General features: G+C 57.6%; 43 protein-coding genes and 1 pseudogene (1 of these 44 running past the window's edge). 29 read left to right on the forward strand and 15 right to left on the reverse strand.

The window, feature by feature from the left end; all coding sequences use genetic code 11:
- The first annotated feature begins 116 nt into the window (after positions 1 to 116).
- The 15 genes and pseudogenes from QWL29_RS08695 (at position 117) to QWL29_RS08765 (ending at position 24,641) form a co-directional block, all read left to right on the forward strand.
- Positions 117 to 919 (forward strand): annotated as a pseudogene (locus QWL29_RS08695) (IS5 family transposase).
- A 643-nt stretch (positions 920 to 1,562) separates the two neighbouring features.
- Complete coding sequence (locus QWL29_RS08700) at positions 1,563 to 2,360, forward strand: trypsin-like peptidase domain-containing protein (RefSeq protein WP_305822494.1); 798 nt, start codon at positions 1,563 to 1,565, stop codon at positions 2,358 to 2,360.
- 1,020 nt (positions 2,361 to 3,380) lie between these two features.
- Positions 3,381 to 3,746, forward strand: a complete 366-nt coding sequence (locus tag QWL29_RS08705) for a hypothetical protein (protein WP_305822495.1) — start codon at positions 3,381 to 3,383, stop codon at positions 3,744 to 3,746.
- A gap of 431 nt (positions 3,747 to 4,177) precedes the next feature.
- Positions 4,178 to 4,645 (forward strand): 3'-5' exonuclease family protein, encoded by a 468-nt coding sequence (locus tag QWL29_RS08710; protein WP_305822496.1) that lies wholly within the window; start codon positions 4,178 to 4,180, stop codon positions 4,643 to 4,645.
- Between the two features lie 1,368 nt (positions 4,646 to 6,013).
- Positions 6,014 to 6,928, forward strand: a complete 915-nt coding sequence (locus QWL29_RS08715; protein ID WP_305822497.1) for a helix-turn-helix transcriptional regulator — start codon at positions 6,014 to 6,016, stop codon at positions 6,926 to 6,928.
- Positions 6,929 to 6,940: 12 nt separating this feature from the next.
- Positions 6,941 to 7,396: a BREX-3 system P-loop-containing protein BrxF gene (gene brxF / locus QWL29_RS08720; protein ID WP_305822498.1), complete on the forward strand. Its 456-nt coding sequence runs from the start codon at positions 6,941 to 6,943 to the stop codon at positions 7,394 to 7,396.
- A 21-nt stretch (positions 7,397 to 7,417) separates the two neighbouring features.
- Entirely contained in the window at positions 7,418 to 11,143 is a 3,726-nt protein-coding gene (locus QWL29_RS08725) for a DUF6079 family protein (RefSeq protein WP_305822499.1), read from the forward strand.
- A 56-nt stretch (positions 11,144 to 11,199) separates the two neighbouring features.
- Positions 11,200 to 13,980, forward strand: a complete 2,781-nt coding sequence (locus tag QWL29_RS08730; protein ID WP_305822500.1) for a DNA methyltransferase — start codon at positions 11,200 to 11,202, stop codon at positions 13,978 to 13,980.
- Complete coding sequence (locus QWL29_RS08735) at positions 13,980 to 16,808, forward strand: helicase-related protein (protein ID WP_305822501.1); 2,829 nt, start codon at positions 13,980 to 13,982, stop codon at positions 16,806 to 16,808. Before QWL29_RS08730 ends, QWL29_RS08735 begins: the two co-directional genes overlap by 1 nt.
- Positions 16,805 to 18,805, forward strand: a complete 2,001-nt coding sequence (gene pglZ / locus QWL29_RS08740) for a BREX-3 system phosphatase PglZ (protein WP_305822502.1) — start codon at positions 16,805 to 16,807, stop codon at positions 18,803 to 18,805. The genes QWL29_RS08735 and pglZ overlap by 4 nt, the downstream gene beginning before the upstream one ends.
- Entirely contained in the window at positions 18,802 to 19,521 is a 720-nt protein-coding gene (locus tag QWL29_RS08745) for a hypothetical protein (protein WP_305822503.1), read from the forward strand. Before pglZ ends, QWL29_RS08745 begins: the two co-directional genes overlap by 4 nt.
- Positions 19,522 to 19,761: 240 nt before the next feature.
- Complete coding sequence (locus QWL29_RS08750) at positions 19,762 to 21,033, forward strand: RWP-RK domain-containing protein (protein ID WP_305822504.1); 1,272 nt, start codon at positions 19,762 to 19,764, stop codon at positions 21,031 to 21,033.
- A 441-nt stretch (positions 21,034 to 21,474) separates the two neighbouring features.
- Entirely contained in the window at positions 21,475 to 22,272 is a 798-nt protein-coding gene (locus QWL29_RS08755) for a DUF2971 domain-containing protein (protein WP_305822505.1), read from the forward strand.
- A gap of 155 nt (positions 22,273 to 22,427) precedes the next feature.
- Entirely contained in the window at positions 22,428 to 23,207 is a 780-nt protein-coding gene (locus QWL29_RS08760) for a hypothetical protein (protein WP_305822506.1), read from the forward strand.
- Between the two features lie 465 nt (positions 23,208 to 23,672).
- The gene (locus tag QWL29_RS08765; protein ID WP_305822507.1) at positions 23,673 to 24,641 is read left to right on the forward strand and encodes a hypothetical protein; all 969 of its coding nucleotides are present in this window, start codon (positions 23,673 to 23,675) and stop codon (positions 24,639 to 24,641) included.
- Positions 24,642 to 24,749: 108 nt separating this feature from the next.
- On the opposite strand, the gene QWL29_RS08770 is transcribed toward QWL29_RS08765, so the two are convergent.
- The 7 genes from QWL29_RS08770 to QWL29_RS08795 all read right to left on the reverse strand — a co-directional run bounded on the left by QWL29_RS08770 (position 24,750) and on the right by QWL29_RS08795 (position 33,980).
- The gene (locus QWL29_RS08770; RefSeq protein WP_305822508.1) at positions 24,750 to 25,559 is read right to left on the reverse strand and encodes a hypothetical protein; all 810 of its coding nucleotides are present in this window, start codon (positions 25,557 to 25,559) and stop codon (positions 24,750 to 24,752) included.
- 280 nt (positions 25,560 to 25,839) lie between these two features.
- Complete coding sequence (locus QWL29_RS26765; RefSeq protein WP_370663682.1) at positions 25,840 to 25,995, reverse strand: transposase; 156 nt, start codon at positions 25,993 to 25,995, stop codon at positions 25,840 to 25,842.
- 348 nt (positions 25,996 to 26,343) lie between these two features.
- Positions 26,344 to 26,679: a helix-turn-helix domain-containing protein gene (locus tag QWL29_RS08775; RefSeq protein ID WP_305822509.1), complete on the reverse strand. Its 336-nt coding sequence runs from the start codon at positions 26,677 to 26,679 to the stop codon at positions 26,344 to 26,346.
- Between the two features lie 1,806 nt (positions 26,680 to 28,485).
- A complete protein-coding gene (locus QWL29_RS08780) occupies positions 28,486 to 28,953 on the reverse strand; it encodes a hypothetical protein (protein ID WP_305822510.1) in 468 nt (155 codons plus the stop codon).
- A 19-nt stretch (positions 28,954 to 28,972) separates the two neighbouring features.
- On the reverse strand, positions 28,973 to 31,063 hold the full coding sequence (locus tag QWL29_RS08785; RefSeq protein ID WP_305822511.1) for a hypothetical protein: 2,091 nt from the start codon (positions 31,061 to 31,063) through the stop codon (positions 28,973 to 28,975).
- Positions 31,060 to 32,601: a site-specific integrase gene (locus QWL29_RS08790; protein ID WP_305822512.1), complete on the reverse strand. Its 1,542-nt coding sequence runs from the start codon at positions 32,599 to 32,601 to the stop codon at positions 31,060 to 31,062. Before QWL29_RS08790 ends, QWL29_RS08785 begins: the two co-directional genes overlap by 4 nt.
- 53 nt (positions 32,602 to 32,654) lie before the next feature.
- Positions 32,655 to 33,980: a tyrosine-type recombinase/integrase gene (locus QWL29_RS08795; protein WP_305822513.1), complete on the reverse strand. Its 1,326-nt coding sequence runs from the start codon at positions 33,978 to 33,980 to the stop codon at positions 32,655 to 32,657.
- A 101-nt stretch (positions 33,981 to 34,081) separates the two neighbouring features.
- Here QWL29_RS08795 and sbcB point away from each other — a divergent pair, with 101 nt between their 5' ends.
- Positions 34,082 to 35,530 (forward strand): exodeoxyribonuclease I, encoded by a 1,449-nt coding sequence (gene sbcB, locus QWL29_RS08800; RefSeq protein ID WP_305822514.1) that lies wholly within the window; start codon positions 34,082 to 34,084, stop codon positions 35,528 to 35,530.
- 210 nt (positions 35,531 to 35,740) lie between these two features.
- Here the strand turns inward: sbcB and pyrF are convergent, their stop codons facing one another.
- The gene (pyrF, locus tag QWL29_RS08805; RefSeq protein WP_305822515.1) at positions 35,741 to 36,562 is read right to left on the reverse strand and encodes an orotidine-5'-phosphate decarboxylase; all 822 of its coding nucleotides are present in this window, start codon (positions 36,560 to 36,562) and stop codon (positions 35,741 to 35,743) included.
- A gap of 150 nt (positions 36,563 to 36,712) precedes the next feature.
- Here pyrF and QWL29_RS08810 point away from each other — a divergent pair, with 150 nt between their 5' ends.
- From QWL29_RS08810 to QWL29_RS08840, 7 genes are all read left to right on the forward strand, one after another.
- Complete coding sequence (locus QWL29_RS08810; RefSeq protein WP_305822616.1) at positions 36,713 to 37,324, forward strand: LemA family protein; 612 nt, start codon at positions 36,713 to 36,715, stop codon at positions 37,322 to 37,324.
- 9 nt (positions 37,325 to 37,333) lie between these two features.
- A complete protein-coding gene (locus QWL29_RS08815; RefSeq protein ID WP_305822516.1) occupies positions 37,334 to 38,176 on the forward strand; it encodes a TPM domain-containing protein in 843 nt (280 codons plus the stop codon).
- The gene (locus QWL29_RS08820; protein WP_305822517.1) at positions 38,176 to 38,703 is read left to right on the forward strand and encodes a TPM domain-containing protein; all 528 of its coding nucleotides are present in this window, start codon (positions 38,176 to 38,178) and stop codon (positions 38,701 to 38,703) included. Before QWL29_RS08815 ends, QWL29_RS08820 begins: the two co-directional genes overlap by 1 nt.
- Positions 38,704 to 38,803: 100 nt before the next feature.
- Entirely contained in the window at positions 38,804 to 39,580 is a 777-nt protein-coding gene (locus QWL29_RS08825; protein WP_305822518.1) for an SDR family NAD(P)-dependent oxidoreductase, read from the forward strand.
- Positions 39,581 to 40,196: 616 nt separating this feature from the next.
- Positions 40,197 to 40,511, forward strand: coding sequence for a hypothetical protein (locus tag QWL29_RS08830; protein ID WP_305822519.1), 315 nt, complete (start codon positions 40,197 to 40,199; stop codon positions 40,509 to 40,511).
- 79 nt (positions 40,512 to 40,590) lie between these two features.
- Positions 40,591 to 40,989 carry a VanZ family protein gene (locus QWL29_RS08835; RefSeq protein ID WP_305822520.1) on the forward strand — a complete coding sequence of 133 codons (399 nt, stop codon included), beginning with the start codon at positions 40,591 to 40,593 and terminating at the stop codon, positions 40,987 to 40,989.
- Between the two features lie 159 nt (positions 40,990 to 41,148).
- Positions 41,149 to 41,853: a hypothetical protein gene (locus QWL29_RS08840; protein ID WP_305822521.1), complete on the forward strand. Its 705-nt coding sequence runs from the start codon at positions 41,149 to 41,151 to the stop codon at positions 41,851 to 41,853.
- A 107-nt stretch (positions 41,854 to 41,960) separates the two neighbouring features.
- On the opposite strand, the gene QWL29_RS08845 is transcribed toward QWL29_RS08840, so the two are convergent.
- The 6 genes from QWL29_RS08845 to QWL29_RS08870 all read right to left on the reverse strand — a co-directional run bounded on the left by QWL29_RS08845 (position 41,961) and on the right by QWL29_RS08870 (position 50,318).
- Positions 41,961 to 43,118 carry a glycosyltransferase gene (locus QWL29_RS08845; RefSeq protein WP_305822522.1) on the reverse strand — a complete coding sequence of 386 codons (1,158 nt, stop codon included), beginning with the start codon at positions 43,116 to 43,118 and terminating at the stop codon, positions 41,961 to 41,963.
- Between the two features lie 95 nt (positions 43,119 to 43,213).
- Positions 43,214 to 45,013 carry a glycoside hydrolase family 2 protein gene (locus QWL29_RS08850; protein WP_305822523.1) on the reverse strand — a complete coding sequence of 600 codons (1,800 nt, stop codon included), beginning with the start codon at positions 45,011 to 45,013 and terminating at the stop codon, positions 43,214 to 43,216.
- Positions 45,014 to 45,034: 21 nt separating this feature from the next.
- Complete coding sequence (gene galK / locus QWL29_RS08855; RefSeq protein ID WP_305822524.1) at positions 45,035 to 46,111, reverse strand: galactokinase; 1,077 nt, start codon at positions 46,109 to 46,111, stop codon at positions 45,035 to 45,037.
- Positions 46,111 to 47,205 carry a M24 family metallopeptidase gene (locus tag QWL29_RS08860; protein ID WP_305822525.1) on the reverse strand — a complete coding sequence of 365 codons (1,095 nt, stop codon included), beginning with the start codon at positions 47,203 to 47,205 and terminating at the stop codon, positions 46,111 to 46,113. The genes galK and QWL29_RS08860 overlap by 1 nt, the downstream gene beginning before the upstream one ends.
- A complete protein-coding gene (gene galT, locus QWL29_RS08865; protein ID WP_305822526.1) occupies positions 47,202 to 48,296 on the reverse strand; it encodes a galactose-1-phosphate uridylyltransferase in 1,095 nt (364 codons plus the stop codon). The genes QWL29_RS08860 and galT overlap by 4 nt, the downstream gene beginning before the upstream one ends.
- A gap of 471 nt (positions 48,297 to 48,767) precedes the next feature.
- Positions 48,768 to 50,318 (reverse strand): dipeptidase, encoded by a 1,551-nt coding sequence (locus tag QWL29_RS08870; RefSeq protein WP_305822527.1) that lies wholly within the window; start codon positions 50,316 to 50,318, stop codon positions 48,768 to 48,770.
- Positions 50,319 to 50,442: 124 nt separating this feature from the next.
- Here QWL29_RS08870 and QWL29_RS08875 point away from each other — a divergent pair, with 124 nt between their 5' ends.
- On the forward strand, positions 50,443 to 51,306 hold the full coding sequence (locus tag QWL29_RS08875; protein WP_305822528.1) for a pirin family protein: 864 nt from the start codon (positions 50,443 to 50,445) through the stop codon (positions 51,304 to 51,306).
- Between the two features lie 94 nt (positions 51,307 to 51,400).
- Positions 51,401 to 52,429 carry an asparaginase gene (locus QWL29_RS08880; protein ID WP_305822529.1) on the forward strand — a complete coding sequence of 343 codons (1,029 nt, stop codon included), beginning with the start codon at positions 51,401 to 51,403 and terminating at the stop codon, positions 52,427 to 52,429.
- A 266-nt stretch (positions 52,430 to 52,695) separates the two neighbouring features.
- Here the strand turns inward: QWL29_RS08880 and QWL29_RS08885 are convergent, their stop codons facing one another.
- Complete coding sequence (locus QWL29_RS08885; protein WP_305822530.1) at positions 52,696 to 53,556, reverse strand: hypothetical protein; 861 nt, start codon at positions 53,554 to 53,556, stop codon at positions 52,696 to 52,698.
- A gap of 188 nt (positions 53,557 to 53,744) precedes the next feature.
- Here QWL29_RS08885 and QWL29_RS08890 point away from each other — a divergent pair, with 188 nt between their 5' ends.
- The 4 genes in view from QWL29_RS08890 to QWL29_RS08905 are tightly spaced (at most 32 nt apart) and all read left to right on the forward strand, a layout consistent with a single transcriptional unit that may run on beyond the window.
- Positions 53,745 to 54,200: a MarR family winged helix-turn-helix transcriptional regulator gene (locus tag QWL29_RS08890; protein WP_305822531.1), complete on the forward strand. Its 456-nt coding sequence runs from the start codon at positions 53,745 to 53,747 to the stop codon at positions 54,198 to 54,200.
- 14 nt (positions 54,201 to 54,214) lie between these two features.
- Positions 54,215 to 55,765: an MDR family MFS transporter gene (locus QWL29_RS08895; RefSeq protein ID WP_305822532.1), complete on the forward strand. Its 1,551-nt coding sequence runs from the start codon at positions 54,215 to 54,217 to the stop codon at positions 55,763 to 55,765.
- A 32-nt stretch (positions 55,766 to 55,797) separates the two neighbouring features.
- On the forward strand, positions 55,798 to 57,243 hold the full coding sequence (locus QWL29_RS08900; protein WP_305822533.1) for an efflux transporter outer membrane subunit: 1,446 nt from the start codon (positions 55,798 to 55,800) through the stop codon (positions 57,241 to 57,243).
- Positions 57,244 to 57,253: 10 nt separating this feature from the next.
- On the forward strand, positions 57,254 to 57,671 hold the beginning of the coding sequence (locus QWL29_RS08905) for an HlyD family secretion protein (RefSeq protein ID WP_305822534.1). The gene runs 734 nt beyond the window's last position; only the first 418 of its 1,152 coding nucleotides appear in the window; its start codon is at positions 57,254 to 57,256; the stop codon falls past the right edge of the window.

A 57,671-nucleotide genomic window follows, 5' to 3' on the forward strand; every position in this document is an offset into this window, starting at 1 on the left:
TTCATGGACGACTGGCAAGTGCTCGGAGTTTTTCAACACAATAGGTCGGTAGCGGACGTTCGCAGCGGCAGCAAGGACATTAGGATGGCGACCGTGTTCGCAACTGAATTGATGCCATGACCCAAACAATCCTTCCTGAAGACCTTTGGTCGCTTATATCCGCTCATCTTCCCGATCACTCTCGGTCTCCAAAAGGCCGACGGCCGCGCATCGATAACCGAGCCGCCCTAACTGGAATCCCGTTCGTCCTTAGGACCGGATACCGTGGGAGTATCTGCCGCGTGAGCTCTGCTGCGGCAGCGGCATGACATGCTGGCGTTGCCTTTCATGAATGATGCAGGCAGGCGTTTGGCAGCATGTTCATGAAGCGGTCTTGCGCCGGCTCCGTGAACACGACCAGATCCTGTGGGATCGAGCGAGCATTGACGCTGCTAGCATACCTGCGCCTTTCGGAGGTGAGCATACAGGCCGAAACCCGACTGATCGAGGCAAACTCGGCTGAAAACATCACGTGGTTGTAGATCAGCGTGGACTGCCTTTGGTTGCCTGTATCTCAGGCGCACAAGTGCATGACTCTCATCTCCTCGTTCCCTTAATCGACACGATCCCGGCTGTTGGAGGCCTGTCAGGTCGAGCTCGAAAACGTCTAGGGAAGCGGCATGCCGATAGATCCTACGCTTCGCGAGCACATCGAACACGGCTGCGTAGGCAAGGCATCGCAGCAAGGACAGCGCGCTACGGTGCGGAATCGCGGGAAAGGCTGGGTCGCTGGAGACGGGTGGTGAAGCGATCGCTGGATTGGCTCCACCGATGTCGCCGACTTCGCATCCGTAACGAGCGCCGAGCCGACATTCACCAAGCTTTCCTTTCGTTAGCTTGCACGCTCATCTGCTGGAGGTACGTCGAGAGGTTTTGTTAGGCGTTCTTAGTCATTTCAGCCACCACAGCGACGACAACCGCTTCTATCGGGCATTTTTCTTTGTAAGGGCATACAGCTACTCTTGCCCTGAAGCGGCTCCACCCGTTATTTTAGTTTAAAGGCGCACTCGAGTAGGCTCTGACCAAAATCCATGCACATCGCCACGCTGTCGTAAGACGGCTGAAATATGCTTCCGGTCACGAAAAAGATAGCAGCTAACCCAAGCGCCCCAAGGTGAACACGATCTTGTGGTCGGTTACGTCGGTTGTACCACGCAGCGGCACATCGGACGTAAAAATTTGCGTACATAACGAACGCACCGAAAATCGCAGCAATAAACGAGAGTTTTCCTAACGCAAATCCCACAAGCACCAGAAAGTTGTTCTGCAGCAATTCTAGCGTAATGGTCACACTTGCACAATGTTCTTCATGCACACAGCTACGCAGCAAGCACTGCGGATACAGAGGGTGTGAACAGTGACTGAACCTCCCTCTTTCGATCCAAAGAACAAACGGTGTCACCCTCGACTAGAGGAAAGTTGGCTATCGAACCATAGACCCTGCTAGAACAACTGGATACACTGAGCTGTTCACACCGTTTGCTATAGGTTTTTAGCGGTTGTTCACTATTGCAGAGGAACGTATGTATCAAGAACTGTATGCCGATATCTCTCAAGCTTGTTGTGCGATCACTGTTTTTGAAGACGACGAAGTGGTGAGTGAGGGTACAGGCTTCACCATCAATGCGGAAGGACAGATCCTTACAGCTGCCCATGTCGCTCTTGGACAGTGGCCTGTGGATTTGAAGAAGTACGCCGATCGAAACACGAAAATTATTGCGAAGCTTCCAGGAATACCCGAATACGAATGTCAGCTTGCAATCGCCGGTCTCGAGATTCGCGTCACCGCATTTAGCAAGCCAATTTGGATTGATTTCGCCGCACTTGTTCCATCGAACGCTCTGCCAGCTCCTGTCCCATTCTTAAGATCTAGGATATTGTCGCCTAAGCTTGGTGAGGAAGTGTTCGTAGCAGGCTACTCGGAAGAACTCGAAATCCCGTTTGGTGTTGATAAACTGCTGCGACGTGATGTTCCCGGCGCTGCCGATTTTTACAAAGCCATGTCGAGGGGCTATTTGGCTGACATGACCGGACCCTTGATTAAGCGGGGTGTTATAGGCAACTCCCACGGCGTTTACGCTCAAGACTCAGCATCTGGAAGGACAATATCGTGCGAGATCATATTCATCGACAATGGAATGAACCCCGGTGCTAGCGGCGGTCCGGTCGTCAATAGCGAAGGCGAAGCAATTGGCATTATAACTAAGCGGGCAATAACATCTGCAGCGCAGGGCGCGGATCCTAGCTTGGCTATTCCATCGGGATGCACTATTGCTATTTCCCTACATCCGCTCTTAGCTGCTAGCCGCGACACTCCGTAATCATCACGTAATTTCATTCGGGTCGTGAACGTAGCTTTGGCCGTCTACGATACCTTCGGCCAAAATCATAATGCCAGATGAGCAAAGCTCATGGACGTTGCTGAGCCCTGTGTTATTCCGCACGGGAAAGCTCAGGGAAAGCATCGTTATCCATGAGCGTCGCTTACAGCAATTTTCTGTGAAGCTAAACTAAGCGCTAGGGGCACAACATGAGTAAAAACGCAAAACTAAGGTCTCGGAGCTCACGGCAAGCTATTGCTATCTTAGCCCTAAGCGACGTGAAGCTGAGCCAGTTTGGATTCGACGTGCTCACAAGAATTGAGGTGGGCTTGCTTACTTACGCGGAAGGCAAAGCAGAGATTTTAGAGCGGGCACGAGCTAAGTTGATGCAGTAAGCGCTGCTGCATTCCTCGGACGATCAATAGCTAAATCACCCGAAATGATTTGGAGAAAAGCTTAAAAAAATGGCTCAAGAAAATATTTACTTCCAATGCGGACGTTACTGAAGCATTGCTCAGGCGGTTTACGGAATACCGCCGAAGTCGATTCGTTTCTTGACCGATACGTCCGGGAAGGCTGGATATTAGAAACTAGATTACCCATCCGATCTAATTTTGAACGCAGAAACTACGAAAATGTTGCCAAGCTTATATTGCCCGAATATGTCGCTATGAACTTGCGGGGACGTTACAAAGTAGATGTCGCCAATCCAGTTTTTCATTGCCCGGACGATACGCTAGTTGAGAAACGCATCGCAAATCAATTTTTATACCTTCACAATCTTGCCACTCAGTCGCAAACCAACGAGAACTCCTCAAACGAATAGTCCTGTTTTTACCACTTAACATATACTCCCTTCGGCGGATGCATCGTAATTGACCTGCATAGGGAATGAGCGTAATGTATGTGGATTCCATCGCATACAAGGGATGTCAGATAAGTGGATGCATTATGCACCTTCTTTTATGACAGTCCTGACTGCGTTGCTGACACGTATGCGTTTCAGGGGATGGAGGAATCTTGTCTATTGACACGCAAGACGATAATTTTGAAGTGCCCGGTGACTTTCCCAAGCCTGTGCACTTGGGTGCAGTCGGAGGTGCTCAGCCTAAATTTTTAGCAGTTATGTATCAAGGTAGATTTTATGAGCCTGGTGCGACTCCACCTGAAGTTTATGAGCGCTGGCTTATGTGCAATGATTTGGCTGAACAGTTAGCTAAGAAATCTTTGCTATCCAAAGCAGGGAAAAGAGCTCACATGTCGGAAGCTGAAATATTAGAACAATATTTTATCCGCTTACTCGCCACAAATTGGACAAGCAACGAGGAGGCGCGCTGGATCATTAACAAGGTTGCGTCAGAACTAGATTGGCAAATTTGTTTTTGAGGAGAAAATGGTGACAAATCCCCCCAGTGCGTCCCGCTCGCAAAATTACGCTATTCGTGGTTCAGCAACGAAAACTACAGACTTTTTGGTGCGATTTAGTGGAATGCTTGCTCCGCGCAATGAAATTTCGGAGCGCAAGAGAAGGAAGCTTAACCATAATTTGAGTAATTTACCAGACGGGTCATTTGAACGTTCACCTATAGATCTCGAACTAGTAATTCGTCGCGCTAAATTGGGAGAACTTGGCTCCACTGAAGTTCGCCAGAATCAGATTTGGTGAGGATTGTAAAGTATGGATCCTAATTGCTTTGCGCTTAGTGTCCTTTTCGCTTTTTATGCAACGCTTTCTTCCCTGGAGTTGCGTTCGATAGCGTTAGTGAATACGCCCTTCCTCATTAATCTTATCTCTTGATCTAATTCGTGGAGTAGGAATGAATTTAGTGTTTCTCGATACAGAGTTCACCAACTTCAACAATCCTGAGCTTATTAGTATCGGCCTTGCATCATCTGACAGCGCGAATTTCTATGCTGAGGTAGACTACGTCGCGTCCTCATGCAGCGAGTTTGTTCACAAGGTAGTAGTTCCGCTTCTTTCGTGCAATAGTCAAATTTCAACCGAACATTTACGTGATAAGGTCTTGAGATGGTTCGATTCAATTCGAGGTACCAGTCCGATCGTCATCTGTTATGACTCTGATTATGACCGAATTTTGTTTCTAAGGTTATTCGACAATAATCTGCCAAATTTCCTGATCCTTCGGAGCATTGGCTACCGCCATATCAATGGAGTGAAGCGTGCCGATTTTTACTTGAGCAACAACTTAGATGAGCACCATGCTCTAAATGACGCGATGGCGTTGCGTTACGCCTTCACAGGTTGGACTCGAACTGTTCGGTGACAGGTCTGCGCAGCGAACCTTAGCGTTGTCACTTCTTGGAAAAGATAAATAATAGGTACTTTTGGTTGACAAGATGATATGAGTAAGAGGTGAACCAAACCAATCAATGGTTGTTGACAGCCTAGAGTTCTAGAGTGCATTATTCTGGACAAGTTGCTCGGCGCGACAGAATTTCTTCGTGCCGAGTTATCAAATTAACCTCTCGTCGATAGTTCCCAATTGCAACATCTACATACCTTCGAAACGAAAGAAGAGGCCGAAGAGGCTCTAGTAAAATTATCGGGATCGAAGCGATTGGCTAGTGATCGAGACGGTACTGAAGTCATATATAAATTGTTTGGTGAGTTGACCTGGAGAAATCTCTACGCTTTGGGCCTGCATAATCTTCCTGAGTTGAAAAGCATCCTATCGCACCGGGACTCTGGAGGCGCCTATAATGAGAACCGACACCGCGAAATTATGGCCGCACTCGAAAACATTTCGCGAGTGCTCGGGCTGAGAATTCCTACACATTGGCAATGAAAGCTGACGTACAAGTGTAAGTATATTCCCAAATTCGAAATGGGTAGCACCGGCCGCGATTCGAGCCGGGCGCGTAAGAAGGCCTATTAAGAGCGGCTAACAAACCTGCTTATCGCGCAGGCGGAACATTATTAAGCTGCGAATTACTCCCACTCCCGATATGAATTGTTTGGAAAGCTGCGCCCCTGGCGGAGACCCGCCAGGGGCGCAGCAGCCATCGGTTCGGCGCTCGGTTGCACAACTTTAGCTTTATGCCCTTTCGATCCCTCGTAGTCGTCACTCATCTTCTCGGCGCAGACGCAGCTAGCATCGAAGTTCTCGTTCAGCCCCATGTGCTCAATGATGTGGAAGTAGCGGATCTTGTCAGCGCAGCCAACTCGATGTCCAGCCAGAAGTGGGCTTGGGGCGATTCCTACTACCGCAGACGCCAGGCGAGCAGAGAAACCGGCACAACCGCCTACCGCCGTCGCACTCCTTGCTGTCGTTGCGCTCCCCCTCCCCGAGGGAGCCCATCGCCTGCATGGCCGGTAGGCAGAGGTCGCCCGGTACGTGACGACTGTGCAGTTGGCTTGCCGCAACAGGCAATCAGGCTCATCGTTGCGGAGGATTATGTCGCATTTAGGTGTTGGCCTAGGGTTTGCGGCTAGTGTGATCGGCTCTGTCTTCACAAATCACCCTTATTAGGTTGACGCCCCAGCGATCCATTCCCGATACCTTAGGAGCCATCGCATCTTTAGGCAACGGATATAAATATCATTTTGCGTTGATGGACATATCTCAGTGCAACTTATATACTTCCGGCAACAATCCACGTTATTACTACCTAAACTGCTTGAGCCGCGCAGGATGCCAACTGAAAAGCTTGCTGAACTAACCCAACCACAACGCGATCGACTCGCGTTTGTGGAGTTGCGCGTGCGTTTCATTGGGGAAATCCGTCGCCAGGACTTGGTCACGCGGTTTGGTATCCAATCCGCCGCCGCATCAAGGGACCTAGCGCTGTACAAGGAGCTGGCTCTCGGTAACATCGACTATGACTCCAGAGGCAAGTCCTACGTCCTCGGAGCGAATTTTCGGCCGGTATTCGACTTCCCCCCAGAGCGAGTGCTTTCGTGGCTGACCCAGGGGTTTGGCGATGGCGAACCGATGCGGTTAAAGGCGTGGGTGGCCAGCGAGAGTCCATCTCGGCTCACCCACCCGGATCTGGACATTCTTGCAAGTGTGACACGGGCGATTCATCAAGAATGTCCGCTGGGTATCGAGTACCACTCCATCTCCAGTGGCCGCACCGAGCGGGAGATCGTCCCTTTCGCTCTGATCGACGACGGCCTGCGCTGGCACGTTCGCGCGTTCGACCGGAAGTCGCAAGAGTTCCGGGATTTCGTCATTAGCCGGATCAAGTGCCCAGTGATGCGCAAAGGACAGCCAGTGGCACCCCACGAGACTAGCGTTCAAGACATTCAGTGGACTCGGATCGTCGAGCTTGAGCTGGTACCGCATCCTGATCAACCCCGGCCAGAGATCACCGAAATGGATTACGGAATGCGTGATGGCGTGCTGCAGATGAAGCTGCGCGCCGCCACAGCCGGGTACATCCTGCGCAGGTGGAGCGTGGACTGTTCGCCCGACCACAGCCTGCATAGCCTCGAATATCGCTTGTGGCTACGCGACCCGCTAGCGCTCTATGGCGTCAAGAACGCTCAGCTGGCACCTGGATACCGTGTCCCTGATCAGCTTCGGCCTGAAGCCGGCTTGAACTGACGGAGGTGATTTGTGGTTGAAAAACTAGACCAAATGGTCGATGAAATCGGCGCGCTTCACAGCAAACTCCTGTTGATTGTCGGGACAAACCATGGCGGCAAAACTGCACTTATACGGGCGCTGGCTACAAAGCGTTCAATTACACCGCTCAATGTCAGTGCGGAATTGGCCGCCCGGTTGGCAGCACTTCCCCCCAAACAACGACGTCTTCAAGCAGTCAGTATTTTGCGGGAACTGGCAGACCAGCGTGCCAAAGGGGATTTGCTGCTCTTGGACAACCTCGAAGTGTTGTTCGACAAAACCCTGCAGCTTGACCCTCTAGACCTGCTTAAGCGGCATGCACATTCACGTCGTGTCATCGCAATTTGGCCTGGTGAACTGAACAATAGTCACCTGATATACGCCAATATGGGACACCCAGAACACCAGGACTACAGCCTTGATGGCGTGGTTCCTTTCGAAATTTAGTAAAAAATTAAAGAGAAACGCATGCGCTACGGAGATCTTATTCAGTTCGAGCCGATTGAATCGGTCATTCAACTGCTCGACGCCAACCGCCCCGACGAAGGTAAAAAATTGGTCGGCACCTACGTCATTTCCGACGACATGGCTGAGCGGATTGCCACTCAGATGATCCCGCAGCTCTCGTTCGATGACTCGGTCGACCATAAGGGCGTTCTAGTGGTTGGCAACTACGGTACCGGTAAGTCGCACTTGATGTCTGTCCTATCTTTAGTCGCCGAGGACGCTACCTACCTCCCCTTGGTTCGCCACCCTAAAGTAGCCGAAGCTGCGCAATCGATCGCTGGCAAATTCAAGGTGCATCGGATTGAGATCTCCAGCCAGATGTCCTTGCGGGACATCGTGACGCAACAGCTTGAGACGTTCCTTGATCAAAACGGCGTCAGCTTCTCGTTCCCACCGGCTGACAAGGTCGTGAACAACAAAGCCTCGTTTGAAGAAATGATGGCCGCCTTCGCCGAGGTACACCCCAACCACGGTGTGCTGCTGGTGGTAGATGAGTTCTTGGAATACCTGCGCTCTCGCAAAGACCACGATCTGGTGCTGGATCTGTCTTTCCTGCGCGAGATTGGCGAAGTCACAAAGCACTTGCGGTTCCGTTTCGTGGCCGGCGTCCAGGAAGCTATCTTCGACAGCTCACGATTCCAGCATGTGGCAGACAGCCTGCGTCGGGTGAAAGACCGCTTCACCCAGATCCTGTTGGCTCGCCAGGACGTGAGTTTCGTTGTGGCCGAACGCCTGCTCAAAAAGAGTGCGGATCAACAGGACAAGATTCGCAATTACCTCACCAAGTTTGCCAAGTTCTACAGTTCCATGAATGAACGGATGGACGAATTCGTCCGTCTGTTCCCGGTCCATCCGGAGTACATCGGCACGTTTGAACGTCTGGTTTTCACAGAAAAACGTGGCGCTCTGGTCACTCTGCGCGACCAAATCCAAGCCATTCTCAACACCGACGTCCCCGAAGACCGGCCCGGAATGATCGGTTACGACAAGTTTTGGGAAACCGTCACCTCCAACGGCGTCCTCAAGGCTGACCCGAACATTGGCCCGGTCTGGAAGGTCTCCGAAGTTCTGACCGAACGTGTTCAGAAAGCCTTTACCCGCCCCGGCTACAAGGCCATGGCCTTGCGGGTTATCAGCGGTTTGTCGGTGCATCGTTTAACCACGGGTGGCGACATTTACGTTCCGATTGGTCCGACCGCCATTGAGCTGCGCGACTCCCTGTGCCTGTATCAACCAGGTATCGAAGAGATGGGTGGCGACCCGGCAGAGGATCTGCTCACGGCCGTTCACACCACTATGCGGGAAATCGTCAAAACGGTGAATGGCCAGTTCATCTCCAAGGCAGCCGACACCGAGCAGTTTTACCTCGACCTAAAAAAGGACGTCGACTACGACGCCCAGATCGAAAAGCGTGCTGACGCGCTTTCTGACGATGCGCTGGACCGCGCCTATTACAGCGCCATCAAACAGTTGATGGAGCGCACTGACGAGAGCACGTATGTGACCGGCCACCAGATCTGGCAGTACCAGATCGAATGGCAGGACAAGCAGATGGAACGTAATGGTTACCTGTTCTTCGGAGCCCCAAACGATCGCCCGACTGCTCAACCCGAGCGTGACTTCTACATTTACTTCATCCAACCGTTCGAGCCACCTCGGTTCCGTGACGAGAGCAAATCCGACGAAGTGTTCTTGCGCTTTAAGGGGCTAGATGAAACCATCCGCCGTCACCTAGCCATTTACGCTGCGGCTATGGATCTTGAATCCACCGCCAGCGGTGGCGCGAAGAACATCTACCTCGACAAGGCCAAGACTGCGCTGAAGGATATGAGCAAGTGGCTGCAAGAGCATCAGATGTCCGCGTATGAGCTTACCTACCAAGGCAAGACAAAGACACTGCTGGACTGGTCCAAGGGCGTCTCTATGCGTGACAAGCTGCGTCTGGGCGCAGCCGACAAGGCTAACTTCCGAGACATCGTAAACGTGATCTCGGGGATCGCGCTGAACGCGCACTTTAGTGAAGTGGCGCCGGAATACCCCAAGTTCTCTACCCTTGTCACCGAAGGCAACCGCAAAAATCTGGTGTTGAGCGTACTGAAGGCCTTTGCGGGGGGCGCACGCACCAAGGATGCCACGGCCATCCTGGACGCACTGGAGATGATGGACGGTGACAAGATCGAGCCTGGCCGGTCTCGCTACACGCAGGAAGTCCTTACCCGCCTCAAAGCCAAAGGCCATGGCCAAGTGCTCAACCGCAGCGAACTGCTAAATGGGCAGACAGACGTCGAATACTTCCACCCCCTAAAATTCCGCCTGGAGCCTGATCTGTTTGTCGCTGTGTTGGGCGGCATGATCTACTCTGGCGACATCGTCCTGGCCATTACCGGCGACAAGATTGACTCTGGCAAAATTAATCTGTTGGGTGAACGCACTCTCGATGAACTCAAGCAGTTCAAGCACATCGAGGCCCCAAAGGAGATCAACGTCACTGTCCTCAAGTCGCTGTTTGAGCTGCTGGGACTGACGCCCGGACTTGCTCAACTGGCAACGCAAGGTTCTGAGGAACCGGTCAAGCAACTCCTCGATGCCGTCTCCAAACTGGTCGCACGTGTCCTAACTGCCAATACCGACTTGCAGAACAAACTGACGTTCTGGGGCAAACCGCTGCTGACCGAAACGGAACTGGCGGATTGGCGCGGTCGACTTGAAGCGCTCAAGACATTCACCGAAGGTCTGACGCCCTACAACACGGTCGGCAAACTCAAAAACTTGCGCATTGGGTCGGATGATATCCAGGCACAGAAGAAGAACCTTGAAATCCTGGCATCCGTTGAAAAATTGGACGAGCTAATCGCCGAGCTTGGCGGTACAGCGAACTACTTGTCGCAAGCCGAACTAGTGCTCACCAACGGCCACACTTGGGTGAAACAAGCCCAGGATGCGCGCAAAATCATTCTCGACAAGCTGTCTGCCAACCTGCATGTCGCACACGCAACCGAATACAAGCTGGCGCTGAGCCAACTCAAAAAAGAGTACATCAACGCCTATATTGCCCAGCACAGCAAGGCACGACTGGGGATGGCGGAAGAAACCTCCAAGACCTCTCTGCGCCGTGATCCTCGGCTAGTATCCATGCGGGCGCTGGCCGGCATTGCCTTGATGCCTACGAGCCAACTGACGGCTTTTGACGACAAGTTGGACAAGCTCAAGAGCTGCGCATCACTGGTGGAGTCCGATCTCAACGCCAGTTCGTTCTGCCCACACTGTAACTTCCGTCCGGCCAACGAACAGGGTGACTTCGTGCCGGCCGCCAACGTCCTGAAATACATGGATGAGGAGCTGGACCGTCTGCTGGCCAGCTGGGAGCAGACGCTGCTCGACAACCTGGATGACCCAATCATCCAAACCAATTTTGAATTGTTGAAGCCTTCCGCTCGTGAACTGATCCAGCAATTCATCGGCTCGAAAAAGCTGCCAGACCCGGTTCCGCCCGACTTTGTCGCTGCGATTTCAGAAGCTCTCTCGGGTCTAGAAAAGATCAACGTCAGCACCGACGACATCCGGACGGCTTTGTTGCATGGTGGGTCACCCGCTACGCCAGAGGATCTGCGCAAACGCTTCGAGGCCTTACTCAACGATCGGTGCAAGGGCAAGGAAGCAACCAAGCTGCGCTTTGTGGTGGAGTGAAGACGAGTTCCAACTACGCACGCCAACAACAAAAGCAATGTTAAGGACATCAAAGAATGAATGATTTGCTGCACAGCCAGACCGGCACGGGCTCACAGCCAGTGGAATGCCTCGGCTTGAAATTCCCATCCGACCAGGCAAGGCGCGAACACTTCCTGAAGTTGTTGGCAGAGAAGCTGAAAGACCCCGCATTCCGCAAGATCGAGGGATTTCCGCAGGGTACGGACGAGGCCATCCTTGCGATTTCGGACCCGCCCTACTACACAGCTTGTCCGAACCCTTTCCTCGAAGACTTTGTGCGCCACTACGGCAAGCCTTACGACTCGAGCGTGGAGTACAGCCGTGAGCCGCAGACCATCGATGTTTCAGTCGGCAAAACCGACCCGCTCTACAAGGCGCACTCTTATCACACCAAGGTTCCACACCTTGCGATCGTTCCATCGATCCTGCACTACACCGAACCGGGTGACATCGTTCTGGATGGATTTGGTGGCTCTGGCATGACCGGTGTTGCGGCTCAGTGGTGTGGATCTGCCCCCTCAGTCTATCGGCATGAACTGGAAATCCAATGGAAGAAGCAAGGCAAAGCCGCACCGAAATGGGGGGCACGCCGCGTCATCCTTAACGACCTGTCTCCTGCTGCCACGTTCATCGCAGCCAACTACAACTTGCCATTTAATGTGGAGACCTTTGCGAAGGAAGGCAAGAAGCTACTTAACGAAGTCGCGCAGGAGCTCGGCTGGATGTACGAGACACTTCACAAAGACGGAAAGACAAAAGGGCGCATCGAATACACCGTTTGGAGCCAAATTTATAGCTGCCCAGAGTGCGCAGGTGAAGTCAATTTCATTGATGAAGCTCTTGATGAGGAAAGTAAGCGGGTCAAAGATTCTTTTCCCTGCCCACACTGTGGTGCCGAACTCACGAAGCAAAAGATGGAGCGACTATTCGCTTCGACAGTCGATTCCGCAACGGGGAAAACCCTTCAAACGCCTAAGCGTCAGCCCTCACTGATTATTTATTCGGTCGAAGGTAGCCGGCACCAAAAGTCTCCCGACGAGCACGACATTCACGTGCTCAATCGGATCAGTTCGCTGGAGTGTCCGACTGATGTTCCGAAAATGCAGATTCCACCGATGCATATGACGCATGAGCGAGCACGGATGGACTACTCCGGAATAACGCACATCCACCACTTTTTCCTGCCACGCGCGCTCCATGCGATGGCAGCATTGTGGAGGAAGGCGTCTTCTCAACCAGATGCACGAGTTAGGGAAATGCTCCTGTTTTTTGTCGAACAGGCGCTTTGGACGGCTTCTCTGCTCAACAGATACAGACCTACCGGATTTTCTCAAGTCAATCAGTACATGACGGGCGTTTATTACGTTGCATCACAGCATGCAGAGTGCAGCCCGTGGTACATCCTCGATGGAAAGCTTGGGAGACTCGCAAAGACCTTCCAAGCATTCGGTGCGCGTCAAGCAGGTGCTGGTATCACCACCGGTTCAGTTGCCTCGTTGCCTCTGGCTGCAGGATCGATCGATTACATCTTTACCGATCCACCCTTCGGCGAAAACATCTACTATGCCGATCTAAATTTTCTCGTGGAGTCATGGCATCGTGTAATCACCGATGCACAGCCTGAAGCAATTGTTGATCGCTTCAAGAAGAAGGGGCTTCCCGAGTATCAACAATTGATGCAGCGCTGCTTTACGGAGTATTACCGCGTTCTTAAGCCGGGACGCTGGATGACTGTGGTTTTCTCCAACAGCAAGGCAGCAGTCTGGAATGCCATTCAAGTAGCATTGCAACAAGCTGGGTTTGTGGTGGCTGAGGTAACGGCGCTCGACAAGGTGCAAGGCAGTTACCGTCAAGTTACCTCTGCTACTGCTGTGAAGCAGGATTTGGTGATCTCTGCCTACAAGCCTAATGGAGGATTGGAAGACAGATTCAACCGCGACGGTCCCACTGTGGATTCCGCATGGGACTTTGTACAGACGCACTTGAAGCAGTTGCCAGCAGTCAAGGTGACCTCTGGTTATCCCCAGGAACTGCTAAACATCGTTGAACGTGACCCTCGTCGGATCTACGATCGCATGGCGTCTTGGTTTATCCGCCATGGCGAAATGGTGCCAATCTCAACACCAGAGTTTTTGGCCGGGCTTCCTGTCCGCTTCCGCGAAATGGACGGCATGGTGTTTATGCCGGATCAACTCGTCGAATACGAAAAAGCGCGCTCGCGTATTCCTCAGGTAAAGCAGGCAGAGTTGTTCGTTTCTGATGAGCGCAGTGCCATCGACTGGCTAACCAGCTTCCTGCTCAAACGCCCATCAACTCGGTCGGAGATTCACCCCGAGTACATCCCCCTAATCGGATCGGCCAAGCGTAAGGGCGAAATTATTCCGGAGTTAGACCAGTTGCTGGAAGATAACTTTTTGCGCTACGACGGTATAGATGAGGTGCCAAGTCAGATCCACAGCTACCTCTCGACCAATCATAAGGATCTTCGCAGTCTCGACAAGTCTAACCTAGCGCTTGTAGCCAAGGCAAAAGACCGCTGGTATGTACCCGACCCCAACAAGGCACAAGACTTGGAGAAGAAACGCGACAAAGCATTGCTGAAGGAATTTGAAGCCTACCAAGCATCCACGGGTCGAAAGCTGAAGGAATTTCGTCTGGAAGTTCTACGAGCCGGGTTCAAGGCCGCGTGGGGAGCGAAGAACTACAAGGCGATCATCAAAATCGCTCACAAGATCCCGGAAGAAGCGCTTCAGGAAGATGAAAAGCTCTTGCTCTGGTATGACCAGGCACTGACACGCACGGAGGCAGGTGCTTAATGAGCCAGGCAGGTCAAGGCCAGGTTATGCATGAGCTAGGGGCATGGTGCTGGAACATCCGCCACGCCACCCCTTGCCGCGTTGTAGACCGGCAGGAGATGTGGGGAAAAACCACTTACCGCGTCTGGCTGCCTGCCAAAGACGCGGTTGTGCGTGCTCGGGCTCAGGACCTAACCCACTTTGAAGGTCTACAGACCTCCGTTGGGGATATCCTCCACACGGCTGCTGCGGCCAAACTGCAGGATGCCTTGGAAGATAACCTGCTGCTGGCCCCCATCCAGTCCAGCGTGGTTCCCTTGCCTCACCAGCTCTACGCCCTCAATCGGGCAATGAGCCGCGATCGCATCCGTTACTTACTTGCAGATGAAGTGGGTCTGGGCAAGACCATCGAAGCCGGATTGATTCTGCGCGAGTTGAAATTGCGCGGTATGGCTTGCCGCATCTTGGTTGTCGCCCCGAAAGGCTTAGTGCGCCAGTGGCAGGCTGAAATGAGCCTGCATTTTGGGGAAAAGTTTCAGTACATCGACCCAGCTGAATTGGCAGCCTTCCGACAGTGGCGCAACGACGAGGAAAACCTCTGGCGCATGCACGACCAGGTAATCTGTTCCCTCGACTCGGTCAAGCCGATTGAAGGTCGGCGAGGCTGGAGTCTTGAGCAACTCAACAACTACAACCGGGAGCGCTTTGAGGATTTGATCTCTGCCTCCTGGGATCTGGTCATCATCGACGAATCTCATCGCATGGGAGGCAGCACTGACCAGGTGGCCCGGTACAAGCTGGGTGCTGCGTTGGCAGAAGCTGCGCCTTACCTGCTGCTATTGTCGGCCACGCCTCACCAAGGCAAAACGGATCAATTTCTGCGACTGATGCAGCTGATCGATCGCGAGTCATTCCCTGATGAAAGTAGCATCAGCCGCGATCGCGTTCAACCCTTCGTCATCCGCACGGAAAAGCGCGCCTCCATTAATGCCGAGGGACAACCGCTGTTCAAGCCCCGCCTTACGCGCTTGCATACTGTTGCTTGGCAAGCTCGCCACGTTGCGCAACAGCGGCTCTATGAGGCGGTCACCGATTATGTTCGCCACGGCTACAACCAAGCGCTGGCTGCCAAGCAAAGGCACATTGGCTTTCTGATGATCCTGATGCAGCGGCTGGTGACCTCAAGCACTGCTGCCATTCGGACCACGTTAGAAAAGCGCCAAGCTCTGCTGGATGCCCCGCAACCACAAGTGTCGCTGTTCGAGGCAACTGACCTGGATGAATGGGCTGACCTCGACGGCCAAACTCAGGTCGACATCGCCGTGCATTCCTTTGGTTGGGCACAGGAAAAAGCAGAAGTCGACATTCTTCTGGACTTGGCCAGAGCCACCGAGAGCCAGGGAACTGACGCGAAGGCGGAAGCCTTGCTGGAGTTGATTTACAAGCTGCAGCAGGAAGAAAGCAATCCCAATCTCAAGGTGTTGATCTTCACTGAGTTCGTGCCAACCCAGGCAATGCTGGCCGACTTCCTAGGAAGTCGGGGATTTTCGGTCGCACTGCTGAATGGAAGCATGGATCTCGACACTCGGGCCAAGGCGCAGCAGACCTTCTCACGCGATGTGCGTGTGTTGATTTCGACGGATGCTGGCGGTGAAGGTTTGAACCTCCAGTTCTGCCACGTCATCGTCAACTTCGACATGCCTTGGAACCCGATGCGTCTGGAACAGCGCATTGGCCGTGTCGACCGTATCGGCCAGAAGCATGTGGTGCGCGCCATCAACTTCGTGCTCGAAGACACTGTCGAGCATCGCGTCCGCCAGGTACTTGAAGAAAAGCTGGAGGTCATTGCGCAGGAATTTGGTGTCGACAAGGCTTCAGACGTGATGGATTCGGTCGAGTCTGAACCCCTCTTTGACGAGTTGTTCGTGCATGGCCTCCAAAACCCTGACTCGATCGAGCAGGAATGCGATGCCGTGATCAGCCAAGTCCGAGACAAGGTGGCCGATTCAAGGAAGAACATCGACCTGCTCTCGGACGCTCACGCCTTGGATGCCGAAGATGCGCGTAAATGGCGCGATCACCCGGCGCAGTTCTGGCTTGAACGAGCTATCACCATGGGCTTGGCGTCTCGCGGTGGCAGTGCCACCAAGGAGGGTGATGCATGGCGCGTGAAGTGGGCGGACGGAAGTGAGTCTACCCAGATCTGCTTCGACGCACGCATAGCAGAAAACAACCCCGAGCTAGAATGGGTGACTTTGGAAGATCGACGCGCTCGTGCGGTCATCAGTGAGCTCCCTCGTTGCGTGGCTGGCCAGCCCCTACCAATTGTGACGATCACCGGGCTGCCAGCCAGCATTACCGGCGTGTGGTCACTTTGGGAAATCAGTCTGTCGGCCGAGGGCTTCAGTAGAAAGCGCTTTTTGCCGGTGTTCGCCACAGATGACGGTCGGACATTTGTGCCGACTGCGAAGCGCATTTGGGATTTGCTGCTCACAGAAAACGTCGAGATTACCGGCTCGTCCTGTACCGAGGATGCGCTGATGTGGTTTGAGACATCCATAGCAGCGGCCAAGACTCACGGAGAACGGCTGTTCAGCGATCTCCTTGATGAGCACCGCAGCAAATTGAAAGACGAACGGGAGCGGGCTGAGTACGCATATGAGTCTCGGTACCAAGCAATCGGCCGCATTGGTCTGCCGGCGGTGAGAGAGCATCGTCGGAAACGCCTGAAAGCAGAGGTTCAGGTTCGATTGGCGGCTTTAGATGAGGCAGACGCCAGCGTACCCGATCTCAATGCCGTCCTGATGGTCCGTGTGGGACCGACGATAAGCTCAAGGAGGACTGCATGAGTTTGTGGATTGAACGCATCCTGAAAGAGTTTCCGGCCGAACTGTCGCGTTTATGGATTGCTGCTGATCCTGATGATGTTTTACTGGATGAGCGAGTGCTGGCAGGTCTAAGGGATCGCGGATTTGAGGTTTTTCCTTTCCTTGACGCGGTCGTGTTCCGTGCCGAGTACGAGCAACGCTACCGCCACGCGTGGGACCAAGGACAGGACGGGCCGGCAAAATCGCTGGTCTTGCACTTGCGCAGCAACAACACTAGCGATCTGCCCTGGGATTATTTGAAGCAGGCTAGACGGGTCAGCCTTAGTCTTGCCAACCTATTTCCAAAGCTGAATTACCCTGTAGTGCGCGCGCTGGGTGCCGAATACCACGAGGCTCTGTTTGCTGCCCAGATCAAGCATGCGTCTCAAATGCTGGGTGGCGACGCAACTAAAGAATTTGTACTGACCCACATTTTTAAGATCAGTCCGCACCTCGTCTCGCGCTCTGAGGAGTTGTGGAATGTGCTGTTGAAGCTACACTACCGGGATGCAAGTTTGCCCATCCTGCTCGCAGACTATGTGGCACAGGTTCTGGATGAAAACCCGGAATTCTCCGGACTGCCAATCAGCGAGCTTTTCTCCTCTAAGAGCACGCTACTCAGGATGGTACAGGTTGCATGGTTCCGCTACCTCAAGAAACTTGGTGTAAGTGGTACGTGGACGGGCGAACCTGAGGTCCGAGGAATCGTTGCAAAGGTTGAGGTACCGTTTGAGCACCTTGACGTGAGAGTCATTGTTGATTCAATGTTCCTGGATGGTCTGCTGCACCCAGTCGCTGTACAAGGCATCCCAGCGCATATTCCAGACTGGGCGAAAACAGGTGTCGTTCAAGACCCTTTATCGCTACGCAACCTGGTTGAGGAAGGGATCAAGGGTATCCACCAGTCCCTTGATGCGGTGCAGACCCACCGAGACTGGTCCAACTTGTCTCGCCGGCTCGGAGAAGTGATCGCACGGTTTCACACCTTGGACTCTGTTCGTGCCGAGGGGTTAAAAGGCTCGATCGCCACGCTGCAGGAGATAGTGGATGATCGATTGCTGGCGTGGGTCAAAAAGCACTACGGAGACTTGCCATCACTACCAGCCGCTAAAGCGCCAGTGATGGTTCATCGGATTCCCCACTTCTTGTCGATGCGTAGGAATGCAGGGGAAAGCAAGATCGCTCTTCTTGTGTTCGATGGTCTTGCCGTAGACCAGTGGGTGCAGATCCGCGAGTCCCTGGCCAAACGCGCTCCATATCTGGGATTTGAGGAAAACACATGCTTTGCCTGGCTGCCAACCATCACGTCGGTTTCACGACAAGCGATTTTCTCTGGACTGCGCCCACGCGAGTTTGCCTCCTCGATCGAGACCACCTCCTCGGAACCCACCCAATGGTCGCGTTTCTGGCAAAACGAAGGCCTTAAAGCCAACGAAGTTCTGTACCGGAAAAGCATCCAAAGCAATGCAGACCTGCAGAACCTCGATACGGCATTGTCTGCGCCGCAGCTTAAAGTGGCCGGCATCGTCGTGGACACTGTCGACGGAATTGTTCATAGCGCCTTCCTCGGGAAGCGAGGCGCGTCCAAACTCATCGAGGACTGGTGTGACACAGGCTTTGTTGAAAAGCTGTTTCAGCTACTGATCGACAAAGGCTTCAGCATTTATCTGACGGCCGACCATGGCAACGTCGAAGCTACGGGCCAGGGCAAACCTAACCAAGGGATCGCGGCTGAGATGCGTAGCGAGCGAGTACGGACGTACCGGGTAAAGGAGACGCTAGAACAGGTAAGTGCATCTAACCCCAATACATATCGCTTTGACATCGCCGGGCTACCTGCTGATTTCATAACCCTATACGCAGGTGGGCGCACTGCTTTCACACAACTCGGAGTCCAAGCCGTTGTACATGGCGGCATCTCAGTTGAAGAGTTGATTGTGCCTTTTGTCAAAGTAATGAGAGTGAGTGAAACCGAATGATTCAATCAGCCCCACAAATCGGGTTTGATCGCTACATCCAGCTGGACTGGATGGCCATGGCGATCAAAGTCCGCGCCGGGTTGGCAACCCTTGACGACCTCGAGACACTGCTGGACAGCGCCGGCCTGGGAAAGGAAGCCAAATCAAAAACCAGGACAAAACTGAATGCTTTGGCCATTGAACCTCGTAATGAACTTGTCGCCTTTATTGATCGAGGCGTGGAGATCTTCAGCCCTCAAGATGATTGCGCAATGACTGCTGTTTTTGCGTGGGGATCAGCTATCGCTTCTTACCCGTATTTCGGCAAGGTAGCCGAATTCTCTGGCAGGCTTACAGCAATTCAAGGTGACTGCTCAGTGTCGGAAATTCATCGTCGCATGAGCGAAGTGTATGGCGACCGGGAGGTTACAAAGCGAGCAACCCAGGCTGTCATCCAAACACAAGCCAATTGGGGCGCCATCGAACGGGTTGAGAATGGCAAGCGCCTTAATCGACCTCCCCAAAGGAAAGTCTCAGACGAGAAAGTGATTAGATGGCTTGTTGAGGCAGCGCTGCGCTTCATGGGCAAAGCCATGCCTGTTACTAGCTTGCCAACCATGGCCGTGATCTACCCCTTCCAGATCGACCAGTCACTTCCCTACGTGCTGTCTAAAAGCGACAACATCGAATTGAGAGCGGAAGGGCCCAGCAATCAGTTTGCAGCGTTACGCAGTTAAACGCTTCCAGGAAAACGATAAATGGCTGGCCGAAATGAGCTTGTCAATGCCGGAGCAGTGAATGTTCAAGAAATGCTAAATCTAGATCCATCTTTCGTTAACCATACTGAAGCATGATCTAGCGTTACAGCCCTACCATTACTGCAAAACTCCCAGCAGAAAGCTACTAAATTCGCAATAGTAAGATTCATACCTGATCATGAGAGGCTTCGCTGGGAAAAATGCGCGGCTCGAAGCTAAATGTTCTCACCTATCGACATTATGATTACACGTCTAGAACTTTATCAACGCGTCTGGCGTGAGCCAATGGTGAATATCGCTAAAGAATTTGGCGTGTCCTCAAGTTACTTAGCAAGAATATGTTCCCGTCTCAATGTGCCACGCCCCGCACGGGGTTATTGGGCACAAGTCAGCGCCGGCCAACACATGGCAAAGAGGCCGCTGCCCGAGGCGCAACCTGGGGACGAAATCTCTTGGAACCCCAGCGACGGTCGATGCGAAATTCAAAAGTGGACGCAAAAGGCGGTCGAAACCCCCAACGTTACTAAGCGGGCCCGGAAGCGTAATTTAGATGAGCAACATGAGCTCGTTGTGGACATGAAGCCTATTTTCCTATCGGGCAACCTCTCTAGAGATGGAAGCTACCTCAAGCCTTCCAAACGCAACTTGCTCGACCTTGTGGTAACGTCAGCGACCCTAAGTTACGCTCTGGAGTTAGCGAATGCTCTCTTTCTAGCTTTTGAGCGTAAAGGACACCGAGTCGTCCTTGCACACCAAACCGAATCCATTTCCAGGCCCGACGTAGACACTCGCGACATCCCTACCAAGCAGACACTCCTCAATAACCTTTGGTCGCCAGGCAGGAAAACGGTTTTGTATTTAAATGGAAATCCAGTTGGTATCACGCTCTTCGAAATTACCAATGCAACAGCGATGCGCTACAACGGCAACGGTAAGTACATCAAAGAGACAGACTTTGTTGCGCGAAAGGGAGTGCGTATGGATCACCTGCACTGGAAGTCAATCCAGGATATGCCGTCTGGCCGACTTTGCGTTCAAATTTACACTTCGAACTACGACGTAAAATGGTCCCGTCAGTGGAAGGAGCCTCGTCCTCAAGAGCTACTAACAAAAATCAATACTCTCGTTAATGAGGTATTGGCTTGTGAAGCCGAGGTTGCTGATGCGATCAACAAAGGCAAACAGCATGCTGCTGCAGAAAACGCCCGATGGAATGCAATGCAAGAGAAATGGCGAACCGAGGAGCTTGAGCGGAAGCGTGCGAAGGCCATTAAAGAGAGCAAAGAAGAGCTTGAGTCGCTTTTGGTCAGGTCCGAGAAGTGCGATCGTCTTGACCGCTTTCTGGCGACATTTATGAAGCAAGCAGTTGACGCAAGTGACGCGAGCAAAGCCCGACTAGAAATGCTCATCGATGCCGCAATGTCTATTGAAGGTACGCGCCCAAAGCTTAATGATTTTCTAGCTTGGAAGCCACCTCATGAACGCGATTAAAGCGGTCTAGCTGACCTTAAACACGCAAATGTAACTTCAGAATTGCATAGAGCAGACGCTGTGGCAACGAATAGCAACAACGCTCGGAACCGGCATCGACAACGCCGATTGCTTCCATGATATTTTTCTAAAAAGGACGTTCGCTTGTCTTCTACCTACTCCCCATGGCTCTTCATCAAGAACGCCTAGCAAAAACCCTTGCTTGTCCTAGTGGCAACACCGTACACTGAGCCATTCTGAACAATTGCTTTCGGCTGACATGGCAATACTTGATGCGGTGGAGCTAGATCAGACGTTTGCGTCGGCGGCTAAGGAAATCCGGCAATATTGACGACAAGAACGATCGAAAAAACCACTGATGGAAGTGCTGTTCCAAGGCAGTGCGCGCCTGGGTGAGCGCATCAGTCTCAGCATCGCTAAGGCGTAGATGCCAACGACTTCATGAAAAAAAATATACCAAAATTTGTTTATAAGTACCGTCCTGCGAAGTTAGAAGAGCACGTACAGCCGGGCACTGGCAGTCTGGACCGTATTCGAGGAATGATTGAGGGTAGGGAAATCTTCTTTGGATCTTCGTTTTCTTTTAACGACCCTTTTGATTGTCGGCCGGTGACATCATTAAACTGCTCGGCAGAAGAATTTTTGCGTATTTGCGTTGAGCGCACTAACGCTTCGCGAGGTCCGGACGCAGCTGCGCTGGTGGAAGCAAAAATTCGCTCTACGTTAGGGACTACCGAAGATTTAAGAGATCCCGCCAATTTGGCGAGACTCGAAGCGATGATGGCGAAAAGTATCTCAGAATTGGGAGTCTTTTGTGCTGCTGCCTCGCCCGATAACAGTTTGATGTGGTCGCATTATTCAGAGAATTTTAGCGGAGTATGCTTGGAGTACGATACGTCGGTATTCAATGATCTACGAAAGGTAAGTTATCTCCGAAAAAGGCCCGTTGTGGATATGCTTCCTGGTGGAGATTCACTGGCAGTCCAGATCGAGAAGATTTTTTATAGTAAATCGAAAGTCTGGAAGTACGAGGACGAATGGCGAGCAATCGGCCCAAGAGGAGTGAATGTATTTACCGGGCACGCCGTTACGCGTGTACTTTTCGGTCAAAACTGCAAGGCAGAGATACGCGGAATAATTGCTGGTTATGTAAAATCATCAGGCGCCCCAATCGGCTTTGCCGAGGTGAGGCCAGATAGTCGTTCTTACCGGCTAAACATTGTAGATCTACAAGAGTGAAGTCAAAGCTTGTATGCGTTTTGCAGTGCAGATCATCTTACGCGGACGAGGAGCGGAAATAAATTATCTAGTGCGACAGCCAGACCATCGAGATCTAGACCACGTCGTCATTTCCATATAGCAAGCAGAAAATCTCTACCGATAGAATATGTGATATGTCAAAATTAAGCGATTTACAGAAACTAGCAAATGAACTTGAACTTAAGGATGTTTTAAAAGGTGCAATCCGTCGCTTCTTCTTGCCGGACCTAGTTTCGAAGTTAACTTTCGTTGTCATCGGAATAGGTGCCTCAATATTGTTATTTCCCACTCCGCTGAAAGTGCTATTTTACAATGCTCTTATCTCTACATTCAATATTAATTCCGGAGCTCCCATAACTATTGGTGAGCTGAGTAGTGGCTATGCAGATTACTGGATAGGCCTAGTCTTAGTTGTACTCGGCATTACATACAACCTTTTAGCAAGAATTTTGCAGTTTTATTCAGAACATTTTGTGCGTCTAGCGAAAAACAACGTCGCGGCAGTAGATCGCAAACTTTTCGGACTGCTTTTATCCGATTTGCCCAGCGATTCGGGAATCGTAGAATTAGCACGGCACCACGACTTTGGGCATAGTTTCGATAATCGCCCTACAGGTAGGTTAGAGGAGTTCCTGCTTAAATGGCGACATCCGGAGTTTATGTTTCTCGATCCAGAACTGGAGAAAAAAAAGCTCGAACTTTATGAAAAGGCAAACGAGTTTCTCAGGTTTCTCGCGCATAAAAGTGAGCCGATAGGGATAAACCGACAGAGTATTGTCCCTCCGGGCACGAATGATTTCGGATGGACGAAACATCTTCAAGAGGAGGTCGATAAAGCAAATAGTCTTGGCACTGAGTTTGCCGACTTACATCGCGATTTTATTCTATTTTCTAGAACGCAACTGGTTTGCTGATAGGAACCTACTTACTCACAGGATTGAAAAAAGAAGCGACCGCTTATGACCGCTTGCTGACGTACAGTGTAGCGGCTATTGGCCGGTGCGCGACGTTCAGCTCAGTTGGATGTTTTGACACACTACAAAGTATTTTGGTTCTTTCTGCCCGTGGCACACGACGCACGGCCCTCTTTCTCACCGTAGGCTACCTCACTTATATTGGCAATGGCGTTAACGGCGACACTGTCGTTGAGCTGCTGCAGGAGACGCGGATCGGTGTACCCAATGACTCTTTTGAAAGCCAGCGGGAGGGACGTCAACCACAGCCAGATCAGATGAAGTAATTATGCAGAGATGCTACCTGACGCCTTCACGCATGGTTGCAACTGGCAGCCCGTATCCGCGATGGAGAAAATTGTAACAATGCGAAGGTTAGAAGCTGCTCGATACGGTATCGTTATCTCAACAACAAAAGAGTTTCTAATGCCACTCGATAACTCCTGCCTAGGACGTGCTCGCAGCGCAGCACATCAGTCGCAGAATCCTTCCATCAGCGCTTTGCAGCGCGTACTGCGCATCGGTCATAGCGAAGCTAGTAGTCTGGTAGCACAGCTGCAGGACGAAGACATGCTGCTGGCGCGGATGACCGGTCGACAGCCGCGCCTGCACCCCGACTACCGCCGCCATGTGGTCCGCCGTATCACGGGCAATGAGCGGCTGTGCCACGTTCGTATGGTGGTTCAGACGGCCCTACTGTGCTTCGAGCTCGACGAGGAAGCCATTGCCGGCGACTCGGCGGTTCTCAAACTGCATGCTCCACCAGGGGCGAATTGGAGGGTGCTGCGCACGCTGTTTATGGAAGACTGGTATAGCAAGCAGGGCTTGTCATTGACCGATGCGGCACTTGCCTATCACGAATGGCTTCAGGAGCGTGGGCCATCACCGGCCGATTGCAGCGGACTGGCTCAGGCGATTCGTACAGAGTGCCTTCCCTACGAGCGGCCACGCGTGGATGCCACAGCTTCGGCAACACGCCTAGCAAGAGCATATGTCCGCCTTGCGCGCTACTATAAACGCTCCCTTGCCGAGGGCGGCTCGCGCGACACCCGGATCGCTGAATACTATGTCCGCAATGCCGTGGTGCCGCAGAATGCAAAGTCGCTGGGCCGCATCTACCCCGAGCATGTCGTGCCGTGCGCGGTGCTACGTGATACGGCAACAGCAGCGTTCGAGGCTGGTGCGTCAGTGCGTGATGTAGCCGAGTGGATCGAGAGCATGATGGTGGTGACATGGATCGCCAAGACCGAGGCCCGGTACCTCGACTCCGACCTAGGTTGGAAGGACCGGATGCCGCCTGATTGGCAACCAGCAAGCGGATGCCGCTACGCGCGCCTGCACGACGCTAAAATCCCCTTCACACCGGCCATCTCGCATCCTTGTACCTGCAAATAGGAAAATCCGCTTCGGTCGAGTGCTGTCGAACTCTGAGGATATTAGACGACCCAAGCGGAAAGTTACACTACAATCAACCGACTGAGCGTTCAAAGGTACCTTGTTTGATTATTCCGTGAATTCTCTATCGTTCGCGAATTCATCAGTGCCTTGCTCGATAGCGCGACGTGTCTTCCGAACGATCGTGTCTCCAATCTCTTTGTCTTTCACTTCATCCAGCACGCGCCGTCTGAAGTCTTCGAAATCCGTAGCCTCGCGTAGCGCACGCCACATCGCGTGTGCATGCATATCCAAATGTTCAAAGTGTCGCTCAGTTTTGTTCTCGAATTGACTAATCATATGTGGCAATGATGTCAGGCTCGTCTCGCTCCACTCGCGTTGTCGCTTCTCATCGTTAGCAATTGCATCCGTTGCATACTTGACACCGTATCTAACATCGACTGCGGACGAGTAAGGCATATAAGAAGAGGTACCAGCAGAAATCCTCTCACAGCTCGCAAGATAATCGATGTTTTCAGGAGCGTCGACGAATGCCTTGAGTGCTACTAACGCCCATTCAGGGCAGAAGCGGCTGCTGCGCGCACCAGGCTCCATCAGCCATGCTTGAATCGTTCGATGTGACACCGGCTTCTTCGTTATGTTCTGGATCGCAATCGACGCCTGCAGCGTATCGCCGCCGAACTTGTTATCGACTAGATTACGCATTGCGCTGCGGCGCCGCTCTTTCTGAAATATTTCCCAGAACCCGGCACGGAATTTCGTCAGACTCACCGCATCAAACTTCTGCTTTGCGCTTCCACTAGGCGTCAATTCGACATCGTCCATCGTGCTTGGTGAACGCCCGATTTTCACGTCAAATTTTGTATTTGTTTCGGTCTCAATTGCGACGGTATTTGGATAAAGGTATTTCCAGGGCATGATTGCTCCAAGGATGCGCGATGTGTGGCGCACAATGTGCGCAAGTCAAGCTGGCGTCGCTTCCTGCTAGGCCGGTGTGAGCCTCGATAGGCTCAGCGTCGGACAGTGTGGCAGGGACCTGAAGACAGGAACGAAGACATATCGCCCGCAGGTCGGAGTTTCGAGTAACTACTTCAGGTCGCCTGCGGAGTAGCCGAGTGCCTTTTTGCGATGTGCGCCCTGTCTTGACCTTTGCTAGCTCGCGCCGCATGCGCTCGTACTCCTGCCTGGACATTTGCTCCTACACGCCTGCGGCCTGTGAGCCCCCGTTGGTATCTCTGCACCACCGTCCCAACAAATTGGCGACAATGCCCAAGCCGCGCGCGATCGCCGCCTCGCTTGCGCCAGGCTGGCCTACCAGCTTTACGGGCTCGCGCTTGAACTCCTCTGAAAGCACCCGTCTTCACGCGCCATGTTATATCCTGGATAGGAACATCATACCTATCGAAAGTGTTTGAGCTGGTGGGGAATGCCCAAGTGACGCGTGACTTGCCTAACCTACAGCTTGTGAAGAGGTGCGCTGATCGTTGAAATGTTCGTGAAGCGAATCAGGTGGCAAAGGAAAAACTTGGCGGGGGATGGTAACAAGCCTGCAGAGGTGTAGGTAAACACAGTTCCACTTGGCCAGTCGAGTGTGAGGACTGATGAGTTAACATAGAAAGGAACCGGCGCTCGCCCCAAATTGTTGCGTCGTATAGAAAGCCATTCTTTTCAAAGTTTCCGCATTCACAAGTGTCCACAATGGTCACACTACTAAACTACGTGCCGATTCCAATAAGGTTTGCCGCTTCGCCTCGGGAGCAGCTGAGTAAGCAAGAATGATCTCAGCGAGACGATCATCGTTGCAATAGAAGAAAGCCACCGGAACACCGAGAACTTTTGCCAACGCTTCCGCAAATTTCATCGGAGGCCCATGAGCTCCGCCTTCATGCCGGCTCATCCGTGCATCTAGGCCCGCTAGGGCACCGAGGCAATCCTGCGGCAGCCCGGCCCGTTCACGCGCTTGACGAAGACGTCGGCCAATAGTTGAGTTGATGATCTTAGAACGCGCAGGCATCCCACGATATTCGTAGAATGCCAAGAAATTTTCTCTACGAAAAACGTAGATGTGCTGTTGATATACTTGTTACTCATCAATGGCAGCAGAGCATGCTCAAGTCACTTAACTCCAGATCGAAGGCCACTTCGTGTAGCTTCCACCGTCCGTTGGGCAGACGTGGTCGAGAACTGTCGCACTTACTCGTCGAGATTCAAAGATCAACAATCCGTGTATCAAAACTTTCTGCAGCCGTAACTTGCCTTATGCTCATACCCGTTGGCTGAGATGGGAGTGGCAATAGGAGTTCATCAGCCCCGGTAATGACTGTCCCGACGAGCACTCAGGACAACACCCACCTCCCCTCTAGCGTCGCTTTCCTGGTTGGCGAAGGTCCGTTCAACGCAAACACTGTGTACACCGTTTGATTCGTCGGTAAAGCGACCGGTAAGGCAACAGGCACCACCGGCGGCCTACCCATCGAAAAAGTGCGGAGCTTTAACACAGGGTCATTCAAGCGAGGCTGCTGAGCCCCTATTTTCCCTAGCAATACAGGTAACTCACTACTAGCACCTTATCATCTCATCGTTTAAACGTTGAAACACCACCCATGCTAAAAAATCTTGGTCTCCCACTCGCATCGCTTACCTGCACGGAAGCCATTGCTCAACCAATTCCACCTCTATCCGGCCAAATTGAGCTTGGCCCTAAAGACACAGAGACTTTCATATGTGCAGTCTCAAGCATCAACGAAGACTTCATGGATCGTTCGAGAAACCTTTGGAAAACTGCCGCAGGTGGCGGCAAGTTCCAAGCCGCCACTCCGATCATATGACGATTCAAATTTAAATCAGCCAAAATGGCCGCAGCAGATGTTTTCAACTTCTATAAAAGATACCCCGCTGCAGCATACGTGAAGTCGTCAATGTACGAAAAAGGCGCTCAGCGCACTCAAGAATTCGTTGTTACTAAATGCGAGGTAGACGCAAGTAGGGCAGCGAACGTTGCACCAAAGAAGTCGCCCACTGAGGCATATAAGCCACTTCGCACAGATCGAGAGAAAATACTGAACTGCTTGAAGCTGAACAAGAATCCACTCAACGACGAGCAGCTAGCGTTGTTGGTGTCGAACAAGCCCTTCCCATTGAGGCCTTTGAACGTAGAGATCACATCCAAAAGATTGCAGCTCAAAGAAGAATTGAAATGATTAGATCTCATCGTGATGCCCAAATCAAATTGACCTCACCAAATTCTAATAAGTGTCCGTAGACACTGTCCTTTTGCACAGTACCGTCCTGGCATTTAAAGAAAAAAACCCCAGGACTGCTAACGCTTTCGAAAACCTCCACCACAGTGCGCATCAGATAATCCTCGCAGTCTTCACGCTTAGATTGGAGGCTGATTTTAACCTTCGAAAAATCTCCTTCACTAAGAAGATCGACCACATTCCCGAAGTTGTCAAGAATAAATCTAGCGTAACGGCATTCGTCGTCAATTATGACCAGCGCGTCTACGTGAAACAGTTGCACGTTTAACGATAATTCAACTGCCCGATAGCACTGCATTCCCGGTCGAGAAAAAATCGCCTGGAGGACGTCGGAGTTCTTACACTTCCATTGTTGGTCTACGTGGAACATGTTCAAAGAGTAAATAGGATGAGCGAAGCAGGACCATAGATTCTATGATAAACGTAGAATATACATCAAATTTATTGAATTGGCACGGCTTGCGATAGGAATTTAAGAGAAATTCCTGATCACAGTATAGCGATCATCGACGTAGGAATAATATCATTCCGCATGGAATGTTCCAGCTGCATCGGACTTGCGTATATAAGATTTGCCGCAATAATCAAGCGACTGACTTCAATGAGCGTTTATGAACGAGACTAGAATCCCGGTCAACAGCGTCGAGTGGGCTATCAAGTCTCCGATAATCGATACCCTGCATATGAGCGTTTGCTGCCCATCTCGCAAACTGTTCCAAAAAAAGCGACTCGGCTTTCTTAAGCCGAGCAATTTCGGCTCGCTGCGTTTCAATAATCAGGAGCGCGTCGTCAAGCTCGACAGTTCCAATATTCTTTTTTGCAGAAGGGCCTTGCGCAAGAGATTCGTTCTTCTTGACATAAGCTTCTTGAATTAATTGATGGTTCGCCAGTGCCTGACGGGTGTAAACAACCTGCGTAGAACACTCGATGGCATTGATCAATGCGTCCCAGGTCAGCCGACCCTCTGACCAACGATCAATAATAAACAGAATGCCAGCAATACGCTCTTCTGTCAGATTCGGCGCTCTTTTTTTCTTCTCTTTGTTCTTCAACGTATCGAACCTATCATTTCTATGACTTCGTTAAACCAAGCAATGAGAACCCACTTTCCTGCGCATGTTTCGAATTTTCTATCACCGGGCCAGGCCGGACGCGGTCGCTATCTTCAGCATCAATACTGCGCACATGGTCAATTCTAGAATAATCTCCCACCCCATTCAACCGAATCGGGGCGCCATGTGGCACATTAGGATTGTCCATGATCGAGATTAGGTCCGACGCACGTTTCAGTTTAACCTTTTGTCGTTCGAGCCAGCGATCCGCTCCATATACGCCTGATTCACAAGCCGCCTCAGCCCTAGCGATCAGGATTTCGAGCTCTTCGCGTTCGCGCCTGATATTATTTTCCCTGACAGAATCACCTTTGATACAAAACTGCTCACTACAGTCTAAACATTCCTCATGTTTCTCGCACGGGCTCGCCGAAAAATCGTGTACGCAGTAACCGAACGCCGTTGTATGTCCCGCCTCGATCGCTAGTCGTTTGAACTCATTTCTAGCATACAATTTTATCGAGCTGGCCTTCACAGCCGGAAGGGTCGAGGCCGCATTACCGACTAGCAGAGCCGCTCTGTTTGCGATTTCAGAACTGCTTACATGATTGTAAGCCTCACCTCGTGACGTGCGACCCGACCAAAGATCAATGTCAATATCTGACAACTCACCGCTTTCATGAGCAAGATGATTTAGATAGTGTCGAAACGCGTGGGACGACAATCTAAAAGGAATTATCTTTCCGTCTACGACGTCCGCAAGGCCAAGTTTAGCGAAAATAGATGTCTTGTTCCGGCCATCTAAACGATAATTGAGATCGACTCGATCCATCGGAACGTAAATGCACAAATATGGGATGCGGGCGGTATTACTAAACTTCGGAAGAGTAAAAAGGAGATCGCTGCATTTCCAACGTTGGGTGTTGTCCGAATACGGGAAATGCCGTGGCAAATGCTTGATCACAGCATTTTCCAAGTCGGTGAAGCGATGCAAAAATCTCCGCCCATCCAATTTCGCAACAGGTATATTATTTCCCTTACACCATGTGTATGGATCAATTGAACCATCCCCCCACAAAATCAGGGAAATTTCGGACCGAGTGATCAACGTCTTGCTTCGCAGATACTCGAGATGTTCAGGGAGGTAGATTTTAGTGGGCTTCGGTTGCGAAGGTGAGATTTGATCCTCATACCATTTTGCGATCCGCCGGCCAGGATCAGTGATTTTCCTTATGCGTCCGATTGCATCTTTAACTAAATCTTGCATTACCGCAGGAATAGCTTTCAATTGCGGTAACGCCCCTTTTGACGGCCACCAGCGCAGAGAATAACCAGGAGAACCATCGCCTAAAGTCGGCGACTCGCAGTCGACCATTAGAGAAACAACCTCATTGGCTCTGTCTGGGGAGCTCAACATCAACGCACACATCGATGTGTACACGATGTCCTCTGGATCCGAAGCGACACAATAAGCATTTCCAAGCGCTTCAAGAATATCGCTGCTTGGCAGCTTGCTGTAGCGTCGCTTCTCGAAATCCTTGCCCAGACGTCCATGTGGAATCGGCGCTTCCATGGGACTTTGCCACTGGATCGGTGCCATTCCAATCATCTTGTCATCCAGTAGCGACGAAATTTTCTGCAGTACGCATCCAATACCGTGTGCGGCTTCTGCAGTGTGTTTTTCGGTTATTGCTTTTGCTGCAATATTGAAAATAATCGAAGTGAGTTTTGTTGGACTATTTTCACCACAAGAATTTAGTGCATAATCTAGAACGCGAAGGGCCTGTAAATCTCGAACAAAGCTGACCTTTCGCGTAAGTTCATACTGATACACAATGTATGCCTTGGCGAAGTCCAAGAATGGCTGGGATATCCACTCGGTCTGAACATTCTTGCTAGGCCGTGGCTGTCCCCACGCACCAAAAACAATTGTAGTGCCACTGCGCTTTGACTTTTGCGCTACTTGCGCTGTCACGTCCCAAATATTGGAATCAAAATTAAAATCGCTACCAAACACGGTGCTGATCTTTGCTTGCGCGACAAATTGTGAAAAATTTCGCTCTGCCGCGATACTGCGCTTCGAAGGAAGACTAACGACCGTGCCGCTCATGAGCTGACGTTCCCACCACATTCCAGAATCACTTGTGCCACAGCTAGGATTGTACGATCATGAAGCATCGTCATGTGCGCGTCTTTCTCGAACTCGGCTGAACGGCTTTTACGACGCTCCCAAAGAAATTCAAATATCAGCTCATGTGGAGCGTCTTTCCATGGACGAAATTTCTTACACGTGTAGCAAGCGACGGGCGCTGCATACCCGCAATAGCCCGTCTTATCACATTTTCCCAATTGCTCACCTGAAGGAATGACCCGAAGATCCCGAATAATTGCTCCTGTGGAAGCGCTATCTTGCGCCGTTAGAAACTCGCCACGGAATGCCTGGGCAAGAGGCGCTAATTCGAATGCGAGAGTTTTATCGAGCCGGTCCTGCAGACGCGAAGTTGCAGCGATGTAAGGTTTACTGCTCTTGATATCTCGATGCCCAAGCATTGCTGCCAGCACTGGTGCGGGAACGTTGTCTGCAGCCAAACGTGTGCCATATGTTTTCCTTAATCTCCGCGCATTTAACACAATCTCGCTACCGACGCGCTCCGACGAAACATCAATCTGATTAAATACTTCTCTTAACACATCGATAACAGAAACAACCGCCATGTGATACGATAAATCGCCTGCATCGTTGCTAAAATAATAGTTTGAATCCCTACCGATTATCTCCTCCCTTGACGATTCAGACTGGAGCACGAAAGGAACAGCATATCTGTCTGCTGAAAACAATGGCGATTGGTCGAGCGCCTTCACAAGCCCGGCGAACTTCTCTTTTTGCTTCTGACCATGTGCGTAGAGCAACTCTCCTATTTCGCTAAGCACTGGCCATTCATACATTTCATCTCGAGGAATTTGACCCTTTTGCTTTATTCTAGGGATCGATAACGAATATGAGATCGTTCCGCCTATATCCTTTTTTGAAATATCTCCAGCTTTCAACAATGCGACTTGTCGAGGACGAATACCTAATGAAGTTACTAGCCACGCCATAAGGAACGGCTGTTCTTGAATCTGCTTTTTAGCATACAGCTCAACAAAACTTTCGTAAAAGCTCTTGAATTCAATATCAGTGAGCGGTCCCGAAATCGGATCCCACGTAAGCACTGACTCCCCGACAACCCGTGACCTCGGCTTCTTCTTCCTTAAAAATTGCAGAGCTGATTTTTCAATGCCAGCATAACGATGCTCCACCCATCGCAGAATCATGCTTTTAAATACAAATTTCCTACCTTCGTATACGCTTGAGTCACCCCAAAAACGACGCAAAGTGGTTTCGTCAATTACTTCAATTCGCAATGTAAGCGGCTGAGATTTTGAAAATTTTTCTGTGCTCTTAAATAACTCAACCAAAGAACGAGGAGCAAGCTCTTGTGATGCATGCATAAGAACTGCCTTCAGCGCAATAATAAGCGAGTCAGAAAATTGATTTTTAAACTGAAAGAAATCTAAATTTACACGATCAAGGCCGTCTTGAAAGTCCCAAAGGTCAGCTCGCGGATTGAAATGCACACCAGAAATAGTCGTGGCAAAGTCAGGCAATTCCGGAACGCCTAGCGGAAGAACAGCGAGGGAATTCTGTATACGCCCGTTCCTCATTTCAAATTTCTCTTTCTGAAGCCATGAATTTTCTCTTGAACCTTGATAGATTCCTGCTGCGCTTTCTTCCTGATCGCCAATGCCGAGTAGTAGTTCGGCATTTTACTTTTATCGGACCAGCCGTTTTGGTTTTTCATTAGGTCTTCACGCGTTTTGTCATGCATATTAGATTCAAACGCATGCATTGTAAAGATCGAATTCCAGGTGTGGCGTAAAACATGCGCACTTAATGTCAGCGGAAGCCCGGACACCTTCTTCCTGAGAGCATAGAAAATATCTCGCGCGGCGCTTTGACTCAATGGCGCCCCCTGTCGGCTCGATACAAATAGATATCCGTAGTCTTTTACTTTGACGTAATTGCGTCTCATTTCAAGATATTCCTCTGTGAACTCAAGCAAAGTGTCACTGATGCGCAGCTCGCGTTCATTGGTCTTCACCAGTGGCGGATCATTTCTAGGGTCGCCAGGATTGTCCGGACGACGGATGATTTCAGCCGTGCCTGAACCGAAAGTAATATCTCGCAAAGTCAACCCAAGCGCCTCACCCTTTCTAAGAGCGACGTCGAGCAGCCAGTAAATATAAAGCCGGTTTCGGTAGCGATTAAAGCCAGGGCGCCACGGGTTCTCTGGGGATTCAGGGTCCAATACCTCATGCAGTCGCGTTATCACTTCGGCCGCTAGCCCCATGCGTTTCATTTTTGATTTTCGATTTCCGCGATGGATACGCTTGGACTTGATCGCTCCGAGCGCTGCGTCAACATTTGCCCTCGTAGCCAGCTGAACGGAACTATCCGCTTCAATACGCATAATTTCCCGAGAGGTGAGCCATCGCAGATAGCTTTGGATGTACCCGAGGCGAATGTTCGAAGTGCCTCGATCAACAGAAAGCACCTGCCGCTCCGGCGCACGCGCGCGGAATGCCTGCAGCAGCTTCGCGCCGTTTTTAAATTTAAATTTGGGTTTGGCCGGTGCAACGGGCGCGGCAGACGCAACACACAATCTAATTTTGATTTCGGAAAATTGGAGTTTACATAGAGAAGTAAGCTGCTCGACTTCCGCCATATCGAAGAGTCTGCCACTCTTGTGAATCCGGTGATGAATGTCGATCTTCTTCGAATTTAAAAATAGAATTAAAATCCGAATCGCGTACATTGCTTGTTTTATTGTCGAGTGCGCGTCGCCACGCTTTCTCAACTCAAGCATTGCAAAAACGGTTGGGTCGATAAGAGGAATGCCGGTCTCTGCATCGATAAGCATCGCAAAGCGTTCTCCAGAGACCCACTTAATTGACTTGATCGAAAGCTCAGGAATACTTGTTGACATGTTCAATTCCGACAGATAATCGTGGTATAATAGTTATCAAAGCAATAAGCGTCAACAACTATTCGGCGCTTCCCCTATGAAAACGACGGAGTTGTTTACAAATGACTGAATTACGATATTTATGGCACGACTACGAAACCTTCGGCGCCCAGCCGCGCCGCGACCGTCCGGCCCAGTTTGCCGCAATCCGCACCGATGCCGAGCTCAACGAGATTGGCGACCCGGTCATGCTGTACTGCCGGCCGGCCAACGACTACCTGCCCGACCCGCAGTCCTGCCTGATCACCGGCATCACGCCCCAGCAATGCCTGGAACAGGGCGTGCCCGAGCATGAATTCGCACGCCAGGTCGAGGCGGCGTTTGCCGAGCCCGGCACCGTCGGCGTCGGCTACAACACCATCCGCTTCGACGACGAGGTGACGCGTTTCCTGTTCTGGCGCAACCTGATCGACCCCTACGCGCGCGAATGGAAGAACGGCTGCGGCCGCTGGGACCTGCTCGATGTGGTGCGCATGACCTATGCCCTGCGTCCGGAGGGAATCGAATGGCCGCGCCACGAGGATGGCCGCCCGAGCTTCCGCCTCGAGCACCTGACCGCCGCGAATGGCCTGGCCCACGAGGCGGCCCACGATGCGCTGTCCGACGTGCGCGCCACCATCGCCCTGGCGCGCCTGATCCGCAGCAAGCAACCGAAACTCTTCGACTTCTGCCTGGAACTGCGGCGGAAGGACCGGGTCGCGGCCGAGATGGGATTGCACCTGGAACCGGCACTGCGCCAGCCCTTCCTTCACGTGTCGGGCATGTTCCCGACGGAACAGGGTTGCCTGGGCCTGGTGTGGCCGCTGGCCCAGCATCCGTCGAACAAGAACGAAATCCTGGTCTGGGATTGCCGCCACGATCCGTCGGAACTGTTCGGGCTGGATGTGGAAACGATCCGCCAGCGCATGTTCACGCGTTCGAGCGAATTGCCCGAGGGCGTGACGCGCCTGCCGATCAAGAGCGTGCATCTGAACAAGTCGCCGATGCTGGTCGGGAATTTGAAGACCCTGAGCCCGGCCATGGCCGAGCGCTGGGGCATCGACGTGGCCCAGCACCGCGCACATGCCCAGCTGGCGGCGCAGGGGCCGGACATGGCGGCGGTGTGGGCGCAGGTGTTCAAGAAACCGGCTGCCCTTGATGAGACCGATGTCGACGAGGATTTGTATGGCGGCTTCGTCGGCAACAACGACCGGCGCAAGCTGGACTCCATGCGCGGCGAAACGCCGGCGCGGCTGGCCGGCATGCAGGCGGCGTTCGAGGACGAGCGCCTGGTCGAGCTGCTGTTCCGCTATCGTGCACGCAATTTCCCGGAGACCTTGAACGAGGTGGAGACGGCGCGCTGGGAAGAACACCGCGCGGCGCGGCTGTTCGACGGGGCCGGGAATGCGCGGACGGTGGACCAGTTGTTTGGGGAGATCGATGCGCTGTCGGAGACGGCCGATGAGCGGGGGCAGGAGATTCTGGGGGCGCTGTACGATTATGTGGAGATGATTGCGCCGGAGCGGTATTGATTTTTTGGCGTTATCGGGGCTGTTGCCTGATGCGTTAATGGTGTGTTGAATCCGCGTGGGCACAGAGTGCCCACCCTACCGGTTACGTTAACGGTGAGTTCATACGAAACCCGGATACCTAACGTGTATCGTAGGGTGGGCACTCGTGCCCACGCGGATCAAAGGCGCCGCTACCCTCACAGGCAACAGCCCCACAAGCTCCAACCGGTTTTACGCCCGATACCGATTGATCTCATCCCGCGTCTCGCGCGCCACCCTGCGCGCCGCCGCCACGAAATCTTCACCCTCTTGCGGCGTCGCATACATGATCGCCCGCGAAGAATTAATCATCATCCCCGCGCCGCCAACAGTCCGTCCGGACCGCACCGTGGCCGCCACATCCCCGCCCTGCGCGCCAATGCCCGGCACCAGCAGCGGCATATCGCCCACAATCGCCCGCACCTGCGCCAGCTCCTCCGGGAAGGTCGCCCCAACCACCAGCGCACACTGTCCATTCCGGTTCCACTTCTCCGCCACCAGGCGCGCCACGTGCTGGTACAGCGGCTGCCCGCCCACGTCGAGGAACTGCAAATCCGAGCCGCCCGCATTCGAAGTACGGCACAGCACGATCACGCCGCGGTCCGCCCATTCCATGTACGGTTCGACCGAATCGAAGCCCATGTAGGGGTTGACCGTCACTGCGTCCGCCCCATAGCGCTCGAAGGCCTCGCGCGCATACTGGTGCGCGGTGGCGCCGATGTCGCCGCGCTTGGCGTCGAGGATCAACGGGATGTGGGGATAGGTGTCGCGCAGGTAGCGGCAGATTGCCTCGAGCTGGGCTTCGGCGCCGAGCGCGGCGAAATAGGCGATCTGCGGCTTGAAGGCGCAGGCCAGGTCGGCGGTGGCGTCGATGATGGCCTTGCAGAAGCGGACAATCCCGTCCGGTGCATCGCGCAGTTCGGCGGGAAAGCGCGCCAGGTCGGGGTCCAGGCCCACGCACAGCAACGAGTCGTTGCGGGTCCAGGCTGCGGACAGCTTATCGATGAAATTCACGGCAACTCCTCCTCACGGTGTCAATGCAAACCCACTATTTTACCTGTCCGCGCCCCGCCGGTCGCCGCCATCGCCCCGGCCGTGCGACGGATGCCCCGGCACTTGCGGTATATTTTATTCATTCGACAACTCGCCATGGACAAGCACATGATGACGTCTTCCGTATTCTCGCGCTGGGCCCGCCTGCTGGCCGGCGCCCTGCTGGCCGGCTCGCTGCTCTCGGGCTGCGGCTACAACGACTTCCAGACCAAGGACGAAGCGACCAAGGCCGCCTGGGGCGAAGTGGTCAACCAGTACCAGCGCCGCGCCGACCTGATCCCGAACCTGGTGAACACGGTGAAAGGCTATGCCTCGCACGAACGCGAGACGCTGGAATCGGTGACCCGCGCCCGCGCCGCCGCCACCAGTTTCCAGATCACGCCCGAAGTGCTGAACAACCCGGAAGCCTTCCAGAAGTTCCAGCAGGTGCAGGGTGAACTCTCGGGCGCGCTGTCGCGCCTGATGGCCGTGTCGGAAAAATACCCGGACCTGAAAGCGGACACCAGTTTCCGCGACCTGCAGTCGCAACTGGAGGGCACCGAGAATCGCATCACCGTGGCGCGCCAGCGCTATATCGCCTCGGTCCAGGACTACAACGTCACCGTGCGCAAGTTCCCGACCAACCTGACGGCGATGATGTTCGGCTACGACGCCAAGCCTTCGTTCACGGTCGAGAACGAAAAAGCGATCTCGACCGCGCCGACGGTCGACTTCGGCAAATAAGGCGGCTCGATGACTGTCCTGCGCACCTTCTGGCTCTGCCTGCTGGCCATGACGCTGGCCGCGATGGCGCCCGCGCCGGCCCGGGCCCAGCTGAAGGAAGTGCCGCCGCTGGCCGGCCACGTCACCGACGAGGCCGGCATGCTGGACGCCGACCAGCATCAGCGCCTGGAAGCGGTCCTCACCGACTATGAAGCGAAGACCGGCAGCCAGATCGCCGTGCTGCTGGTGAAATCGACCGAGCCCGAAACCATCGAGCAGTTCGGCATCCGCGTGGCCGATGCCTGGAAGCTCGGCCGCAAGGGCGTGGACGACGGCGTGCTGCTGATGGTGGCGCGCGACAACCCGAGTTCCCTGCGCCGCCTGCGCATCGAGGCCGGGCGCGGCGTGCAGGGCGTGCTGACCGACGCCCAGTCGAAGCGCATCCTGCAGGACACGATCGCCCCCCACTTCCGCCAGGAGCATTACTACGAGGGCCTGGTGGCCGGCGTCGGCGCGATTGCCACCCTGCTGAACCAGGAACAGTTCCCGGCGCCCAGGCAGCAACAGGGACAAGCCGCGCGCGTGCCCCAGGGCGATGGCGGCGGCGGCCTCGGCATCGTCGGCATCGTGCTGCTGGTGGTCGGCTTCACCCTGGTGCGCTCGATGTTCCGCCCGCGCCGCACCCGTCTCTCGCGCGGTGGCTGGGGCAGCGGCGCCACCGGCTTCATCCTCGGCAACATCATCGGCAACATGAGCCGTGGCGGAGGCGGCGGATTCGGCGGCTTTTCGGGCGGTGGCGGCGGCTTCGGCGGAGGCGGATTCTCCGGCGGCGGCGGCAGTTTTGACGGCGGCGGCGCCTCGGGAGACTGGTGATGACACAAGACACAGCAGGTTCATTCGGCCAGCGTCTCAGCCGCGTGCTGCGGCACTGGCGCAGTACCAAGGCCGATGCGCGGCGCGCCTTCCCCGACGCCACCCTGGAAGCCGTGGCCCAGGCGATCACGGCCGGCGAACGCACCCACCGCGGCGAGGTGCGCTTCATCGTCGAGAAGGCCTTGCCGGCCGACGAGATCTGGGACGGCGTCAGCAACCGCCAGCGCGCCCTGGCCCTGTTCGCCGACTACGGCGTCTGGGATACCGAGGACAATTGCGGTGTGCTGATCTACGTGAACCTGGCCGACCACAAGGTCGATATCGTGGCCGACCGCGGCATCGACCGCAAGATCGACAGCAGCACCTGGCAAACCGTGTGCCGCACCATGACCGACGGTTTCCGGCGCGGCGAATTCCACCAGGCCGCGCTGGCGGCGGTCGAGCAGGTGAATTCGCTGCTGCGCGAACACTTCCCGGCCAATGGCGAGCGGCCAAACGAGCTGCCGGACCGCCCGCTCATGATCTGAAGGCCGGGACGGCCACGCACCCCGGTTCACGCTTTTCCGCCCTTGTTTGCAGCCATTCTCGGTACAATCCGGGCTTTCCCGCATTCCTGAAAGCCCTGCCATGAAACTCGCCAACAAGACCGCCATCGTGACCGGAGCCAGCCAGGGCATCGGCCTGGCCTGTGCCCAACGCCTGGTGCGCGAAGGCGCGCGCGTGATGCTGGCCGACGTGCGCCCGGAAGGCGCCGCCGCCGCCGCGGCACTGGGCGACGCCGCCCGCTTCATCGTGGCCGACGTCAGCCAGAAATCCGACGTCGACGCCCTGTTCGCCGCCACCCTGGAAGCCTTTGGCCACATCGACATCCTGGTCAACAATGCCGGCGTCACCCATGCCGCCGACTTCCTCGACCTCACCGAGGACGACTTCGACCGCGTGCTGCGCATCAACCTGAAATCGATGTTCCTGTGCAGCCAGGCGGCGGCGCGCGACATGGTCAAGCGCCAGAGCGGCTGCATCATCAACATGTCGAGCGTGAACGCCGAACTGGTGATCCCGAACCAGGTGCCCTACGTGGTGTCGAAGGGCGGCGTGAACCAGCTGACCCGCGTGGCCGCCATCAGCCTGGCCCAGCACGGCATCCGCGTGAACGCGGTCGGCCCCGGCACCATCCTCACCGAACTGGCCAAGCAGGCCGTGCTCGGCAGCCCACAGGCGCGCCATACCATCCTGTCGCGTACCCCGCTGGGACGCTGCGGCGAGCCCGAGGAAGTGGCGTCCATCGTCGCCTTCCTGGCCAGCGACGACGCGTCCTACATGACCGGCCAGACCCTGTACGCCGACGGCGGCCGCCTGCCGCTGAACTACACGGTGCCGGTGCGCGACGACGCCAACGCCTGAACGCATGCAGGAAATTCAGCCTGCATACAAGCGCGCTAGTATTCACACTTCGTATGTCTGGTATCTGTATTTGCAATTAGACACGTATGCCGCAACGCAGCATAATGGCACCTGTCTCCACTATTCTCCTCCAAGAAAATAGTTTTAAGCCCGCTCAATCAGCGGGCTTTTTTTTGCGCTTTGGTTTGACCGCGCTCAAACAATCTACACATGCAGCCGAACGGATCTGCGCTTTGCGTCCCATCTGGTAGACCAGCCAACAGCCGCCGCGTTCGCACAACGGCGCATGAGCTTGCGCTGTGTCATGTCTGCGTCACAAAGCCTGCCTATACTGGATTCATCTGCGGTACACGCAACCGATATGCGTGACGGCAGACAGGTGTGTAACGCAATCGCGCTACACACCCACCGAACAGTGTCTCTTGGCCCGATCTTGGGTTGTGCCCGCCACCTCTCTCCTGGCGGGCATTTTTTTATGTGCACCGCAGCGCAAAAGACCAGTTCGTGACCTTGCAGACCACGCACATTTGACTATGATGAAGTTCACGCCTCGTTGCGGCGCGCCCGGTGCGTACTGCAACTTGCGTCATGTCAACCAGAATAGGGAGCCGGACCGATGAATGTTCAATCACCTGAAAGCCAGAACCCGCAGCCGTCCTCCAGTCGCCGCCGCAGCGACGATGGCGTCGACAACCTGATTCTCCGTGAACTCAACCCGCATGTCGTGATCGACCATGCCGAGGCCGGGCAGGCCACCCTGACCCTGATGACCTTCGGCAGCGTGCGCGAATGTTGCCCCAAGTGCCAGCAAGGCAGCCTGAAGCCGGTCCTGCGCCAGGCTTCGGTACGCATGGCGCACCTGTTCTGCGCCGAATGCGAGAGCTGTTTCGACGCCCAGTACGCCGACGGCGAACCGGCGCTGACCATCTGACCGATTTCCGCATCCCGGCGGCTGCGTGCATGCGCGTCCGCACGCATGATATGGTTGACGTTTTACCAGCACGTCGACCATGCATCCTCTTCTCCACCTCCTCCTGCTCGATGCGCGCCTGCGCAGGCTGCGCCGTGCCGGCGCCATCGTCCTGTTCCTGGCGATCATGATCGCCGGCTCGATTCCCGGCGCACGCGCCGACATCGGCCACTACGCCTCGGGCGTAGTCCTGCATTCGCTGGCGTACGCGACGCTGGCCCTGCTCTGGTACACCGGCAGCCGCGGCGGCGCCGGCGCGCGCAGCCTGGCGGCCGTGGCCACGATCGCCGCCATGGGCGCCGCCGACGAGTTCGTGCAAAGCTTCTTCCCCTACCGCGGCGCCGACGTGCATGACTGGCTGGTCGATTGCTGCGCCGCCATCGTCACCTGTGCCGTCCTGTCGCTGGTCTTGCCGAAGGCCGAACTCGAACGTGCATGAATGAATTTTCCTGGAGTTTCGTGCTGCATTCCTAGAGGTTGATCTGGCTCAGTGCCAACCCGAGTCAGCTGGAACGTCGCGCCTGTTTGCCTCTCTTACCCGAGTGGCAGACGACATCGTCACGCATACCCACTGACAAAATCAACCAAGGAGTCGATCATGAAACAACAACACCAAAGCGTGGTCTTGGCGGGCTTGCTGGCCGTGGCGCTCGGCCTGACCGGCTGCGCCAGCATGCGCGGCGGCGGCGAAGGCGCCAGCGGCAGCGGCGTGGAGAGCACCGGCGCCAGCGCTTCCGGCAGCGCGGGCTCGTCGGGGAGCTCGGGAACGTCCGGCTCGTCGGGCAGCGGCATCGACCAGTCGGGTTCCTCGGGTACTTCCGGCACCTCGGGCACCTCGGGCACCTCGGGCACCTCGGGTACTTCCGGCTACGACCAGTCGGGCTCGGGCAGTTCCGGTAGTTCCGGCAGCGCGGGCAGCTCCGGCTCGGGCGCCACCGGCAGTGTCAGCAGCATGGGCGACAGCAGCTCGGCCAGCGCCGCGAGCGATACCGCCGTGGGCGTCGCCCAGGGCAGCACGAGCGCGGGGGCGGCCACTGCATCCAGCAGCAGTCCGAACAGCACCGTGGTGGCAATCGAACTGGTGCCGCGCCCCAGCGGCAGCATCGGCGGCGGCACGGCGGCCGGCGCTGCGGTGGGCAGCAGCGGCAGCGGCGCCACGGGCAGCTCGATGGCGTCGGACCGGGTCTACCGCGTCACCCTGCGCATGGACGACGGCAGCACCCAGGTCGTCACCCAGGAAACCACGCCGGACTTCCGCAGCGGCGACCGCGTGGGCCTGAACGGCGGCGTGATCGGGCGCTGACAGGCCAGGAAGCCCGACCGTGCAGGCACAGTGCGCCTGCACGGCTCCCTTCCCTCTTCCTGCTCCAATCCACCCGCTCGACCAGGCAGCCGCGCCGCGCCCGCCCCTCAGGCCGCCCCGGCGCGCCGCACCGGCGTGCTAACCGCTTCCTCGGCAGCCTGCGCCGCCTCGGCATAGGCGGCGTCGAGCAGGCCCGCCATGGCCTGCGCCGTGCGCTCCCACGAGGTGCGCGCCACCTGCTCGCGCATCGCCGTCATCCTGGCTGCGCGTTCGGACGGTCCCAGCGCCAGTGCTTCGGCGCAGGCCACCCCGAACTCCTGGGCGCCGGCCGCGATCGCCACCACGCCGCCATACGGCCCGACCACGTCGGCAATCGGCGTGCTGACGATCGGCAGCTCGGCCGCCATGTACTCGAGCACCTTGGTCGGGCTGATGAAGCGGGTCGCCTCGTTGATGGCGAAGGGCATCAGGCAGACGTCCCAGCCGGCCAGGAAGGCCGGCAAGTCGGCATAATCGCGCTGGCCCAGGTAATGGATGTTCGGGCGGCGCGGCAGCTCGTCTTCGTTGATCTTGATCACCGGCCCGACCAGTACCAGCTGCCAGTCGGGATGGTCGTCGGCCAGCGCCGCCACCAGCGCCAGGTCGACGCGCTCGTCGATGACGCCATAGAAACCGAGGCGCGGGCCAGGGATGTGCTCCTGGGCTGGGTGACTCCGGACCGCGCCCTGGGCCTGGGCGAAGTGGGCGACGTCGACGCTGCTCGGGAAGCAGTGCACGTTCGGATGGCGGGGGCGCTTGGCCTCGTACAGGCTGGGGCCGCCGGCAAACACCAGGTCGGCCAGGTTGAGCAGGGCCGACTCGCGCTGCAGCAGCTGGCGCGGGGCCTTCTTGAACGAGGCCAGTTCATCCATGCAGTCGTAGACCACCAGGCGCGGCGTGAGTTCCTGCAGCAGGGGCAAGGCCATCGGCGTATAGAACCAGGCGATCGGTTTTTCGCCACGCGGCAGCAAGTCCGCCAGCAGCGGCGCCACCAGGGCGATCTGGTCGTCGTGGAAACCAGGCAGGTCGAGCGGCGTACGCGGCCGGCACACGGTGATGTTGGGGAGCGGTTCGGAACGCTCGAGCCGGGCCGGCCCGGCGGCGTCGTGCAGCGGTTCCTCGACGATCACGATCCGGTAGTGCCGGGCCAGCCGCGTGAGCAGGTGCTGTGGCCGTTGAAACACGAAATCCCAGCGCAGGTGGCTGAATACGATGATCGTCACCATGATCTTCTCCTTGTCGCCCTTGTGGGCTGGCGGTCGGGTTGTCTGGATCCTTCACTACTGCGCCCGACCGCCGCCCGTGCGCACGAAGGCGCACGTCAATCGGGATCTGACCCTTTTTCCTCCTCTTTCGGCGGAAGCGCCGCGTTGCGGGTGGCCGCCGAGATCACGTCGAACGGCAGCTTCGGCGTGCGGTCGGCGTTCAGCAGGCCGTTCGCTTCCTGGAAGGTGTCGGCGAACTGCGTGTAGCAGAAGCCGGCGAACATGAAGGTCTCGTTCACCACTTTCAGCAGCGAGCTGTACAGGTTGTGGAAACCGTCCGCCGTGGTCGAGCGCGAATAGCCCCAGGTGCCCTGTTCCGGCTCGCCCTTGGTGTCGAAGGCGATGCCGCCGAATTCGGTCAGCACGATCGGCTGGCCGCGGTGCGGGAAGCCGTCCAGCGTCAGGATGCGCCCGCCCGGACGGCGCTGGTCGAACAGGGTGCGCACCGGGTCGCTCACTTCGTAGCGCGCCTTGACCTTTTCCGGGTCGCAGTCGTAGTCGTGGATGCCGAGGATGTCGGTGGCCGAAGCTTCCCAGCCGTCGTTGCCGATCACCGGGCGCGTCGCATCGAGCGTGCGCGTCAGGTGATATAGGGCTTCTACCGCATTCCGGTGCGCCTGGGTCAGCGTCAGGTTCGGCACGCCCCAGGATTCGTTGAAGGCCACCCAGACGATGATGCAGGGGTGGCTGTAGTCGCGGTCGATGGCCTCGGTCCATTCGCGCACCATGCGCGAAATCGCTTTCGGGCTGAAGCGGTAGGCCGACGGCATTTCTTCCCACACCAGCAGGCCGAGTTTATCGGCCCAGTACAGGTAGCGCGGGTCTTCGATCTTCTGGTGCTTGCGCACGCCGTTGAAGCCCATCAGCTTGGCCAGCTCGACGTCGCGCTTGAGGTGGGCGTCGGACGGGCCGGTGAGGAAGGATTCCGGCCAGTAGCCCTGGTCCAGCACCAGGCGCAGCTGGTATGGCCTTCCATTCAGCATCAGGCGGTCGCGGTTGATCGCGAACGAACGCAGCGCCGTGTACGAGCGGATCGTGTCGACCACGCGGTCGCCGCAGCGCAGCGTGACCTCGGCGTCGAGCAGGGTCGGCCGTTCCGGGCTCCACAGCAGCTCGTTGCGCGAGTCGTCGATGCCGGGATCGGACAGCGCAATCTTGCGGTTCGCCTCGCCGCCCAGTAGCTTGTAGTGGTCGTCGGCCAGCAGGTGTTCGCCATGCCAGATCTTCACTTCGACGAACATGTCTTCGCGGATCTCGCCGCCGGCGAAGACCTCGCAGCCGATCTCGAAGTTCTCGAAGATCGGCGTCCATTTCAGCTTGGCGATATACGTCTTCTCGACCTGCTCGAGCCAGACGGTTTGCCAGATGCCGGTGGTGCGCGGATACCAGATCGAGTGCGGTTCCAGCAGCCAGTCCTGCTTGCCGCGCGGCTTGGCCAGGTCGGCCGGATCGTCTTCCACGTACACGGTCACGACCTGCTGGCCGTCGGCATTCAGGGCCGAGGTGATGTCGGCCGCGAACGGCGTATGGCCGCCCTCGTGCTCGGCCACCAGCTGGCCGTTCACCCACACCCGCGCCGAATAGTCGACCGCGCCGAAGTGCAGGATGGTGCGGCCCTCGGTCGGGGTGACTGAAAATTCGCGCTGGTACCAGCAGACGCGGTGGAAACCGGTGTCGCCGATGCCGGACATCGCGGTTTCAGGCGCGAAAGGCACCTCGATCTCGTGGGTCCAGGCAGCCACGTCGCCCGGCAGCTTGAAACGCATCTCGTCGTCGAAGCAGAAGCGCCATTTGCCATTCAGGCTGGTCCAGTTGTCGCGCACCAGTTGCGGGCGGGGGTATTCGAATTGACTCATCGTTTTCCTTTCATTCAGCCGTTATTCGGCAGCAACCGGGATCAGTAGCCGACCCTGCCGTCCGTCCTTGTTGTTGTAAGCATCCACTGCAGCCTGCCCTGCCTGCGCGCCCATGCCGGCGCGGCACAGGGCCACGCAGGCGCCGCCGAAGCCGGCGCCGGTCAGGCGCGCGCCGTACACGCCGTCCTGCTGGCGCAGCAATTCGCACAATTCGTCGAGCTCGGAAATCGAGACCTCGTAGTCGTCGCGCAGGCTGGCGTGCGAATCGTTCATCAATTCACCAAAACGCTCGGCCGAGACGCCCTCCACGGCTTCGAGCACGCGCAAGTCTTCCAGCACCACGTGGCGCGCGCGGCGCCGCAGCGGCTCGGGCAACTCCTCGACCAGTTGCGGGTCGGTCACGTCGCGCAGTGCCTGCACGCCCAGCTTGCGCGAAGCTTCCTCGCACTCGGCGCGGCGCTCGTTGTACTTGCTGCCGGCGAGTTTGCGGGCGATGCCGGAGTCGATGACGATGATCTCGGCATCCTCGGGCAGCGGCGCCAGGCGGTGTTCCAGCGAGCGGGCGTCGATGAACAGCATGTGGCCTTCGTCGGCCAGGCTGGACGCCATCTGGTCCATGATCCCGCAGTTCACGCGGGCGTATTCGATTTCGGCGCGCTGGGCGATACGCGCCAGCTTCACGTCGTCGAGTTCAAAGCCCAGCAGTTCGCGCAGCGCGCGCAGCGTCGCCACTTCCAATGCCGCGCTCGACGACAGGCCGGAACCCACCGGCACGTCGGTCGACACCCACACGCGCAGCGGCGGCACCTGCACGCCTTCGGCCTCGACCAGGCGGATGCAGCCCTCGATGTAGCTGCCGTAGCCGGACGGCGCGCTGCCGTCGGGGGCGAACGTCACGTGGGCGTCGAGCGTGCTCGAATAGAAGTGGAAATGGCCGTCGCCGCTGCGGCTGATTGCCACCGTGGTGCGCTGGGGCGTGGCCACCGGCAGCATGAAGCCATCGTTGTAGTCGGTATGCTCGCCCAGCAGGTTCACGCGTCCGGGTGCGGATGCGTTGACCTCGGGCGCGCCGCCGAAGAAGGAGTCGGTCGTCAGCATCAGATCACCTCCAGCCAGAGTGGCCGCTGGCGGCCATGCACGCTTGCGGCAGGCCACTGCGGGTCGTACGTCAGGTTCTCCAGTCCCTGCGGGCCGAGGAGGAAGGTGTCCTCGATCTTGATGCCCGCAAAGCTGGGGTTGAATGCAAAGGCCATGCCGGCTTCCAGCCCGGTGGCTGTGCTCGGCGTGGCCACGATCTCGCGCGCCAGGTAGCCGGTGATGCCGCCCTGGTGGTGCTCGTTCAGGGCATCGGCACGGTCCGCGTGTTTATAGGCGGCGTCGAAGGCGTGATACACCGCCGACAGCGATTTGCCTGGCTGGACGGCCGCCAGGCCGGTGGCTTCGAGGTCCATCAGCGCCGCCTGCTCTTGCGCTGCGGCGCCGAAGCTCACAAAACGCGTGAGATTCGCATACAGTCCATGGCGGCGCGCACAAAACACCAGCGTGGCGCGCTTGCCGATCGGCTCGTGGGTCGGCACCGGATGGCGGAACAAAGGCAAACGGCGTTCGCCTGCCGCCAGCACCAGGGCCGGGTGGATGCCGCGCCGCCACAGGGCCTGCGCGCCGGCGCCGGCCAGCTGGTATTCGGTCCAGTCGGGCCGCGCCGCGCGCAGCACCTCGCTCATCGCCTCGGCCGCTTCGCGCCCCAGGGCGCGGTAGCGCATCTGCTCGGCCTCGCCCAGCACCAGGCGGCGCAGGCGCAGCGCGTGCGGCAACGGCTGCTCGCCGTTGTGCGGACGGTCCGACAGCACGACGGCGTCGCCGGCCAGGCCCAGCACATAGCGTTCGCGCAGTTCGATTTGCGCCCAGGGCGAGGCGTGGAAGCTGAAACCGGCCGGGATTTCTTCCTCGCGCAGGCGCGCGGCCTCGATCTCGTCGGTCAGGATCACGGCCTCGTCCTGGGTCACCAATACTTCGGCGACGCCGGTTTCGGCGGTCTGCAGCACGGCGCTGGAGCCGCCGGCCGTGACCCAGGCAAACCAGTCGATGCCGCGCAGGCGGATCGCCGCGGCGCCGGCCTTGCCCAGGCATTCGCGCAGCAGCGCCAGCTTGGCCTGCACTTCGGCCGAGCGCAGTTGCAGGGCCTCGCTCATGCGTCCTCCTCGAGCGACACCTGCACCGCCTGCAGCTCGGCGGCCGTGTTCTCGGGCAGCACGTCCATCGCGAACATGCCGGCGCCCAGCTCGGTGCCGGCCAGGTATTTCAGGCGCTCGCGCGAGCGGTAAGGCGGGTAGAACTGGGCGTGCAGCTGGGTTTCCGGATGGTCCATGCCGTCGGTCGGCGCCTGGTACCAGGCCATCAGGTAAGGGAAAGGCCGGTTCCACATGGTTTCGTACTTCAGCAGCACGGTTTTCAGCGCGCGCGCCAGGCTGGTGCGCTGGGCGTCGGACAGCGACGCAAAGTCCTTGCACGGCGCGCTCGGCATCACCCACACCTCGTACGGGTAGCGCGCACAGGCCGGCACGAAGGCGATCGCGTGCTCATCCTCGAACAGGACGCGGCGGCCGTCTTCCGACTCTTTCTTGGCCATGTCGCACAGCAGGCTGGTGCCGTGCTCGAGGTACCAGTCGCGCTCCTGGGCCAGCATGCGCTCGGGCACCTGCGGAATGAAGGGATAGGAATAGATCTGGCCGTGCGGATGGTGCAGGGTTACGCCGACTTCGCTGCCGCGGTTCTCGAACGGCAGCACGTACTGGATATGCGGCTGCGCGCCGATGCGCGTGGTGCGGTCGCCCCAGACCTTGAACAGCAACTCGATGCGCGACAGCGGCAGGTGCACCAGGGCCGCGTTCGGGTCTTGTGTGAAGACCACCACTTCGCAGTGGCCATTCGCGGGCGCGGTCGGCACCGTCAGCGCCGGCGGATCATGCGATTCCAGCGCCAGCGAGGGGAAGCGGTTGTCGAATACGGCCACCTCGTAGTCGCCCTGCGGCAGCTCGGTGGGGTTGGCCGGGTCGGTGGTCACCGCGAGCGGGTTGTACTGCGGCGGCGGCTGGAAAGTGCGGTTCTGGCGGAACCCGGCATAGGTCACCCACTCGCCGCGCAGGGGGTGCCAGCGCAGGTGCGGGTTCGCGTTCATCGGGTCGGGGAATGGACTGGGCGCGATGAGCCCGTCCGGAATCGGCTGGTTGCTGTAGAGGGTAAGAGGTCGTCCGTCGGGCTTGGTCAGTTCTTTGCTGTACATGGCTTCGCTAATGTCGGGCAGTCCACAAGCACTCGCAGGCTGTATCAGCCCTGCGAACGCGGCTAGGGGACGATCCTAACATGGCGTTTTCACCACAGTTTCTGGAGGGAACGAAGGGATTTTCCGATGGTTAATGACTTGCTAGAAGCAGACCAAAAGAAATGCTGCAGGTGCGACGGGTGCTCCTATGAAGAGCGGTGGGAACGGCTGGGGTGACGTAGGAAGGCGAGGACTTTTGTAAGTGCATACCTACAAAACGAATAGATGTATTTACACACTTCCGAGAGAAAATCTCCTACAAACTCAACGGAGTGAGATGCGCGTTTTTGTAGGGTGGGCACTTGTGCCCACGCGGTGTCATCACATGAATTAACGCGACATAAATTTGGCCGCGTGGTATCCAGCCATAAAGACCGCGTGGGCACGAGTGCCCACCCTACAACGGCAACGGCAACGGCAACGGCACAAACCTTACTTCGCCAGCTCGGCCAGCACCGCCGTGTACATCTGCAAATTCAACAGCAGCTGCTTGAGCGTGATGAACTCGTGCTCGGAGTGTCCGGTGTACACCTTGCCCGGCATCGCCGGCCCGAAACCCACCGCGTTCGGGAACAGGCGCGAGTTGGTGCCGCCGCCGATCGCCACCGGCTTCGGGTCTTTCACACCCGTGAAGTAGGAGAACACGTTCATCAGCACCGGTAACTGCGGCGCATCCTTGCGCAACCAGGGTTCGCCCGTGCGCACCGTGATGTTGGCCAGTTCCACATTGCGGCCCTGCCACTGCGCCAGCGCCGCGTTCACCTCGTTGGTCAGCTGCTCGATGCTCTTGCCTTGCGGGCGGCGCAGATTGATCGAGACCTCGATGCCGTCCTCGCGCCCCTTGATCACGGTCGGCGCCACCGTCATCGGCCCCATGAAGCCGTCGCGGTAGGCAATCGCACCGAACTTCTCGCCGTACAGGCCAGTGCCCACCAGCTCGTTCAGGTAGTTCACCACGCCGCCGGCGACCGTGTTCGGCCAGCTGCGCACGGCCAGTGCGTCGGCCAGCATGGCGATCGCGTTCACGCCGTCCTCCGGTTTCGACGAATGGGCGGACAGGCCGTGGGCCGTCACGTGCAAGTCGTTCCCCTTGCGCTCGAAGACGTAGCGCATGCCTTCCTGCTTCGCGCCGCGCGCCTTGATCTGGGCTTCCAGTGCCGGCGTGGCGTTGGCGACGACGGCGCTGGCGTCTTCCGGAATCTGGCTGCCGAAGAAGCCGCCGGCAAAGGCGGAGACATGGGGCTCGCCATCGGCCGGGGTGGCGGCGCCGGCTTTCGGGATCGTCACCGCGATCGTGCCCGAGGCCTTTTCGGCCACCACCGCCGGATACTCGGCGTCGAGCGTGATGCTGACCTGCGGCGGCTCATGGGTCTTGAGGAAGTCGACCAGCGGCTGCCAGTTCGATTCCTCGCCCATGTACACGTACAGCTCGATGCGCTTCGAGAGTGGCAGCTGCTGGTCCTTCAGCGCCTTCATCGCATACAGCGCGGTGGCGATCGGGCCCTTGTCGTCCTCGGCGCCGCGCGCCAGCAGCTTGCCCGGCTCGCTGGTCTGGTCCAGCACGAACGGCGACTTCTTCCACTTCTTCGGGTCGACCGGCTGCACGTCGCCGTGGGTCACGACGCCGACACGCTCGGTACCCTGCCCCATGCCGACCACCACCACCCAGCCATGGTCGGCGAAGTCGAAACCGAGACGGTCTGCCTCGCTTTTCAGGTAGGCCTTGAAGGCGATGTGCTGCGGGTCGCGGTCGGATGGGATGTTCGGGTCGGCCACCGTGTTGTAGCTGACCAGTTTGCCCAGGGTGTCGACCACCGCCGTGCGGTAGGTGGTGACGGCGTATTTGGCGGCCTTGACGGCGGCGTCGCCGGGAACAACGGCTGTGATTCTATTGTCGGGGTTGGGATGCGTGGTCTCTTGTGGCGCGGCCAGGGCATGCGCCGCGCAGGCCAGCAGCAGGCTGGCGAGTATCGTTTTTTTCATGTGTACCGGTGTCTCCGTGTAATGCGCCATTGCAAAGGCGCAACGAGTCTAGCACAGCACCTTGCGGCGGGATTACCCACAATCCGGTATCGTAACAAGCATTCAATATTATCGAGAGAGCACCATGAGCGACAAGACCGTCACCCGGGTCCACCCCGCCCTGCGCGACGACATCGGCGACCTGATCACCCAGCGCCCTGTCCCCAGCGCCCACCTGGACCAGGTCGATCCCTTCCTGTTCCTGAACCACCACGGTCCGCAGACCTACCCGCCGCACAACCGCGGCCTGCCCTTCGGCCCGCACCCGCACCGCGGCTTCGAGACCGTCACTTTCATCCTGGAGGGCATGCTGACCCACAAGGACAGCGCCGGCCACGAAAGCATCATCCGCGCCGGCGGCGTGCAGTGGATGACGGCCGGCAGCGGCCTGATCCACGCCGAGATTTCGCCGCGCGAATTCCTGGACACCGGCGGCCCGCTGGAAATCCTGCAGCTGTGGGTGAACCTGCCGCCGCACCTGAAGATGACCCAGCCGGCCTACACCGGCCTGCAGCAGGACCAGATTCCGTCGCTGTCCCTCGACGGCGGCAAGATCACCATGAACCTGATTGCTGGCGAGTGGGAAGGCACGGCCGGCCCGGTGGAGTCGCTGACCGGCGTCTTCATGAGCACGATCGAACTGCGCCCCGGCGCCAGCCTGCGCATCGGCGACCTGGCGCGCCGCAGCGTCTTCCTGTACGTGGTGCGCGGCGCTGCGCAGGTGGGCAACTACGAAGACCGCGTCGGCGCCTTCCATCTAGTGGAGCTGAGCCACGATGGCGACGACATCCTGCTGTCGTCGTCCGAAGGCGCGCTGGTGCTGTTCGGCCACGCCGAGCCGATTGGCGCGCCGGTAGTGTCGCACGGGCCGTTCGTGATGAATTCGCGCACCGAGATCGAGCAGGCGATCCGCGATTACCAGGCGGGCAAGTTCGGGGCGCCGATGTAAAGCCGATGTGACAGCGACGCAGCGCAGCCGTGGCGCTGCGTTTGCGCGCGCTGCGCTAGAGTGAACGGGTCCATATCTTTTGCGAGACCCGAGCATGCAAGCCGTTCCCGTTCCCCTGGTGGCCACCACGCGTGGCTACCCTTCCACCGGCTACACGATTGAAAACGTGCACGCCGGTTCGGTGGCCGTCGTCGACGCCTCCGGCCGCCTGATCGCCTGGGCCGGCGACCCGCACTACCAGACCTTTACCCGTTCCGCCCTGAAGCCTTTCCAGGCCCTGCCCTTCCTGCTGTCCGACGGCCCGGGCAAGTTCGGCCTGGCGCCGGAAGAGTTGGCGCTGCTGTGCGCCAGCCACTCCGGTGAGGAAAAACACCTGGCCGGCGTGCGCTCCATCCTCGGCAAGATCGATGTCGGCGCCGAGCACCTCGAATGCGGCTGCGGTGTGCCCCTGTATTACGATTTCGTCAACCTGCCGGCGCCGATCGACCGCCAGTGGACGCCGGTGCACCACAACTGCTCGGGCAAGCACAGCGGCTTCCTGGGCTGGTGCCGCCTGCACGGTGCGCCGACCGCGAACTACGTCGACCCGGATCATCCGCTGCAGCGGGCGATCCGCGCCACGCTGGCCGATGCCGTCGACCTGCCGGAGTCCGCCATGCCGGCCGGGATCGACGGCTGCTCGGCGCCGAACTATGCGCTGCCACTGTCGAAACTGGCCCACCTGTATGCGCGCCTGGGCCAGGGGGCTGCCGATCCACGCCTGGGCGGCGCCCTCGGCCCGCTGTTCGACGCCATGACCGGCCACCCCGACATGGTCTCGGGCACCGAGCGCAGCGACCTGGTGATCATGACCGCCGGCGGCGGCGACTGGGTAGCCAAGGTCGGCGCCGACGCGGTGCAGGCGGTCGGCATCCGCTCGGCCGGCATCGGCATCGCCATCAAGATCGCGGACGGGAACAACCGCGGCATGCACACGGTCACCTACAACGTGCTCGACCAGCTCGGCCTGCTCGACGATGCCAAACGCACCGTGCTCGAACGCTTCCGCCGCCCGGAGATCCACAACGCGCGCGGCACGCTGGCGGGCGACATACGGACGCTGTTCACGCTGCAGCGGGCGTGATGGGCTGAGGCGTGTCCCGTACGGTGGGCACTCCGTGCCCACGCGGAAGACGCCGCCATGTTGGCGTTGTTCGGGACGCACGACCCGGCCATTGTTGGCGCGTCCAAATGATCATCCCGAGACGTTTCGACGCTTACACGATACGGCGCGAGCCCAGGCCCTCACCATGCCCCGTTCCGCGTGGGCACGGAGTGCCCACCATACGGTCACCGCCAACACCATCGCAGCATCGCGATATCACCGCCAACATCATCACAGCATCGCGATCATTCAATCATCCGCCTGATCATCCCCGCCAGCGGCGCCAGCACCGCATCATCCTGCCAGTACGCGCTGTGCGACAGCGGATTCCAGCTCTTGAGCATCCAGTTCACCGCGCCCTCCCCCGCATTGATCGCGCGGTCTTCCACCAGCCCGCGGTACTCCTCCGACAGCGGCTGCAGCGGCCAACCCAGCACATCGTCGGGATCGTACAGGTTCAGCCAGCGGAAAATCGGCGTCGGCGGCGCGATCGGCTTGATGTGCATGTTGCGGTGCGCCGCAACGAAGATCGGGATATTGCAGCCGGTGGTCAGCATCCCGCTACAGGTGCCGCCCGCCAGGTAATGCTTCTCTCGCTCGCTCAGCACCCGGCCCATCGCCGTGCGCGCCCAGCCATCGATGTCGCGCCACACGCCCGCCTCCACGCGCCCGCCGGCCCGCGCCTTCTGGGCGTCGTACAGGTAGCTCGACAACACCTGGCAGCCCAGCGAATGCGCCAGGAACACCACCGGCATCGCATGGTTCGCCGTGCAGGCGCCGAGCAGGTTGCGTGCGATCTTGCCCTGGGCCAGTTCGTACACCGAACCCGGGATCTCCTTGCGGTTTTCCAGCCCGGCGGCGTCGGCAAAGCCGAACAATAGAAACCTGCGCAGATCGTCGTAGTGCACCTTGCTCTGGGTGTCGACCCGGTCCCACACCATCTGCTCGTTCTTTTGCAGGATGCCCTGGTAATACACCGAATAGCAGGCGAGTCGCTCGCGCAGGTCCGGTCCCAGGCGCGAACGCATTTGCCCGAACACGCCCGCCGCGTAGTCGCGCGGCGTTTCGCCCATGCCGTGGACGGCGACGAGTGCGACAGTGGGCATGGCGGTCTCCTCCCGAGGGTTAAGAATCGGCTTAGTTATTTAAGCGGATTCCTAACCCCAGCTTATCACTCCACCGCCGCGCACGCTGGCCGCACCAGCGGGTTCGCCTGCCACTCCACCTCCCCGCTTTACTAAAATATGTTGCCCATATTAAAATAGATAGCTACCTACTGAATACACACCTCATCATGTCCCACCTACCGAATCCTGGCCTGTCCCCGGCCGAGGGCTTCTCGATGGCGCTGCACGCCACCGCGCGCGAATGGCGCATCGCCATCGACAAGCGCCTGAAGGACCTGGGCGTCGGCCAGTCCGGCTGGATGACGATTGCCATGATCGCCAAGGCGAAGGAACCGCTGTCGCAGCGCGCCCTCGCCGATTTGCTCGGCATCGAAGGTCCCTCGGTCGTTTCCATGCTCGACCGCCTCGAGCGCGACGGCCTGGTGCGGCGCGAACCGTCGCCGCTCGACCGCCGCGTCAAGCTGGCCCACCTCACCGACGACGGCCGCGCCCTGTACGCCAAGGTAAGGAAAGAAGCCGACGCCTTCCGCTCGGCCATGCTCGACGGCCTGGATCCGGCTACCTTGACCGCCGCCGCCGAGCTGCTGGAAGGCCTGCGCGCGCGGATCGGAGAGCGTCTGTGAGCAGTGCCGCAAGCATGGCAGCCGTACCCGCGCCTCTTTCCGATGTCCCGCTGAACCGCCGCATGATCACCATCTCGATCATGCTCGCCACCATCATCCAGGCGCTGGACGGGACGATTGCCAACGTGGCCCTGCCGCACATGCAGGGTAGCCTGTCGGCTTCCACCGACCAGATCACCTGGGTGCTGACTTCCTTCATCGTGGCCGCTGCGATTGCCACGCCGCTGAACGGCTGGCTGGTCGACCGCTTCGGCTTGAAGAAAGTCTTCCTGGTCTCGGTGGCCGGCTTCACGATCGCCTCGGTGCTGTGCGGCGTGGCCGGTTCGCTGACCCAGATCGTCGCCGCGCGCGTGCTGCAGGGCGTGTTCGGCGCGGCCCTGGTGCCGCTGTCGCAATCGGTCCTGCTCGACATCAACCCGAAGGAAAAGCACGGCTCGGCGATGGCGGTATGGGGCATGGGCGTGATGATCGGCCCCATCCTCGGGCCCACGCTGGGCGGCTGGCTGACCGACAGCTACAACTGGCGCTGGGTGTTCTTCATCAACGTGCCGGTCGGCGCGCTCGCCTTCTACGGCATCTGGCGCTACATCCGCCCGACGCCGGCCGTGCGCCGCGTGAAGTTCGACAGCTTCGGCTTCATCACCCTCAGCCTGGCCATCGGCGCGCTGCAGATGCTGCTCGACCGCGGCGAGCAGAACGACTGGTTCGCGTCCGGCGAAACCTGGCTCGAAGCCGTACTGCTGGCCCTGAGCCTGTCCTACTTCGTCGCCCACACGCTGCTACGCCCGGCCGGCCAGTCCTTCCTCGACTACCGCCTGCTGAAGAACCCGAACTACGTCACCGGCCTGTTCCTGATCTTCATCGTCGGCATGGTGCTGTTCGCCACGCGCGCGCTGATGCCGACCATGCTGCAAGGTCTGATGGGTTATCCGGCGGCGCTGGCCGGCCTGGTGACCGCGCCTTCGGGCCTGGGCACGATGCTGGCGATGCTGGTGGTCGGACGCCTGACCGGCAAGGTCGACTTCCGCCTGCTGCTGGGCGCCGGCTTCGCGATCACCGCCTTCTCGCTGTGGCAGATGACCGGCTACACCCTGGTGCTGTCGCAGTCCGACATCGTCTGGCCCGGCATCATCCAGGGCATCGGCCTGGGCCTGGTGTTCGTGCCGCTGTCGGCGGCCACCTTTGCCACGCTGTCGCCGCAGATGCGCGCCGAAGGCACGGCCCTGTATAGCCTGATCCGGAACATCGGCAGCAGCATCGGCATCGCCCTGGTGCAGACGCTTTTGGTGCGCAATACCGGCACCGTGCATGCGGAGCTGGCGGCGCAGGTCCACAACGCCAATCCGGCGCTGCAGGACCCGGCCAGCGTCTACAACCTGGCGACCGACGCCGGCGCCGCCCTGATCAACAACGAAATCGGGCGCCAAGCCTCGATGATCGCCTACGTCGACGACTACTGGCTGATGATGCTGCTCACCGCCGCCGTGATTCCAATGCTGCTGCTGATCCGTCCACCGAAGCGCGCGGACATGCCGGCCGCCGTCGACCACGCCGCCCTCGATTAACCATGACATTCAAACCAGTGCGACACTTTTCATTGACCTTATTTGCGGGCGCGGCGCTGCTTCTCGCCGGCTGCGTCCATGTGCCGGCCGACCAGGGCACGGCCAAAGGACCCGACTTTGCGCAGGCCCAGCACCTCGACACCATCGTCCTCGCGCGCGACGCCTGGCCGGTCGAACAATGGTGGCGCGACTACCACGATCCGCAGCTCGACAGCCTGATGGACAAGGCGCTCGCCGCCAGCCCGACGCTGGCCGCAGCCCAGGCACGCTTTGCCGTGGCCCGGGCCGTGGTGAAATCCGAGCAGGCCGCCGGCGGCGCCCAGGTGGGCGTGGGCGCGGGACTGAACCGCCAGCGCTACTCGGCGAACGGCCTGTTCCCGGAACCGATCGGCGGCAGCTGGTACACCGACTCGACCCTGCAGGTGCGCGGCAGCTATGACTTCGACTGGTGGGGCAGGCACCGCGCCCAGGTGGCGGCGGCCGTCGGCGAAGCCAACGCGAATGCGGCGGAAGCCGCGCAGGCACGCCAGGCCCTCACGGCGCTGATTGCCCAGTCCTATTTCCGCTTGCAGCTGTTGTGGGCGCGCGACGACAACCTGGCCGCGCTGGCCAAGGTGCAGCGCGGCCTGCTGGCCGACCGCAACGCACGCCTGGCGCATGGCCTGGCGACGGTGGACGCCCAGCGCGGCGTCGAGCTGGAACTGGGCCGCACGCTCGAGCAGAGCGAACTGCTGCGCACCCAGGCCGCACGCGAATGCGAGATCCTGCGCGCACTGGCCGCGGCCGGACCGGACGACTTGAACAATCTGAAACGCCAGCTGCCCCCTGCCCTGCCGGCCGCGCTGCCGCGCACCCTCGGCATCGCGCTGCTGGCGCGGCGCCCGGATCTGCAGGCCGCGCGCTGGCGCGTGGAGGCGGCGCTGGGCCGCGTGCGCGCCAGCGAAGCGGCCTTCTATCCCGACCTGAACCTGGCCGGTTCCCTCGGCCTGAACGCGATCTCGCTCGGCAAGCTGCTGCGCGGCGCCAGCCGTACCATGCTCGGCGGCGCCACGCTGGAACTGCCGCTGTTCGACAGCGGCCGCCTGGAATCCAGCCTCGGCGTGGCGCGCGCCGGGCGCGATGCCCTTCTCGCTGAATACAACGACGCGGTGCTGGCCGCCGTGCGCGACGTGGCCGCCGAAGGCGCGACGCTGCAAGGGATCGGCCGCGAGATCGGCGCCCACGGCATGGCCGAGCAGGCAGCAAGCCGCCTGGCCGCCAGCGCCGAGACGCGTTTGAAGCGCGGCCTGGCCGAGCGTTCCTCGCTACTGCAGGCCCAGCTCGAGACCCTGCGCCAGCGCGACGGCGCCCTGCAATTGCAGGATGCGCGCCTGCAGACCGAAGTGGCGCTGGTGCGCGCGCTCGGCGGCGGCTACCGCGCCGAATCCCTCATCACCACCGCCGCCGCCTCCGCCCCGGCATCGACCCGACAACATTGAACCCGCAGCCATGACTACCGAAACCTCCGTCAATCCAAACAAGCGCAAGGCCGTTTTGCTGGGCATCACCGGCGTGTTTGCCATCGCCGGCATCGCCTACGGTGCCTACTACACGCTGGTGCTGTCGCAGCGCGTCGAAACCGACAACGCCTATGTGGGCGGCAACCTGGTCAACGTCTCGGCACAGGTAGCCGGCAGCGTGGTCGAGATCCGCGCCGACGAAACCCAGCAGGTGCAGGCCGGCGCCGAGATCGTGCGCCTCGATCCGGCCGACGCCGAAGTCGCCCTGGCCCAGGCCGAAGCACGCCTCGGCAGCGCCGTGCGCCAGCAGCGCGAACGCTATTCGAACGTCGACCAATTGCTGGCCGTGGTCGAGCAGCGCAAGGTCGCCTTGGCCACCGCGCAGGACGACCTGGCACGGCGTGCGC

This window comes from Massilia brevitalea (assembly GCF_030711405.1).
GTDB lineage: Bacteria > Pseudomonadota > Gammaproteobacteria > Burkholderiales > Burkholderiaceae_D > Telluria > Telluria brevitalea.

Bases quoted from the DNA above. Each gene is read 5' to 3' on its own strand.
- QWL29_RS08825 (WP_305822518.1), top strand. From the start codon at position 38,804: ATGAAACTCGCCAACAAGACCGCCATCGTGACCGGAGCCAGCCAGGGC.
- QWL29_RS08840 (WP_305822521.1), top strand. From the start codon at position 41,149: ATGAAACAACAACACCAAAGCGTGGTCTTGGCGGGCTTGCTGGCCGTG.
- QWL29_RS08835 (WP_305822520.1), top strand. From the start codon at position 40,591: ATGCATCCTCTTCTCCACCTCCTCCTGCTCGATGCGCGCCTGCGCAGG.
- QWL29_RS08830 (WP_305822519.1), top strand. From the start codon at position 40,197: ATGAATGTTCAATCACCTGAAAGCCAGAACCCGCAGCCGTCCTCCAGT.
- QWL29_RS08715 (WP_305822497.1), top strand. From the start codon at position 6,014: ATGCCAACTGAAAAGCTTGCTGAACTAACCCAACCACAACGCGATCGA.
- QWL29_RS08890 (WP_305822531.1), top strand. From the start codon at position 53,745: ATGTCCCACCTACCGAATCCTGGCCTGTCCCCGGCCGAGGGCTTCTCG.
- QWL29_RS08875 (WP_305822528.1), top strand. From the start codon at position 50,443: ATGAGCGACAAGACCGTCACCCGGGTCCACCCCGCCCTGCGCGACGAC.
- QWL29_RS08895 (WP_305822532.1), top strand. From the start codon at position 54,215: ATGGCAGCCGTACCCGCGCCTCTTTCCGATGTCCCGCTGAACCGCCGC.
- QWL29_RS08725 (WP_305822499.1), top strand. From the start codon at position 7,418: ATGCGCTACGGAGATCTTATTCAGTTCGAGCCGATTGAATCGGTCATT.
- QWL29_RS08735 (WP_305822501.1), top strand. From the start codon at position 13,980: ATGAGCCAGGCAGGTCAAGGCCAGGTTATGCATGAGCTAGGGGCATGG.
- QWL29_RS08755 (WP_305822505.1), top strand. From the start codon at position 21,475: ATGAAAAAAAATATACCAAAATTTGTTTATAAGTACCGTCCTGCGAAG.
- QWL29_RS08765 (WP_305822507.1), top strand. From the start codon at position 23,673: ATGCCACTCGATAACTCCTGCCTAGGACGTGCTCGCAGCGCAGCACAT.
- QWL29_RS08700 (WP_305822494.1), top strand. From the start codon at position 1,563: ATGTATCAAGAACTGTATGCCGATATCTCTCAAGCTTGTTGTGCGATC.
- QWL29_RS08880 (WP_305822529.1), top strand. From the start codon at position 51,401: ATGCAAGCCGTTCCCGTTCCCCTGGTGGCCACCACGCGTGGCTACCCT.
- QWL29_RS08730 (WP_305822500.1), top strand. From the start codon at position 11,200: ATGAATGATTTGCTGCACAGCCAGACCGGCACGGGCTCACAGCCAGTG.
- QWL29_RS08810 (WP_305822616.1), top strand. From the start codon at position 36,713: ATGACGTCTTCCGTATTCTCGCGCTGGGCCCGCCTGCTGGCCGGCGCC.
- QWL29_RS08845 (WP_305822522.1), bottom strand. From the start codon at position 43,118: ATGGTGACGATCATCGTATTCAGCCACCTGCGCTGGGATTTCGTGTTT.
- QWL29_RS08850 (WP_305822523.1), bottom strand. From the start codon at position 45,013: ATGAGTCAATTCGAATACCCCCGCCCGCAACTGGTGCGCGACAACTGG.
- pglZ (WP_305822502.1), top strand. From the start codon at position 16,805: ATGAGTTTGTGGATTGAACGCATCCTGAAAGAGTTTCCGGCCGAACTG.
- QWL29_RS08820 (WP_305822517.1), top strand. From the start codon at position 38,176: ATGACACAAGACACAGCAGGTTCATTCGGCCAGCGTCTCAGCCGCGTG.
- QWL29_RS08745 (WP_305822503.1), top strand. From the start codon at position 18,802: ATGATTCAATCAGCCCCACAAATCGGGTTTGATCGCTACATCCAGCTG.
- QWL29_RS08870 (WP_305822527.1), bottom strand. From the start codon at position 50,318: ATGAAAAAAACGATACTCGCCAGCCTGCTGCTGGCCTGCGCGGCGCAT.
- QWL29_RS08885 (WP_305822530.1), bottom strand. From the start codon at position 53,556: ATGCCCACTGTCGCACTCGTCGCCGTCCACGGCATGGGCGAAACGCCG.
- QWL29_RS08795 (WP_305822513.1), bottom strand. From the start codon at position 33,980: ATGTCAACAAGTATTCCTGAGCTTTCGATCAAGTCAATTAAGTGGGTC.
- QWL29_RS08860 (WP_305822525.1), bottom strand. From the start codon at position 47,205: ATGAGCGAGGCCCTGCAACTGCGCTCGGCCGAAGTGCAGGCCAAGCTG.
- QWL29_RS08760 (WP_305822506.1), top strand. From the start codon at position 22,428: ATGTCAAAATTAAGCGATTTACAGAAACTAGCAAATGAACTTGAACTT.
- QWL29_RS08770 (WP_305822508.1), bottom strand. From the start codon at position 25,559: ATGCCCTGGAAATACCTTTATCCAAATACCGTCGCAATTGAGACCGAA.
- QWL29_RS08750 (WP_305822504.1), top strand. From the start codon at position 19,762: ATGTTCTCACCTATCGACATTATGATTACACGTCTAGAACTTTATCAA.
- galK (WP_305822524.1), bottom strand. From the start codon at position 46,111: ATGCTGACGACCGACTCCTTCTTCGGCGGCGCGCCCGAGGTCAACGCA.
- QWL29_RS08815 (WP_305822516.1), top strand. From the start codon at position 37,334: ATGACTGTCCTGCGCACCTTCTGGCTCTGCCTGCTGGCCATGACGCTG.
- QWL29_RS08785 (WP_305822511.1), bottom strand. From the start codon at position 31,063: ATGAGCGGCACGGTCGTTAGTCTTCCTTCGAAGCGCAGTATCGCGGCA.
- sbcB (WP_305822514.1), top strand. From the start codon at position 34,082: ATGACTGAATTACGATATTTATGGCACGACTACGAAACCTTCGGCGCC.
- galT (WP_305822526.1), bottom strand. From the start codon at position 48,296: ATGTACAGCAAAGAACTGACCAAGCCCGACGGACGACCTCTTACCCTC.
- QWL29_RS08710 (WP_305822496.1), top strand. From the start codon at position 4,178: ATGAATTTAGTGTTTCTCGATACAGAGTTCACCAACTTCAACAATCCT.